Annotated in this window: 46 protein-coding genes and 2 pseudogenes (2 of these 48 cut by a window edge); 18 read left to right on the plus strand and 30 right to left on the minus strand. The window is 56.6% G+C overall.

Annotated features, from left to right (window positions below; genetic code table 11):
* Window positions 1-1478: the 5' portion of an excinuclease ABC subunit UvrB gene (gene uvrB / locus K3F44_RS12325; protein WP_101321457.1), read on the minus strand. Its footprint begins 538 nt before the window's first position; only the first 1478 of its 2016 coding nucleotides appear in the window; it begins with the start codon at window positions 1476-1478; the stop codon falls past the left edge of the window.
* 279 nt (window positions 1479-1757) lie between these two features.
* On the opposite strand from uvrB, the gene K3F44_RS12330 reads away from it, so the two are divergent.
* Window positions 1758-2954, plus strand: a complete 1197-nt coding sequence (locus K3F44_RS12330; protein WP_220634109.1) for an amino acid aminotransferase — start codon at window positions 1758-1760, stop codon at window positions 2952-2954.
* Window positions 2955-2990: 36 nt separating this feature from the next.
* On the opposite strand, the gene K3F44_RS12335 is transcribed toward K3F44_RS12330, so the two are convergent.
* From K3F44_RS12335 to K3F44_RS12365, 7 genes and pseudogenes are all read right to left on the minus strand, one after another.
* A complete protein-coding gene (locus K3F44_RS12335; RefSeq protein WP_150570200.1) occupies window positions 2991-3551 on the minus strand; it encodes a DUF1285 domain-containing protein in 561 nt (186 codons plus the stop codon).
* A 12-nt stretch (window positions 3552-3563) separates the two neighbouring features.
* A complete protein-coding gene (locus K3F44_RS12340; RefSeq protein ID WP_101321464.1) occupies window positions 3564-4169 on the minus strand; it encodes a DUF4823 domain-containing protein in 606 nt (201 codons plus the stop codon).
* Window positions 4170-4235: 66 nt separating this feature from the next.
* A complete protein-coding gene (locus tag K3F44_RS12345; protein WP_220634110.1) occupies window positions 4236-5204 on the minus strand; it encodes a GTP 3',8-cyclase MoaA in 969 nt (322 codons plus the stop codon).
* 108 nt (window positions 5205-5312) lie between these two features.
* A complete protein-coding gene (locus tag K3F44_RS12350) occupies window positions 5313-5948 on the minus strand; it encodes a TetR/AcrR family transcriptional regulator (protein WP_101321468.1) in 636 nt (211 codons plus the stop codon).
* Window positions 5949-6353: 405 nt separating this feature from the next.
* A complete protein-coding gene (locus K3F44_RS12355) occupies window positions 6354-7136 on the minus strand; it encodes a TatD family hydrolase (protein ID WP_220634111.1) in 783 nt (260 codons plus the stop codon).
* A gap of 31 nt (window positions 7137-7167) precedes the next feature.
* Window positions 7168-8154: a DNA polymerase III subunit delta' gene (locus tag K3F44_RS12360; RefSeq protein WP_101321472.1), complete on the minus strand. Its 987-nt coding sequence runs from the start codon at window positions 8152-8154 to the stop codon at window positions 7168-7170.
* A pseudogene (locus K3F44_RS12365) lies at window positions 8147-8485 on the minus strand (dTMP kinase); the annotation flags it as partial. The gene K3F44_RS12360 and the pseudogene K3F44_RS12365, both read right to left, overlap by 8 nt.
* A 106-nt stretch (window positions 8486-8591) precedes the next feature.
* Here K3F44_RS12365 and K3F44_RS12370 point away from each other — a divergent pair.
* From K3F44_RS12370 to K3F44_RS12390, 5 genes are read left to right on the plus strand one after another with little or no spacing between them, the layout of a single operon-like run.
* Window positions 8592-9524 carry a deoxynucleotide monophosphate kinase gene (locus tag K3F44_RS12370; RefSeq protein ID WP_220634113.1) on the plus strand — a complete coding sequence of 311 codons (933 nt, stop codon included), beginning with the start codon at window positions 8592-8594 and terminating at the stop codon, window positions 9522-9524.
* Between the two features lie 59 nt (window positions 9525-9583).
* Window positions 9584-11803, plus strand: a complete 2220-nt coding sequence (locus K3F44_RS12375) for a hypothetical protein (protein ID WP_220634114.1) — start codon at window positions 9584-9586, stop codon at window positions 11801-11803.
* Window positions 11800-14181 (plus strand): site-specific integrase, encoded by a 2382-nt coding sequence (locus K3F44_RS12380; protein WP_259407058.1) that lies wholly within the window; start codon window positions 11800-11802, stop codon window positions 14179-14181. Before K3F44_RS12375 ends, K3F44_RS12380 begins: the two co-directional genes overlap by 4 nt.
* Window positions 14178-15194 carry a TetR/AcrR family transcriptional regulator gene (locus tag K3F44_RS12385; protein ID WP_220634115.1) on the plus strand — a complete coding sequence of 339 codons (1017 nt, stop codon included), beginning with the start codon at window positions 14178-14180 and terminating at the stop codon, window positions 15192-15194. The genes K3F44_RS12380 and K3F44_RS12385 overlap by 4 nt, the downstream gene beginning before the upstream one ends.
* The gene (locus K3F44_RS12390) at window positions 15194-16468 is read left to right on the plus strand and encodes a hypothetical protein (RefSeq protein WP_220634116.1); all 1275 of its coding nucleotides are present in this window, start codon (window positions 15194-15196) and stop codon (window positions 16466-16468) included. Before K3F44_RS12385 ends, K3F44_RS12390 begins: the two co-directional genes overlap by 1 nt.
* Window positions 16469-16702: 234 nt before the next feature.
* On the opposite strand, the gene K3F44_RS12395 is transcribed toward K3F44_RS12390, so the two are convergent.
* Window positions 16703-17302 carry a hypothetical protein gene (locus K3F44_RS12395; protein WP_220634117.1) on the minus strand — a complete coding sequence of 200 codons (600 nt, stop codon included), beginning with the start codon at window positions 17300-17302 and terminating at the stop codon, window positions 16703-16705.
* Window positions 17303-17742: 440 nt separating this feature from the next.
* Between K3F44_RS12395 and K3F44_RS12400 the strand changes: the two genes are divergently transcribed.
* The 5 genes from K3F44_RS12400 (at window position 17743) to K3F44_RS12420 (ending at window position 26352) form a co-directional block, all read left to right on the plus strand.
* Window positions 17743-18675: a hypothetical protein gene (locus K3F44_RS12400; protein ID WP_220634118.1), complete on the plus strand. Its 933-nt coding sequence runs from the start codon at window positions 17743-17745 to the stop codon at window positions 18673-18675.
* 58 nt (window positions 18676-18733) lie between these two features.
* Window positions 18734-19630: a bacteriophage abortive infection AbiH family protein gene (locus K3F44_RS12405; RefSeq protein WP_220634119.1), complete on the plus strand. Its 897-nt coding sequence runs from the start codon at window positions 18734-18736 to the stop codon at window positions 19628-19630.
* 473 nt (window positions 19631-20103) lie between these two features.
* Entirely contained in the window at window positions 20104-20949 is an 846-nt protein-coding gene (locus K3F44_RS12410; RefSeq protein WP_259407059.1) for a hypothetical protein, read from the plus strand.
* Window positions 20933-24004 carry a hypothetical protein gene (locus tag K3F44_RS12415; protein WP_220634121.1) on the plus strand — a complete coding sequence of 1024 codons (3072 nt, stop codon included), beginning with the start codon at window positions 20933-20935 and terminating at the stop codon, window positions 24002-24004. The genes K3F44_RS12410 and K3F44_RS12415 overlap by 17 nt, the downstream gene beginning before the upstream one ends.
* Window positions 24001-26352, plus strand: a complete 2352-nt coding sequence (locus K3F44_RS12420) for an RNaseH domain-containing protein (protein WP_220634122.1) — start codon at window positions 24001-24003, stop codon at window positions 26350-26352. The genes K3F44_RS12415 and K3F44_RS12420 overlap by 4 nt, the downstream gene beginning before the upstream one ends.
* 486 nt (window positions 26353-26838) lie before the next feature.
* On the opposite strand, the gene K3F44_RS12425 is transcribed toward K3F44_RS12420, so the two are convergent.
* The gene (locus K3F44_RS12425; protein ID WP_220632336.1) at window positions 26839-28137 is read right to left on the minus strand and encodes an FRG domain-containing protein; all 1299 of its coding nucleotides are present in this window, start codon (window positions 28135-28137) and stop codon (window positions 26839-26841) included.
* An 88-nt stretch (window positions 28138-28225) separates the two neighbouring features.
* Complete coding sequence (locus tag K3F44_RS12430) at window positions 28226-30373, minus strand: AAA family ATPase (RefSeq protein ID WP_220632337.1); 2148 nt, start codon at window positions 30371-30373, stop codon at window positions 28226-28228.
* A gap of 356 nt (window positions 30374-30729) precedes the next feature.
* Here K3F44_RS12430 and K3F44_RS12435 point away from each other — a divergent pair, with 356 nt between their 5' ends.
* Window positions 30730-31401, plus strand: a complete 672-nt coding sequence (locus K3F44_RS12435) for an HAD family hydrolase (RefSeq protein WP_220632338.1) — start codon at window positions 30730-30732, stop codon at window positions 31399-31401.
* Here the strand turns inward: K3F44_RS12435 and K3F44_RS12440 are convergent.
* Window positions 31385-31897: a LysR substrate-binding domain-containing protein gene (locus K3F44_RS12440; RefSeq protein WP_259406989.1), complete on the minus strand. Its 513-nt coding sequence runs from the start codon at window positions 31895-31897 to the stop codon at window positions 31385-31387. The two genes, K3F44_RS12435 and K3F44_RS12440, sit on opposite strands and share 17 nt — an antisense overlap.
* A gap of 270 nt (window positions 31898-32167) precedes the next feature.
* On the opposite strand from K3F44_RS12440, the gene K3F44_RS12445 reads away from it, so the two are divergent.
* Window positions 32168-33424 carry a helix-turn-helix transcriptional regulator gene (locus tag K3F44_RS12445; protein ID WP_220632340.1) on the plus strand — a complete coding sequence of 419 codons (1257 nt, stop codon included), beginning with the start codon at window positions 32168-32170 and terminating at the stop codon, window positions 33422-33424.
* 143 nt (window positions 33425-33567) lie between these two features.
* On the opposite strand, the gene K3F44_RS24835 is transcribed toward K3F44_RS12445, so the two are convergent.
* The 4 genes from K3F44_RS24835 to K3F44_RS12465 form a co-directional block, all read right to left on the minus strand.
* Window positions 33568-33834, minus strand: a complete 267-nt coding sequence (locus tag K3F44_RS24835; RefSeq protein WP_409077674.1) for a DUF6957 family protein — start codon at window positions 33832-33834, stop codon at window positions 33568-33570.
* 186 nt (window positions 33835-34020) lie between these two features.
* On the minus strand, window positions 34021-34335 hold the full coding sequence (locus K3F44_RS12455; protein ID WP_220632341.1) for a hypothetical protein: 315 nt from the start codon (window positions 34333-34335) through the stop codon (window positions 34021-34023).
* The gene (locus tag K3F44_RS12460; RefSeq protein WP_220632342.1) at window positions 34322-34636 is read right to left on the minus strand and encodes a hypothetical protein; all 315 of its coding nucleotides are present in this window, start codon (window positions 34634-34636) and stop codon (window positions 34322-34324) included. Before K3F44_RS12460 ends, K3F44_RS12455 begins: the two co-directional genes overlap by 14 nt.
* 1 nt (window position 34637) lies before the next feature.
* Complete coding sequence (locus tag K3F44_RS12465) at window positions 34638-35366, minus strand: metallophosphoesterase family protein (protein ID WP_220632343.1); 729 nt, start codon at window positions 35364-35366, stop codon at window positions 34638-34640.
* A 205-nt stretch (window positions 35367-35571) separates the two neighbouring features.
* On the opposite strand from K3F44_RS12465, the gene K3F44_RS12470 reads away from it, so the two are divergent.
* Window positions 35572-36054: a helix-turn-helix domain-containing protein gene (locus K3F44_RS12470; protein ID WP_220632344.1), complete on the plus strand. Its 483-nt coding sequence runs from the start codon at window positions 35572-35574 to the stop codon at window positions 36052-36054.
* 486 nt (window positions 36055-36540) lie between these two features.
* Here the strand turns inward: K3F44_RS12470 and K3F44_RS12475 are convergent, their stop codons facing one another.
* Both K3F44_RS12475 and K3F44_RS12480 read right to left on the minus strand, forming a co-directional pair.
* Window positions 36541-38931: a hypothetical protein gene (locus tag K3F44_RS12475; RefSeq protein ID WP_220632345.1), complete on the minus strand. Its 2391-nt coding sequence runs from the start codon at window positions 38929-38931 to the stop codon at window positions 36541-36543.
* 228 nt (window positions 38932-39159) lie between these two features.
* Complete coding sequence (locus K3F44_RS12480) at window positions 39160-42546, minus strand: P-loop NTPase fold protein (RefSeq protein WP_220632346.1); 3387 nt, start codon at window positions 42544-42546, stop codon at window positions 39160-39162.
* A 315-nt stretch (window positions 42547-42861) separates the two neighbouring features.
* On the opposite strand from K3F44_RS12480, the gene K3F44_RS12485 reads away from it, so the two are divergent.
* The 3 genes from K3F44_RS12485 (at window position 42862) to K3F44_RS12495 (ending at window position 46238) form a co-directional block, all read left to right on the plus strand.
* Entirely contained in the window at window positions 42862-44841 is a 1980-nt protein-coding gene (locus K3F44_RS12485; RefSeq protein WP_220632347.1) for a DUF4209 domain-containing protein, read from the plus strand.
* Between the two features lie 342 nt (window positions 44842-45183).
* The gene (locus tag K3F44_RS12490; protein WP_016393050.1) at window positions 45184-45435 is read left to right on the plus strand and encodes a hypothetical protein; all 252 of its coding nucleotides are present in this window, start codon (window positions 45184-45186) and stop codon (window positions 45433-45435) included.
* Window positions 45432-46238 carry a hypothetical protein gene (locus tag K3F44_RS12495; protein WP_220632348.1) on the plus strand — a complete coding sequence of 269 codons (807 nt, stop codon included), beginning with the start codon at window positions 45432-45434 and terminating at the stop codon, window positions 46236-46238. The genes K3F44_RS12490 and K3F44_RS12495 overlap by 4 nt, the downstream gene beginning before the upstream one ends.
* A 335-nt stretch (window positions 46239-46573) precedes the next feature.
* Here K3F44_RS12495 and K3F44_RS12500 read toward each other — a convergent pair whose 3' ends face one another.
* From K3F44_RS12500 to K3F44_RS12555, 12 genes and pseudogenes are all read right to left on the minus strand, one after another.
* Window positions 46574-48145 (minus strand): hypothetical protein, encoded by a 1572-nt coding sequence (locus K3F44_RS12500; protein ID WP_220632349.1) that lies wholly within the window; start codon window positions 48143-48145, stop codon window positions 46574-46576.
* Window positions 48146-48158: 13 nt separating this feature from the next.
* On the minus strand, window positions 48159-48368 hold the full coding sequence (locus K3F44_RS12505; protein ID WP_220632350.1) for a hypothetical protein: 210 nt from the start codon (window positions 48366-48368) through the stop codon (window positions 48159-48161).
* An 887-nt stretch (window positions 48369-49255) separates the two neighbouring features.
* Window positions 49256-49555 (minus strand): annotated as a pseudogene (gene tmk / locus K3F44_RS12510) (dTMP kinase); the annotation flags it as partial.
* 9 nt (window positions 49556-49564) lie between these two features.
* Complete coding sequence (gene mltG, locus K3F44_RS12515; protein WP_101321476.1) at window positions 49565-50758, minus strand: endolytic transglycosylase MltG; 1194 nt, start codon at window positions 50756-50758, stop codon at window positions 49565-49567.
* 3 nt (window positions 50759-50761) lie between these two features.
* Window positions 50762-51583: an aminodeoxychorismate lyase gene (gene pabC, locus K3F44_RS12520; protein ID WP_220632351.1), complete on the minus strand. Its 822-nt coding sequence runs from the start codon at window positions 51581-51583 to the stop codon at window positions 50762-50764.
* Complete coding sequence (gene fabF, locus K3F44_RS12525; protein WP_101321480.1) at window positions 51583-52827, minus strand: beta-ketoacyl-ACP synthase II; 1245 nt, start codon at window positions 52825-52827, stop codon at window positions 51583-51585. The genes pabC and fabF overlap by 1 nt, the downstream gene beginning before the upstream one ends.
* Before the next feature lie 169 nt (window positions 52828-52996).
* Complete coding sequence (gene acpP / locus K3F44_RS12530) at window positions 52997-53233, minus strand: acyl carrier protein (protein WP_004371293.1); 237 nt, start codon at window positions 53231-53233, stop codon at window positions 52997-52999.
* Window positions 53234-53448: 215 nt separating this feature from the next.
* Window positions 53449-54189 (minus strand): 3-oxoacyl-ACP reductase FabG, encoded by a 741-nt coding sequence (gene fabG / locus K3F44_RS12535; RefSeq protein WP_101321482.1) that lies wholly within the window; start codon window positions 54187-54189, stop codon window positions 53449-53451.
* 16 nt (window positions 54190-54205) lie between these two features.
* Complete coding sequence (gene fabD / locus K3F44_RS12540; protein ID WP_101321485.1) at window positions 54206-55144, minus strand: ACP S-malonyltransferase; 939 nt, start codon at window positions 55142-55144, stop codon at window positions 54206-54208.
* A gap of 127 nt (window positions 55145-55271) precedes the next feature.
* Window positions 55272-56282 carry a phosphate acyltransferase PlsX gene (plsX, locus tag K3F44_RS12545; RefSeq protein WP_259406991.1) on the minus strand — a complete coding sequence of 337 codons (1011 nt, stop codon included), beginning with the start codon at window positions 56280-56282 and terminating at the stop codon, window positions 55272-55274.
* A 3-nt stretch (window positions 56283-56285) separates the two neighbouring features.
* Window positions 56286-56468 (minus strand): 50S ribosomal protein L32, encoded by a 183-nt coding sequence (gene rpmF / locus K3F44_RS12550; protein ID WP_016485486.1) that lies wholly within the window; start codon window positions 56466-56468, stop codon window positions 56286-56288.
* 13 nt (window positions 56469-56481) lie between these two features.
* Complete coding sequence (locus K3F44_RS12555) at window positions 56482-57009, minus strand: YceD family protein (protein ID WP_101321489.1); 528 nt, start codon at window positions 57007-57009, stop codon at window positions 56482-56484.
* Window positions 57010-57103: 94 nt separating this feature from the next.
* Here K3F44_RS12555 and K3F44_RS12560 point away from each other — a divergent pair, with 94 nt between their 5' ends.
* Window positions 57104-57671, plus strand: partial view of a nucleoside triphosphate pyrophosphatase gene (locus tag K3F44_RS12560; RefSeq protein ID WP_220632352.1) — the 5' portion only. Its footprint extends 11 nt past the window's final position; 568 of the gene's 579 nt are visible here — the first part of the coding sequence; it begins with the start codon at window positions 57104-57106; its stop codon lies off the right edge, out of view.

Genomic DNA, 57671 nt, shown 5'->3' on the forward strand with positions numbered 1-57671 from the left:
CCCAGACGCAGGTCGCGAATGATCTCTACCCGCTCGACAGTGTCGATGTCCGAGTGCAGGTAGCGCACGCGTATGTCGTGGTCGGCCAGGTAGTCACTGAGGTCTTCGGCCATGCGCTTGGTCAGCGTGGTGGCCAGCACGCGCTCGCCAACGGCCACACGTTTGCCGATCTCCGACAACAGATCGTCGACCTGGGTCAGCGCCGGGCGGATTTCTACCAACGGATCAACCAAGCCGGTCGGCCGCACCACCTGCTCGACCACACGCCCGGCATGCTCCGCCTCGTACTGACCGGGGGTGGCAGAAACGAAGATGGTCTGCGGGCTGACCGACTCCCATTCATCGAAGCGCATGGGCCGGTTGTCCAGCGCCGATGGCAGACGGAAACCGTACTCGACCAGAGTCTCCTTGCGTGAACGGTCGCCTTTGTACATGGCGCCGACCTGCGGAACGCTCACGTGCGACTCGTCGATCACCAGCAGGGCGTCGGCAGGCAGGTAGTCGTACAGGGTGGGCGGCGGCGCACCGGAAGGCCGACCAGACAGGTAGCGCGAGTAGTTTTCGATACCGTTGCAATAGCCCAGCTCGAGGATCATTTCCAGGTCGAAGCGGGTGCGCTGCTCGAGGCGCTGCGCCTCGACCAGCTTGTTGTTCTTGTGCAGGTACTCAAGGCGGTCCTTGAGCTCTTCCTTGATGCCCTCGATTGCCCCAAGCAGGGTTTCACGCGGGGTTACATAGTGGCTCTTCGGATAGAAGGTAAAACGTGGCAGCTTGCGCAGCACCTCGCCGGTCAACGGGTCGAAGGCGGCAATGTTCTCCACTTCGTCATCGAACAATTCGATGCGGATCGCCTCGAGATCCGACTCGGCCGGGTACACGTCGATGACATCACCGCGCACACGGAAGGTGGCGCGGGCGAAGTCCATCTCGTTGCGGGTGTACTGCAGATCGGCCAGGCGCCGCAGCAACGCGCGCTGGTCGAACTTGTCGCCGCGATCGATGTGCAGGACCATCTTGAGGTACGTTTCAGGGCTGCCCAGACCGTAGATGCACGACACCGTGGTGACAATGATGGCGTCGCGTCGCTCGAGCAGGGCCTTGGTAGCCGACAGGCGCATCTGCTCGATATGGTCGTTGATCGATGCATCCTTCTCGATGAAGGTGTCCGAAGACGGCACATAGGCTTCCGGCTGATAGTAGTCGTAGTAGGAAACGAAATACTCGACCGCGTTGTTCGGGAAAAACGCCTTGAACTCGCCATACAACTGGGCCGCCAGGGTCTTGTTCGGCGCCAGCACCAGGGTTGGCCGCTGCACCTGCTGAATCACGTTGGCGATACTGAAGGTCTTGCCCGAGCCGGTTACCCCGAGCAGGGTCTGGTGCGAAAGCCCGGCGTCGATACCCTCGACCAACTGGCGAATCGCCTCAGGCTGGTCGCCGGCCGGCTGAAAACGGGTGACAAGCTGAAACTCGGACATGGCAGACCTCGAGCAACTGTAAATATAGCCAGTAGTCTACACCGAAACGGGCCTTTCCATTGCCCGCTTCGCGGCTGGCGCTGTGAACGTGTGTTTCTGTGGACCGGGCAATTAGACCAATGGTCCAAAAAAATTGCGAAAAAACGCCGGAAAACCTGCGCCCGATGGTCGCAGCGGTCGGCGCGTATCTCTATACTGACTCCCCGTTTGTGCACCGCTTCAGTGCATTCGGCTGGAGCGTGCAAGCCCTATCACACTCCATTCAGAGCCAAGGTAACAATGAGCCTGTTTTCCGCTGTCGAGCTGGCACCCCGCGACCCTATCCTGGGCCTCAACGAAGCTTTCAACACCGACCCGCGCACCGACAAGGTGAACCTGGGCGTCGGCGTTTACTGCAATGAGGAAGGCCGTATCCCGCTGCTGCGCGCAGTGATCGAAGCCGAGACCCAGCGTGCCGCACAGCATGCCTCGCGCGGCTATCTGCCGATCGATGGGATTGCCACCTACGACCAGGCTGTACAGAAGCTGCTGTTCGGCGCCGAATCGCCACTGCTGGCCGCTGGCCGCGTGGTCACCGTGCAGGCCGTGGGCGGCACTGGCGCACTGAAGATCGGCGCAGACTTCCTCAAGCGCCTGTCGCCTGATGCAGTCGTCGCCATCAGCGACCCGAGCTGGGAGAACCACCGCGCGCTTTTCGAGACGGCCGGTTTCCCGGTACAGAACTACCGCTACTACGATGCTGCCAGCCACGACGTCAACCGCGCCGGCATGCTCGAAGACCTCAACCAGCTGCCGTCGGGCTCGATCATCGTCCTGCATGCCTGCTGCCATAACCCGACCGGTGTCGACCTGACCCTGGACGACTGGAAAAACGTCCTGGAAGTGGTCAAGGCCAAAGGCCATCTGCCGTTCCTCGACATGGCCTATCAGGGCTTTGGCGCCGGCATCGCCGAAGACGCCTTCGCCGTACGCCTGTTCGCCGAGTCGGGCCTGGACTTCTTTGTCTCCAGCTCGTTCTCCAAGTCGTTCTCGCTGTATGGCGAGCGCGTCGGCGCGCTGTCGATCGTCACTGCCTCCAAGGACGAAAGCACCCGCGTGCTGTCGCAGGTCAAGCGGGTTATCCGCACCACCTACTCCAACCCGCCGACCCACGGCGCAAGCATCGTCGCTGCCGTGCTGAACAGCCCTGAGCTGCGCCAGATGTGGGAAGACGAGCTGGGCGAAATGCGTAATCGCATTCACGGCATGCGCAAGCAGATGGTCGAGTTGCTGGCTACCTATGGGGCCAAGCGCGACTTCAGCTTTGTCGGTCGCCAGTGCGGGATGTTCTCCTACTCGGGCCTGACTGCCGAGCAGGTCAATCGCCTGAAGGATGAGTTCGGCATCTATGCGCTGGATACTGGCCGTATCTGTGTTGCTGCGCTGAACCAGAGCAACATCCACGTAGTGACCAAAGCTATCGTCGCGGTGCTTTGATGCAGTTGGGGGCTGCTCTGCAGCCCCCAACTGTTTTCAGCCAGCACGCCCAATCGGGTAAAACTGGCCATGGCTCCACACCCCGAGCCATTCCTCGCCGTCCAGCAAGCGCGGCACCGCCAGCTCCACCAACTGATAGAACACGTTGCGATGCAACAGCGCCTCAAGGTTGCTGCGCATCAGGATGTAGGGCGCAGGTTCCTGCGTGACCGGATCAACCTCGACCCGCAACGGATGCGCACTGCTAGCCTCAATCACATCCTCAACATTGTTGGTGAAACGCAAAACCTGCGTCTCCCCCGCGCCGATCACCTCCAGCAACACCGCCACAAACGGCGCGTCATCGACTTGGATGCCGACCTTCTCGACCGGCGTCACCAAAAAGTAATCGTCACCGTCACGGCGCAGGATATTGGAAAACAGCCGCACCATTGGTTTACGGCCAATTGGCGTGCCCTGGTAAAACCAGGTGCCATCACGGGCGATGCGCATGTCGATGTCGCCGCAGAAATCCGGGTTCCACAGGTGAACCGGCGCCGGGCCCCTACCCTTGGGGATTTGCGCCAACAGATCATTGGTCTCGACAGACTCGGTCATCACCCTCTCCTATCAGCGGCTCATACCCAACAGGCTACGAGCGTACTCGCGCATGGGCGCTGCGAGCAAATCCTGCGGGCTATTGTCGTGAAACGTCAACAAACCGCCACGGCTCTTGATCCGCGCTGTGTCGATCAGGTAGCGAGTGCTGGTTTCGATGAGCATCATCTGCACCACGCCCGTGTCCCAACCGAGCCGGTCGACTGCCTGTTCGTCGTACCACTCATCACCATTGCCGATGCGGTCGTCGGTACGAGCGAAGCGGGTATACAGCACGTAATGGGCACCGACCGAGCGGGCTTCGGCGATGGCATCTTCCAGGCCCAGCGGGCCTTGCGCACGACGCACCAGCGGGAAGTACTCGACAAAAGCCTTGAACGCCTCTTCGGCGACGATGTTCTGCTGCGGCAGCGGGCCTTTGCCCGGCGGCACGAACGCACCCTGGCCAATATAGATGAACGAATCCGGTTGCAGGCGCACCGACAGGCTGCGCTGGGTATCGCTATGATCGAGCAGACCGGCATCGCTCATGTGATAGCGAACACCTTCGCCCATATCGCTGACATTCATGCAGCCACCAAGCGCCATCAGCGCCAGCAGCAAAACCAGGCTACGCATCTTTCCTCCAGAGACCGGTGACGAAAAACCGGCGAATAGCAGCCAGATGCAGCTTTTGCGCCAGAGTCAGCCGCCGATCACCTTCATTACCGTTACCCCACCGGCGAACGCCAGCTCCTGCTTGTCAGCCAGGGCTTTTACCAGTAACCGTTGCAGCGCTGGCAACGCCAGGTGCCGGGGGCGATCAAGCAAGTCGCCGATGTAGTGCCGATTGCTGCTCGACAGGCAGCCATGCAGCCAGCCGGTTGAGGACAAGCGCAGCCGCGAACAGGCGCGGCAGAACGGTACGCTCTCGTTGGCGATAACGCCAAAATGGCCTTTGCCGGGGATCTGGTAGCGCAATGCGGTGGCATCAACAGCAGCGCTGGCCTGCTCAAAGGCATGGTGCTGGCCAATCAGCGCCAGCAGCTCAGGCAGGCTGACCAACTGCTGGCGAAAGTCATTGCCGTCGCGCGCCAGGTGGCCCATGCGCATCAGCTCGATGAAGCGCAGCTCATAGCCACGCGCCAGGCAGTAGTCAAGCAGCGGCGCGACCTGATCCAGATTCTGTCCGCGCATCGGCACCATGTTGACCTTGATGCGCATGCCAGCCGCACTGGCCTCTTGCATGCCAAGCAACACCGTGGCCAGGTCACCGCCGCGAGCAATGCTGCGAAATGCAGCGGCGTCGAGGGTATCCAGCGACACGTTCAAGCGGCGGATACCCGCGGCCTCTAGCAGCGGCAGGCGCCGCGACAGCAACTGGCCGTTGGTAGTCAGGCTGATGTCGTGCAGGTCGAGGCCGGCGATGGCGATAAGAAACTCTTCGAGCCTGGGACTGATCAGTGGCTCGCCGCCGGTGATGCGTAGACGCTCGATGCCGGCCGCCTCGATCAGGTAAGCCACCCCTCGTGCCAGGGCCTCGCCAGAGAGCTCATGCTGCGCCGCCACCAAACGCTTGCCGTCGGGTACGCAGTAGGTACAAGCGTAGTTACAGGCCGCCGTCAGGCTGACCCGCAGGTTGCGAAAACGCCTGCCTTGACGATCGACGATCATGGATGACTCCGACATGGAAGAATAAGCCGTGCAAAACCTGACTCATAAATCAGGTTTTTGCAAGCTCGCATGTCGGACAGCCACGCAAAGGGTGACGGGGCGTTGCTGTCAGGCGTTCGGTTCGGGGTCGCGCTTGCGCTTGTTACCCATGCGCACACCGATGTCCATCAGGAACTGGAAGAAGCCTTCCTGATCTTCCAGTACATTGCTCCAGAACGGCGAGTGGTACAGCGCCACTGCGCCATGCACCAGCGCCCAGGCGGCGCAGTAGTGGAAGTACGGTGGCACGTCTTCGAGCTTGCCTTCGCTGATACGACCCTTGATCAGTTGAGTCAGGCGATCGAAATTGGAGGCACGAATGCTGTGCAGCTCCTCGACCATCTCTGGTACCTGATTACCCTTGACCACCTTTTCTTCAAGGCGATCGAACAGCCGGTAGCGCTGCGGGTCACGCATGCGGAATTCGAAGTAGGCACGCGACAGTGCTTCTTTGTCGCGGTCGACATCGGCCGAGTGCAGCAAGGTGTTCAAATCGCGCTCGTAGTCGAGCATCAGGCGCAGGTAGATCTCTGCCTTGGACTTGAAGTGCTTGTAGATCGTACCTTTGCCGATGCCAACGGCGTCGGCGATCATCTCGACGGTGACGCTGTCTTCACCCTGTTCGAGGAACAGTCTGAGGGCGGTATCAAGGATCTCTTGTTCGCGACGGCGAAACTCACGGACCTTACGCGGTTCTTTCTGCATGGGAGGCTGCATGGGGGAGGACTGGCTGACAATCGAAGCGGATTATTATGCCTATCTTGCAAGAAATTGCACGGATCATCGGCGCATGTCTGTGTTTCACGATGAGTTCGCAAACGATGGGATTGATTGGGCAAGCTGCAGATTGGCCAATCGAAGTGACTTGCCTGCAGGGAATGCACTGTGCATCCCGCGACGTATTCCAAATCTGTTTAAAAAACGACCAGTTGTCGCTGGCACTGTGCCAAAGCTGACCAATACTTGAAGTGTTGACCCGCCACATCCCCCCAAGTGGCGTGCCGATAAAGGCGCTCAGGGACCGCGTGCCTTTGTTTACTCCTAATGGTCTTAACCCGGTTTCCTCCCCCAGAATCCGGGTTTTTTTTGCCCGCCAATCAGGCTGTCAGATCAGCGTACTCGCGCAAGTGGGAACAAGCGCTTGAAGTTGGCCGTGGTTTGCTCGGCCAATTGTGCATAACTGACGCCACGCAGCGACGCGACGTATTCGGCGACTTCGCGCACGTACTGAGGCAAGTTGGGCTTGCCTCTGTAAGGGATCGGCGCCAGGTACGGTGAATCTGTCTCGACCAGCAGACGATCGCTGGGGACCTGGCGGGCCACCTCGCGCAGGGCCTCGGCATTGCGGAAGGTGACAATGCCGGACAACGAGATGTAGTAGCCCAGGTCCAGCGCCGCCTTGGCCATCGGCCAGTCTTCAGTGAAGCAGTGCAACACCCCGGCCTGCTCCAGGCTGGCTTCGCGTAACAGCGCCAGGGTGTCAGCCCTGGCCGCACGGGTGTGCACGATCACCGGCTTGCCGGTCTGCCGCGAGGCCTCCAGGTGCAAGCGGAAAGACGCCTGCTGCAGGCTCGCCGCCTCCGGCTCGTAGTGATAGTCCAGGCCAGTCTCACCAATCGCCACGACATGCGGATGCGCAAGCTCGTTGAGCAACCAGTCCAGCGCTGGGGTTTCTCCTGGCGCCAGGTCCAGCGGATGAATACCCACCGAGCAGTCGACATCTGCATACTGTTCACTCAACGCCTTTACCGCGCCGGCATTGTCGGCACTCACGCCAATGCACAGAAAGTGCCCTACCCCGCGCTCACGCGCCGCCTGCAGGGCAGCATCGAGCGAGCCATCATGGGCACTCAGGTCTAGACGGTCGAGGTGGCAGTGGGAATCTACGAGCATGGCAGCAGGACACATATTTAGAAGAAGGGAGTCAGCGTGAGCCTGGCAGCTGGACCCAGTGGGCCAACAACGCTTCCAGCAGCAACACGCGGTTGAGGTTGGCCTTGCCCAGCACCTTCTGCCGCTGTTCAAGGATCCACGCCTGGGTTTCCAGGACCTTGCCCTGGCGGCTCTTCTGCGCCAGATACTGCAGCACCTTGCGCATATCAGCCAGGCCCAGGCCTTGTTCATCCTGAGTCATCTGATAGCGCAGGATCAGGTGCGACCACTCGAAGAACCAGTCAAACAGCAGCAGTAGTGGCACGCTGTTCCACGACTCGGCCAGTTGCGTCGGTGACTGTTGCTGCTTGAGCAGTTTTTTCACGCCCTCGGTGACCTGCGCACGTTGCTCGAGGACACCTTGCGCGTGCAGCTTGGCCGCCATCAGTGGCGATCCTGCCGCCAGGGTCAGCAGCTCCTCGCGCTCTCCCGGCTCACTGTCTGGCAACGCATTGGCGAGCCAGGCCTGGCTTTGGGCAAGGTTTGGTTGCGGACATACAACTTGCTGGCAACGGCTCTTGATGGTCGGCAACAGTCGGCTCGGCTGATGGCTGACCAGCAGCAGCACCGTATTGCCGGACGGCTCTTCCAGACTCTTGAGCAAGGCGTTGGAGGCATTGATGTTCATGGCCTCGACCGGTTCGATCAGGATCACCTTGCGCCCGCCCAACTGCGCGGTCTGAACAACAAACGACACCAGATCGCGAACCTGGTCGATCTTGATCGGCTTGTCGACGTCTTCCGGCTCAAGCACGTAGTTGTCCGGATGGCTGCCAGCACGCAGCAACAGGCATGACTTGCACTGCCCGCAGGCATCAGCGCCTTGCGGCTGCTGGCACAACAAACGCGCCATCAGGCGCTCGGCCAGGGCCCGCTTGCCAATCCCCTGCGGACCGTGCAGCAGATAGGCATGGGCATGCTGGCTGCGCCCGGCCAATTGCTGCCAGAGCGCATCCTGCCAGGCGAAGGCCTCAGCCACGGGCGCGTTCCAGCATGGCCGGCAACAAGCTGTCGATGTCGCGCTGCACTGCCTCCAGCGATTGACCGGCGTCGAGGATGCTGTAGCGCTGCGGGTCAGCTTGAGCCCGTGCCAGATAGGCATGGCGCACGGCCTCGAAGAAGGCTGTGCCTTCTTGTTCGAAGCGGTCCAAACGGCCCCTGGCGGCCGCGCGCGACAGGCCGATCTCGATCGGCAGGTCGAACACCAGCGTCAGGTCAGGGCGCAGATCGCCCTGGACAAATGTTTCCAGCGTAGCGATGCGCTCGACCGGCAAGCCGCGGCCGCCACCTTGGTAGGCGTAGGTGGCATCTTGTTTTTGAATGATGGAAAAGGTAAACACGATGTTATACTTTGTACCAGAAAAAAACGTAAACCCCAAAAACCCCAGAAAACCGGTGCATCCAAGGAGTCTCCACATGAAAAAAATCCTAGGCCTAGCTGCCAAAGCACGCTCCGGCAAGGACACAGCAGCCTCGATTCTATTGGGCCATCCTGGGGTAGCTGCCTACGCACTGGCTGATCCGCTGAAGCGAGGCTGCCAAGTTTTGTTCGCCCTGACAGACGCCGAGACTTGGGATGATACCGTAAAGGAGACCCGACTGGATGCTTGGGGTCAGTCCCCTCGTGAGTTCTTCCAACGGGTGGGCACTGAGTGGATGCGTGGCCATGATCCGCTGCATTGGCTCAAGCGTGCCGATCTGGAGATCAATGGTATGGCAGGCCACCCCGACACCTCTCCATCCCCGCACGCCCAAAACCCAATCAGCGCGTCCGATCCTGACGCACCATTCATCAAAGCCGTCAGCGCCATCTTCGCCCTGCCCGACCGCTCATGGGATGCTGATCTTCGTGACACCTCCGACGAGTACTGGAAGATCTCGCCAACAGAAATGCTTCAGACCCTGAAAGTCATGACTTACCGGGACTTCCCTGACTTTGACGCTCAACGCACCCAGCACATCCAAGACACCCTAAACAAACAAAGCACCCAAACTTCTAACAATAGAAATACATTCAAAGCCCCAGTCTTCGATGCCACTGACAAAGAAGTAATCATCATCAAAGATATTCGCTTTGAAAACGAAGCCCATTTCATCCGCACGCTAAACGGTGAAATTTGGCACATCATCCGCGACAACGTAGCGTCCGTTAAGACACACTCTTCTGAAGCTGGCATTAAACCCAAACCTGAGGACACTGTCATTCATAACAATGGCACCCTGGAAAATTACACTTCGGCACTCGAACAAGCCTGGGCCACTCTTCAGACCAAGCTAGCCGCCGAAAAACAGAGCAATGCGGCTTTGGAAACAAACGGCAAAGCAGCCGATACCGATACTCGCATATAAACAAAAAATAAAAATAAAGCCAAAACAACCGCGAGCCCATTGACCGAGGATTTTCCACCGTGACCATTTTTGAAGTTCCTACTGCAGGGGCATACGACCTTGCACCCACAACTGACTCGCTACCTATTGAGTGCACATACCAGTCACATCCTTTTTATGATAAAACCACCCCTATTTGTCTGGCGCTAAATTTTGTTTTTATTAAGTACGCCGCCACTCACCGACGCCTCTCTGGCTATGCCATTCGCCAGTCGGTGATTCTTTTTTTCGATTTTGCACTCGAACATAACAACCGCAATCCAGAAACACTTAAGCTCGTACACCTGACCGACCTCACCGCCGAGGTCTTTATGAACTTCCATAATTACCTTCTCAAGAACAACGAGAAAGGAATTAATGCCACAAAGCTGAAATCGGCAATCAAATACGTTGCTAAAATTTCAGATGTAATTCCCAATTTGATGCTTCCACCTGTACCGCGAGCGGCTAAACAGGTAAACCAGCCATTCACCGATGGCGCCTATACCGACTTGGTGACGGCCCTGAAGGCTCACGCCGATGCCATGTATAAGAAGCTGGCATTTCGTGAAGTCGTGCATGCCGCGCAGCCTTACGAATATAAGGAGATCCTTGACACCTACACCCCTCAGTACTCTAGGGCCAATATCTTCGAGTGGGCACAGGAAAGGCTGGAGCGAAAACTAAAGCTCAACAACCGTGACCTTAACGCCAAGCTCAAGCACTCGAATGACTCCGAGTTGAGAGCATTGCTCGACACAGCCGACCCACTGATTGCATTCGGGAAGGTGTTTGAGGCGCGGGAAGAATGCTTTCGCTTTGCCAAGGCCGGTAATCCGTTTGAAGAGAACAGCTTGTGGCACTGGAATCCCGATGACGCCAGGTCGCTTAAAACCTTGCTGGAGAACGGTTATCCCTTTGAGGTCTCATTGGACGAGATTGCTAACAGCTTAACTGCGAAAAGACTTGTTTCACTGAAAGACTGCGGCGACATCATCCAACTGATGCTCTTCAGGTGGAACAGGTGCGGCCTGTCGAAACTTGTCCGCTATCCCGTAAAGCCCTGGGATGACCTGCTGGCCATGTATTACCCGAGCATGATGGACATGGCCTGCATCATTGTCTTCATCATGCTCCAGAGCAACTGGAACAAGGAAACCGTGCTGGCAGTAGACGAGAAGAGCTGCGAGCACCCGCTAACCGGCGCCATGTCGGAAGCCCAAGTCTTGCTCCAGTCGGAGAAGAATCGCTCCCAGGGATTGGATAAGCCCTACTACGCGCCAAAAGACATTGTGGCGGTCAGCAGCAAAACTGACCGCTACTCCAGCTACAACCTGATCCAGCTTGCCGCCGCCTTGTCAGCGCCCTTGCTGCCCTATGACTATGACTCCGTTCCCAAAGGTCAGGAAAACCTGATCTACAACAGGCTCTTCCTATGCATGCGCTATTACGCAGTCTGGGTAGGTCGAGGCGGTAGGCACACGTCCGCAACAAATAACAAAGCGTTTCTGCGAGGCGTCAAAGATTTCCTCATTGCCTACCCTGTGTACGAGAACGGCACTCGCCTGACGAGCGCAAAGCAGCTGACCAAACGCTTGCGCCCCACGTGGTCGTTGTTCCAACGCAAGGTCAAGGGCGCGGGCCTGGGCCTGCTGGCCATGCAGATGGGGCATCAGAACACTACTACCACCGACGTGCACTACGACAGTTCCGGGGCCGCCGTTCAGGAGCGCATGCAACGCCTACGCTCCGAGCTTGAAGAGATTATGGAGCTGTTCCTTCAAGGGAAGTGGGTAGGCATGTTGGGCGCGAAAACGCCGGAATTGCCGGTTCAGCTTCCTCTGAAGATTTTTCACATCCCAGGGATGGAGAAGCCGCTTTGGGGATGTGCCAACCAGCGGCAACCCACTTGGCCGGGGGCGGATGTGGAGGTTAAGCAGGGGGATCGGTGCTACTCGATCCGAAACTGCCTGTTCTGCAAGCAGATCAACCTGTACGAAGACTCCCTACCTTACCTGATCGAGCGCCGCATCCATGTCACCGAGCTGATCGATGAGCGTCCTGAGAGTGATGCTGAATTCAGCGACACCCTGGATTCCGAACTGTCGATCCTGAATTACGTGCTGAATAACTGGGATGAGCAGGACAAGGTGGTGGAAGCCGCTCGCTATCAGCGCTCGATGCAACGCAAGAGCATCCCGTTACTCCCTCGCGACCTGACTTTTTTGCAGCTGATTTTTGAAGATGAGGACATGGAATGAAAACCGATAATAAGAAGCCTCAACAAGATCCGGCCTCCCCAATCACAGGCTCTATCGGGCAGCCAACTGCTCCCGAGGTCGGCCAGGGGGTGGCTGCTCCATTGCAAGCCTCTGGTACGGCTACGCGCACAGCTGAGGACGCGTTAACGGGCATGATCGAGATCGTCGTCGGCGACGATAGCGACCTTGATGCTGTCGGCGATAGTGCGGGGGAAGCCGAAAAAATTGCGAGCCCTGAACAGACCGCCAAACCCAGCAAGACCAGCAGGAAAGCCAGCAAGACCAAGCATGCTGATGACGACGACTCGGAGGACGACGATAGCGACGAGGCGGATTCTGACGACGAGGACGACGAGGACGACGACCTAGAGGATGAGCTGAAGAGCGAGTTCAACAGCGACCTGGAAGAGGTAGCCGAGGCAGAACTCGCCGCCCTAATGGCTGAAACTGGCGGTAGCCTCGTGCAGCGTCTGAGCACGCTGAAAATCAAGTTGGCAGAATTCCCTGATGGTGCATTCCCCATCTCGGAGCACTCGCTTTACTGCGAGAACACCTGGGTGCTGTTCATCAACCGGTATGGCACACCGAAAAGGGTTCACTTCGAGGGACTCACGCCTCCCATGATCGCCTTGAAGAAGGCCTTGATCTACTACGTGATCCCAGAGTTCGCTCCATTCGGGACGATCCGAAGCTATAACACCACGACGTGGCAAGCGAGCCTGTTCTTCCTGCTGGAGCGCTACATTTTCAAGAACAACTTCTTGGACGGGGATGCCAAGTCGATCGAAATGATCAACGCGCGCCTTCTCAATGGGGCGCTGAACGAAGCTAAAAATACGGCGTCCAGCATGCGCCATTACCTGTCGCTGTTCTACCTGATCCGACTGTGGGGGTCACTCAGCACGCAGGGGCTGATGCCAGACGGGTTGGCGCTTAACGTCGACATGCGTGCGGTCGACACCGTAGAGCGTCAAAAAGACCTCATGCAGTTCTCAGGATCGATGGGCACTTGGAAGCCGTTTTCCGAAGAAGAGCTGGGCACGTTGGTCACGCACGCTCTGTTCTGGACAAGGCAAGCCCTGCCAAGGCTTTTGGAGCTCGTAGACTACGTCAAAGAGCATAAAATCGACGAACAGAAAAAGTCCGCAATCACTCGCTATCGAGAGGATCCAGAGATTGAGGAGCAGTTCAATATCGTTGTCGAAGGACAGACCATCGTAGCTGCCAGTAAGAACAGATATTCTTACCGATACGAGGGCGTACCTTCGCTCCATAAATCTTACGTTTACAACTGGATCAACTCTTACTCCGCTGCAATCGATAACGTCCGCAATGCGGTGTACGTGCTCTTGGCGCTCGTCACCGGACTCCGCGTGAGCGAGATGCAAGCGTTGCGCTTCGAGGACGTGACGAAGGATGGTGATGGTAACTACATCCTGCGGGTCACTCGATTCAAAACGAGTGAGGATCCGAATTTCCACGGGGACGTTGATTACCTTCCTCTGCCCAAATATGTGGGCGAGCGGATTGAGGATCTGAAAAAACTTCGCAGCGTCTACACGATGATCGGTCAGGGCTACCTTTTCCAGTCCTGCAAGGGCCGTCGCGTGATCAACAAGCCGACTGGGAACATGCTGCACCAGGTCACTCGCGAGCTGGAAGAAGCTACGGGCATCGACCGGATTCACACTCACCGATTCCGCAAAACCATCGCCCAGATCCTGATCAACAGGAGCGAGCGCAACATCGACATCATTCGGCACCTTTTCGGACACAAAAGCTATTCGATGACGCTCCAGTACATTGGCCGCAATCCTTACCTTGTCCGAAGCGTGGCGCAGGCGATCGAGCAGAATTACACGGCGGAGTTCACGGAGCTCATCAACGCGGTCACAACCAGTGCTTCGTCGGGCCCGAGCGCTGATCGCCTGCTCGAACGTGTACGGGCACGTCCTGATGCGTTCCAAGGCGCACGCCTGCAAGTCACCATCTTTATGTACATCTCTAATCTGCTATCGGCAGGTGAGCCGCTGTTCATTCACCGGACGGCTGTGGGGAGCTATTGCCTGAGCACCGAAACGTATTCATCTCCTAACCTTCCGCCGTGCCTGGCGGCTCGTCAGGGCGCGGTGACGGACGCTCTGCCTGATCCGACCTGGTGTGACGTTTCCTGCGAGCATGCTGTGGTAGTTGAGAAGGCTCGCGTAGCCATGGAAGACAACGTCAGGTTCTACGCCAACATGCTTGAGAATGCCTCCGACACCCTCAGTGAACGCGCCAAAAAGATGCTGCGTGACAAGATCGCCGGCAACACCGCGCACCTTGAGCGGCTTCGTACAGGCCCAGAACTGATCCCAGCGGTGCAGGTGAAAGCATGACTGCTGATGAAAGCAAGACGACCGTCGATACACGTGCCCGGTTGATTGAGTTGATCAAGGAGCACCAGCTTGAGCATGGCCTGACGAAGCTCGCGATCGGGGAGCTGTCAATCCGGGCGGGCATCAGCCGCCAGGCCTTTAACCGCTACTATGGCGATCTGAAGCCCTACAGTCTCGGCGCGTCGATTCTCGATCTGCTGAACGAGGATAAAGATTCAGCCATGGCATTCCTTGAGAAGCGCGACCGGGAGGTCGCGACGCTTCAGGAAGAGATACAGCGGCTCAAATCTCAGCATAAAAAGGAACTAGAGCAGGCATCGACTAAGCACATCACATCCCTGATGAACAACGACATCATTGCCTTCAATGTCATGGAAGTGAATTCGTTGCTGACGACCCAAAGCCTTCACAACGAGTCGCTCAAAGGCAAACTCCGGCAGATGGAGCTATCCCAGACCAAGCGGCAGATGGATGCTGCAGCTGCTGAGCTATCCGGCAACGGTCAGAGTGCAGGAACCCCCAAGGACGCGAAGAACTTCCTGAGCCTGGCTTTGAATCTGGAGAAGGCGTGCACGGCTTACCAGAAGGACAAGGACTTCGATCAATTCGAAGATGCCAAGGAAGCTGAAATCAAGAAGATCATCCAGACCATCAACCACTTCCCGGATCCAAGCCAAATCGAGCTTCATATCTTCCAAGAAAGGTACATCTCATCGTTCCAGACATTCTCTGACGACCTTCCCACTCAGGTGGGGAAGCTGACGGTGGTCGCACAGGTGCCGTGGTACGGCCAAGAGGATTTGGGCGTGTTTCTGAGTGAGCTGAAGCCACTGCACCGGATCACCATCCATGTGCCCTTCAGGAGCTCGGAGGCGATCATCGCGTCTAAAAGGCAATTCTATTTCAGGGCCATCCCTGAGGAAGAAATCCTGGACGCCAGGAAAGCCAAGATGCCTCAGATAACCTGGGGTTTCGATGAGGTGCGGGTCTTTCGAGTAAGGCAGGGCGACTGATGCTGACCATCGACAAAAAACTCATCTCGTACACGAGTGCCCTTCTGGAAACTCCAGTTGAGCACTATGTGTTGATCGCCCAGACGAAGCCCAAGGCGATGCTACTCAGCGTTCCTAACCTGTATTTGTACGAGCAGTCCCGGAGCTCCGAGCAGACCTCCAGACGCTATGCAGGGGTCATAGCGATGTTCTACAAGTTCTTATCGACCCGACGAAAATTCAGGTCGCTGAGCCCCGGGGATTATCACGTTATCACTACCAACCTGGACATTCAGCTGTGGCAGCTGGAAAGGCAGAGCATCCGGGTCAGACATGACAGCGATCGTCCCACCACGGCGACGACGTTCGATGACGCCAAAATCGTCCAGGCCTTTTTCGCGTGGGTGGTGAAGGCTGGCTTCACTACCAACGTCAAAATTCACCTGGAGACATGGATCGCCAATTTCAAACAGGACAGGATGCTCAACTACATCAAGCGCAGAGCGGGGGTGCGAATCGATTCAGACCCAATCCGAGTACTCGACAGGCGTGCTCATCAGAAGCGCCCCCAATCGCTGATCAGCAATAAGGATATCAAGATCCTGCTCCAGACCTACCCAGACAAGGTCTATGCCGTACTGTTCAATTTTGCCTTGGCGACCGCGATCAGACCCATGGAGCTATGCAAGTTCCCCTATCTTGGCAAGGGCAAGAACCGACACATCCTCCCTTACTCAGAGCTTCCCAAGGATCAGGGCACCTTCGAATACGATGTGCTCGGTAAGGGCAAAAAGCTGCGAACGATCAAAATCCCGGCCTATGCGCTCAAAGATATCTACGACAGCTATACCTCAACCGAGTACCCAGCTCGCAAGAAAAGATACAAGGAAAAATTTGGGAAGCCGTGCCCGCCTTCGATCCTGTTCTTGAATGTTGAAGGGGTACCTGTCGATGAGACCATGATCACCAATGCGACCAACTACGCGTGCAGGATCGCCCACGAGAAAGACCCCACGTTCCGCAAGAGCAACAATTTTTACCAGTCTCGCCACTGGTGGCCTACGGTGATGACTGCGCAACACCATGGGGAAAAATTGCTGACCCCTGCTGCCGACGTTTTCGACGCTGCGTTTGTGCAGGTGCTAACGAACCAAATGGGGCACTCTGACCCCGTCACGACCTACAACCACTACCTTGACCTGGCCCGCTCACTGGTAATGGCCAAGGGAGGCCACGTGAATGAGATCATCACTGAGGACTTCAACATCAACGCGCAGCTGGAAGTCTTCGGATAATCAGCGAATGAATCTGAGCATCTGGCACCTCACCCCAGCCGGTACCATGCAACCAGCCGCTGTAGTGCACCCAAGCAGGTGCCTTGCAGCCCAAGCAGGCATGGCATGTAGAGGCCATGCCGCCTCCTGGTGCAACCTAATCGCTAGTGTCCGGATGCCGCATGAAATCGGTGAGAAACGCTTCTGCCCACGGACAAGCGTTTCTGCTCCAGAGCCTCGCGCACCGAGATCAAGTCAAAGCCCCAGATCGCCCGCAAACCTCATATCCAAAGCTCGTGGCAGCTTGTCACTGATCATTCGATCGAACAAAGCCACGGTCATCGCATCCCACCCATAACCTTCATGTCGGTGAGGCGAGCGGCCTGTCTCGGGATCCAGCCTCGCCCATTGATGATCTCCCTTTGCCAGACGCGCCTTGGCCTCACGCTTCACGGCGGTGCAAGCAGCCGCTACAGACGGATAGTGCATCTCCGGATCAGGATCTCGGAGTCGGTCAAAAGAGCTCATCAACTCCTCCGTCAACCTGCCGAACGAATAGTCCCCAGACTGCACCAACTCGTCGAAGATCTGCGCGAGCTGCTCTGTCGTATAAACCTCGCATGCAAGATCCCAGGTTCGCAGATCTGCTTGCAGGTCACGATCACTGAAAGCCATCAGTGCCGTGAGCACGTTGTCTGTCTGGAGGCGTCGGATAAACCTCTTACAGTGGATCGCCTCGCTCGGAGCTTTCCTTGTTCTGCCCTGCCGAAGGGCTCGCGGCTCAAAAGCTGCATCAGCCGCATCCACCCCGCTTGGGTGTTGAGCAGCTAGCGTTGCGTGTTCGTCAGATTCCATACCCTTCCTTCATGGCAAAGCACCACAGCGTTCATGGCAAGCTACAGCAGCGTTTAGCCTTTAATCGGCCCGATGATCGAAAAGCTTAAGCGTCATGTTAACCAGCCCGCCGAGGATCATCACACGATACATCTCCTCTTCGACTCACCACACGCCGCCGACACGACTTCATGAAGATGAACAGCGGCTGTAGCTGAGTAGGTTTGCAGCCCCCTCCCGGATCAGTACACTGATGGCCCATAGCCAGACTCCCTAGCTAGAGCTGTCCGTGGCACCAGAAGCTCAACTGTACCGCCTGGCACAGAGACGTCATCACCTCGGCGTGACCTCGTTATCACATCGTCGGCAGCAGGTCGCCAGGACGTCGTCAGGCCTGCCAAGCGGGCGTCATGCTCGCCAGGGTGATTGGATTTGATCCACCTTTGACATGAGGGATTTGTATGGGCATCAAGATGGATCACGCTTTCGACCAGAACGGTGATCGTTGGGAAGCAGATACATACACCAAGGGCACCGGCGCCGAGCCTCTGCAATGCAACTGCGGTACGCCCGTCGCTCACAATCCCCCGTACACACGGGAGATGTATGACAAACCCGTGTTCGTCCAAGGTTATTTCCGTCTGTATCCCAACGGTGCCCACGCCGTGAACTGTCGCTTCGGGGTTGACGAGGAAATTGAGGAAATTGCGAGCACATCCGAGGATCTGATCGAGAGCATCCAGCACAATCGATACCGCATGCGGCTGGTGATGATCAAAGAGGCCTTGGAGGCAGGTGGCCGTAACGTTGCTGACGATGGAGGTACCCGGGCCACAGCGGGTCGGACTTACACTCACAACCCAAACCTTCTTCCCGCCTACATCAATTCCGCCAAGCGAGCCCTGAAGCTTCGCGCGCTCTGTGACAATGATCAGGACATCGAGCAGCATCTGGAGCTGGTGTTTGAAGGCAATGTGAAGGTGGCATGGAATCAGTTCTATTTCGAGACTGAGCGCCACGCAGAGGCGTATTACGCAGTGTCGCACAACACCGTTCAACACCCCATCGCGATTCAAGGCGCCGTGAGCAGCGTCAGGACTGAAATCAGGGGTGACAAGTCCAAGAACGTCATCAATCTGCAAATGAACAAATTCCGGGTCGACCCCGACGACTCGGAAAATGGCATCGGCCTTGAGGTGAGCATCTGGGCCAAGGATCCGGCCTGGCTCAAAGGTATTGAGAAGGACGATGAGATCGTGGTCTTGGGCATGTGGAAGCACTCCAGTACCGCCCCCGAAAAAGCGCCCAGGGAGGGACGCTTCAAAACCCTGACCAAGCGCAGATTGACCTTGAACCTGGTTCTGAAGGCCCAAGTTTCCAAAATCGATCAGTGATCTCTCACGGCACAGACGACGCTACCCAAGCCAGCGTGCACCTGCATCAGGAACCCTCATGACCAATAAAACCCTCTACATCATTGGCAACGGCTTTGATCTTCACCATGGCCTTCCCACCCAGTACTGGCGGTTCAAGAACTACCTGGAAGCGACGGATCGAGAGGTTTTCGATTGGGTCGAAAGCTACATCGCGATCGACGAAGACTGGGCAGAGCTTGAGCTTTCGCTTGCCGACTTGGACACCGAGAACATTGTCACCGAACTGGAGGGCTTCCTCGTTTCCTACTCGGCTGAGGATTGGAGCGACGCCGGCCATCACGACTTTCAGTACGAAGTGGAGAAGGTGGCGACCGGTTTGTCGGCTGGGTTGCAGCAACACTTCGCGGACTGGATCAGATCCATCCCGCTGCCTGACCGCGACCAGGTTCCCCAGCTGCTGACGTCCTTGGACAAGGACGCGGACTACCTGACGTTCAACTACACCAGCACGCTGACGAAGCTGTACGACATTCCTCCAGAGAACATCCTGCACATCCATGGTGAGGGCGAAGATGAAAGCTCTGACTTGGTGCTTGGTCACGCACGGGCAGCGGCTGATCGCTCGTTGCTGCAGGACGGTGTGGATGAGGACACTGATACCCGGTTTGCCGAGGCGATGGGCATTCTGGATGACTATTTTGACAAGACGTTCAAACCGAGCGCCAAGATCATCGAGCAGCAAAAACCCTACTTCGAGTCACTGAAATCGATCACTCAGGTCGTCGTCCTCGGCCATTCCCTTTCCAAGGTGGATGAGGCGTATTTCCTGGCGCTCGTTGAGGCTTTGCAAGCTAGCCCGCGTTGGACAGTGGCGGTCAGGTCGCTCGACGAGAACACAAGCAAAGCAGCGTGCCTCATCGATTTCGGTGTGCCCAGCGAATCCATAGACTTCAAGCTTTGGTCGCAACTGTAGTCAGCCTGCATCAATGCTCGCGGCCATCTATCCGTAGCTAAGCCCTGCCCGACCTGCGCCTGGAATCAGGCGCAGTTGTTGTTCGCCATCCTGGTACCCTTCCCCGGGAGGCATCGCCGTCCCCAAGTGGCAAAGTGCGCCAGGGCATTGCACGGTTTAATAGCAAATTGATAGCGTAGGCATTACTGCGAAATTCAAGCGGCAGACATGCCCGCCCCAGTGCTATGCCACCCCGTAGCAACGCTGGCAGACGAAGCTCAGGGATGAGATGGAGTGTGCGTATGGATAGGCAAGCCCCCGAGTACCTTCTCAACCTGCTCGCTCAAGGAGCCTCACTCTGCGCTACAGATCGGGGTCAAGCGTTCGTCCTTTTCCAGCGAGCCTGTGCCCTTCTCTGGCGACTCGATCCCACGGGGCGTCCTATCTCTCCGATCGAGCTGGAGCGCAGGCTTCGAACGCCGTTGGAGGACTGGTTGCCCGAGTCCGTAAGAGGCGACTATTCAGGCCCCCTGCTCTACTTCGACATCGTCACTCAGACATGCAGTGAAATGCTGTTGGAGCTTGATGCCAAGGCGGTTTGGGATCGCGTCCAAGAAAGTGTGAATCGGGTCAAACAGGCATGCCGACTGCGAGCAGACGGTGAATTGCACTATCGAAATTTCCGCCTGTTTCTGGTTCAGCATGGTGTGATCTGGCCCGCTCAAGCCAGTGACGCCTTCCTGCCCTTGAACCTGTCATTGAGTGAATTTTACGAGCCTATTGCACCGCACCTGTTTCATAACGGGCTCCTGTACCTGTGTCCGGAATGCAAGTGGCCAATGAATACGCAGCGGCACGAGGTCAGCTGCGCGTCAGCGTGGTGCCAGGACAAGAAAAGTCTCTACGTTCGAAATGGCGATGCCCTGACTAACCGCGTCGACGGAACCACGTTGAACGGGCAGGCTGTAGATGGCCGGCTGATGCTCAAACCTGCGTTGTGGAAGTTTACGCTTCAGCCGGGGCTCATTGAATTCGAGCTCGCTCAGACTCTCGCAGGTATGGGATTCGATGTGCAGCTATGGCCAGATGTTGACCGTACAGACCTACGCTTTCGACTCGGGCATACCCACCAGGATATCGACGCCAAGGTCTGGATGTCCGCCTACAGACTTGCCGAGCACATCAAGGCAATTCCAACGAGCTCACCTCGATGGATCGTGATCCCGGATTACCAGAAGCAAAGCCTCCCCTTACTCCGAAAACACTGTAACCCCGGCGTGAGCGTGTACACCCAGAGCCAATGTGTACAGGAGGCGAAGAAACGTGCAGCCCCTTTCTGACATCAGCGTCACACTGTTCCTCGCCTTGGCTGCTCGCTATGTGAGCGGTGACCCCATGCTGGCCGACGCGGCATCGCTCTGTTCTGGCCGAACGCGAGGATGGATCACCTGGTATGGGTTGCCTGAGGCTGACCAGCAGTTGATCGCCGAAAGTCTGCGTCTGCGCCCCTCGCCAGTTGCACAACCCAAGCGCTTCATGATGAGCGTCGAGGCTATCTTTACTGGCGAACGCTGCCCATTCGAGCTCATAGAGCAGGACAAGCTCGGCAGCGAACTGCATGAGCAAGATCGCTATCGTGTCTCCCCTTACCTGAACACAGATCAGCTCATCAAAGAGTACCTGGATGCCCTCAGATATGGGCGCAAGCCACCGACTTATGCGCAGCTTCCACTGACCGGCGATGTCGTGCTCAAGCACATTGCCGGCGACCAGGTAAGGGTCTTCTACATCCCTGAGAGTGAACGGGCTGTTCTGGATATCATCGACCGGAGCATATCGCTCGCGTCATCCCCTGCAGTTCCAGAAATGGGTTGGACGTTGGCATCGCTCATCGAGATCGCCGGTCAACTCGACGCTGCGCCCGGGCTTCACAACAACCATCAGAGCTCCCTGGATAATATTTGGGGCTCCCACTCAGACCGCGCAGCGCAAGCCGGCACCTTCTACCGGGTCAACGCACCGACGGGCACGGGCAAGAGCGTCGCGATGGTCATGATGTCGCTTGACTCGGCGCGCAGAGGCCAGCGAGTTGTGATTGCGGTGCCGACTCTGGTTGAGCTTGAAAATACGGTACGGGTGCTTGAGCAGTCTGCTGCGGTGGCGGCTCCAGGGTTGAAGATAGCGCCTCTGCACTCTGCAACCCGGATCTTCGAGCGTGGCAAAATTCAGTTCGAGCAGGGCCATGCCGCCCCCGCGTATGACTATGCCTGCCTGCTGAATGCCTATGCGACTGACAAGCTCGATGTGGAGCCTGGGAGAGAGCCATGCTTCAACATCCGCGTATCGACCGAGCAAGAGGGCCGAGCTGAGCAGTCGAAGCGACTGAACCACTGCCCATTCCTCTTCAAGTGCGGCAGAACGCAGATGTTGTCGCAAGCCCTTGAGGCCGACATCGTGGTGATCAATCACCATGCATTGCTGTCGGGAACGACCCGTATTCCGTTGTCTGAGGCTGACCTGTTCCCAGGGCCTCGTAGCTTCATCGAAATATTGCTCAGAACGGCGCCTCTCTTCCTTGTCGATGAAATCGATGGGTTGTTGAAGTCCGCGATCGACAGCAGTGTGATCGAGTTGAAGCTAGGCAATCAGGGAGACAACAGCCCCCTGCTGCGCTTGTTCAATACCGTGGCTGGGCGATCCAGCATTCCGGAGATCGACCGCAGCAGCCTGTTCCGCGTGAGCTGGGCGTTGACCTATTGCACGCTCAGCGTCAACCAACTGATGAACCTGCAGCAGGAGAGGTATGTCGAGTGGCCAAAGAAGGAGACCACTTGGTCTGATGCCGACGACACCTTCATCATCCAGAAGCTCGGTATTGATCGCCCTGCATTGGAAGCGCTTTTCGAGAACTCGAATCGCACACCGGAGCACTTGGAGAAGCTGAGCACGCATCTCGCGAAATGGCGCTCAAACGGAGGAGAACACAAGCTTGAAGCCCTCGCCACTAGCCTGGATCACCTCATCACGCAGTTGTCTGCTGATGGCAGGCTTGCGGCGAAGCTCAACAAGCGGGACAGAATTCGACTGAAAGCCTCACTCATCCTGCGGGGTACTTTGCAGGTGATCGAAACTCACCTGCGCAATCTTCAGGTTGAGCTACCGAGCTTTGTGAATGCCGAGATACCTTACGCTTACGAGGTCAAACGGAGCATCGCAGGGCCCGAGCCGCTGAGTCCTACCCCCAACGGCCCCTTGCAGCGGGCTGTTTTTGGCTTCAAGCGCAAAGATACCGCCGACAATGACTCAACGCTCAATGTGGTAGCCATGCGCGGCGATCCTCACAGCACGCTGCTCTCACTGCCAGACGTCAGCGCGCTTGGGTATGCCGGTGTGAAACGATTGTTCATTGGTTTTTCCGCTACAGCGTATTTCCCCGGTGCCAGCGCCTATGACCTACGCGCGGAAGATTTCATCGACGTGCCGGACGTCCCTGGTCAGGTCACATTCAAGAATGCCCCTGCGACCACCGCTATTTCTGGCGGGCAGTATTCACAACGCAGATTCCTGGTGTCCAAGTTTGCAAAGGAAATCTGGCCTTGGCTTGATACTCGTTTGGTGAGCCTGGCTGACGATCCGCTGACCCGAGCACGGGCACGCTTGCTGCTGGTAACCAACAGCGACGCTGATGCTGAGGTTTTGGCGATGACGCTGGCAACGCTCCGGGATGGCCCGGGCCAGCGGGTCGGCTGGGTTCGAGGAAGACAAAGCGAGTACAAACCATCGACCCTCGAAGCTGAACAGACCTTGGTGTACGACGATCTCGCTGAATTCACCAGCGGTCGTCACAGGGACAAGACTGTGCTTGTGAGTGCCATGGGCCCTATGGCGCGCGGGCATAACATCGTGAACAGCGATGGGCTATCGGCAATCGGCGAAGTCGTGATCTGCGTGCGCCCCCTGCCCTCGTCTGATAGCCCCAACAACAATCTGGCGCATATCTGTTATGAGACGGGCAATGCCGTCGGGCTGCACAGCAGTCCTGGCGTGCTGATGATCCAAGAGCGAAAGCACTCCAATGCACTGCTACAAAGCATTCGTACCGCCGATCCTGCGTTCAGTCAGCAACCTGACAACATCCGCCATTACACGATCATGAACATTCTGGTGAGCCTCACGCAGCTCATTGGCCGTGGGCGCCGGGGAGGCACGCCTGTCACCTGCTACTTCGCCGACGCAGCATTTATGGCAGGCGCACTACCCTGGCCTCAGATGCTCAGCGAGAGCGTGCAGCAACTGAAGCGAGATGGCGACTGGGATCAATTCCAACGTCACCATGCCGGGGTGGCCTCGGCACTTTTGAATTACATTTTTGAGTCACGAAAAGATGCGACATGAAGGGTCTTGAACTACGTACCAGTCTCTTTGAGTTCGATGCCAGCCACCTGGGCAATGCTTACCGTGCTGTCATCGGCCCCCACTACCTGGACGCCTGGCAGGCCCTTCAAGGGTTGGCCAGAAAGCCCCATCCTGGGCTCCCATCCATCGGGCTCGAAGAGATGCTGGCCACGCTGTCGGGTGGGCCGGTCAAGGTGAACATGTTCCCGCAACAGGACGGCGGTGTGTCGGCAATCCTGATGCTCAGGCCTTTGCCCATCGATACCCTCAATGAAGCCCTCAATCTCTGGTCGAAGGACGTCATGCAGGCCTGGAAACAGGAGCTCGCTGAATTTGAGGGCAAGCTCGTTGTGACGGATCTGGTGCCTCTAGACACCGTAGGGCTAGTTGCACCTGGAGATGTCTCGTCGCTCGCATACATCGTCATTCCTTGGCTGGTAGGCCAAGCGCTCACTCGCACTCCCATGCAGGCGAGTAAGCCGATCAAGCTCTACCAGGGGGCCGACGGTAGTGTGCTTGCGTGGGATGATCCGGTCGTTTCAAAAAGCGATGTCCGCTACGCCAGTGCGCTGCACATCATCGAGCCGGACTTGGTCTTGCTCAATGGCCGCCCCCAGCCGTATTTGCAGCTGAGGGTGAGGCTATCGCGAGTAATGCCCAACCTGGTCGGCAAGAAGAAAAATGCGTGGGTCAAAACCGGCGATCTGATCGTCAGGGCAAAGATCAAGACGCGGCCTGCTGGTGACGGCTGGAAAACTACCTATGAGCACCCTATTGAAAAGCTACTCGCGTTCATGGGGGTGCCGGCATTTCCACCCATGGTCGAGGGTGACATTCCAGTGGACAGTGATGTCAGGCCCATCTATGCCATCCAACCTTCGAACCCGCTGATTGGCTCCGGTGCAGGCCCGCTGTTCCTTGATCAGGCGTGCTTCCACTTGCTTGCCTCACTTCCAGGTACCAAACCATTGTTGGCACGCAAGGCCGTCGGGCGTCTTGCCGAAGAGAAGGCCACCGTCCCTGCCGACACGGTCAATCTAAACGTCATGGTGCTCGCGGCTCATGCAGACGTGATGCTTAGGCTCCACACCGCAGCGTCCTCATTGGCGCGTGACACCAAGTTCTTCCAAAAGGTTACCCCTCCACTGATCAACCTCGTGCGCCTGGACGTCACGGACGCCCAACGTATGCTGGAAGGGAAACACGATCCCAACACCCTCAGCGAATGGCTGCTGAATCAAGTGGTACCTGTTGCCAAGCAACATGCGCAGGGCGGCGTGAAAGTGATGATTGTTGAGACCAGCGCATTAGCGGCCTCTCGTGATGGCGACCTAGATCCCAAGCATGTGATCCGACGCGTTCTCGCGAAGCACGGCATTGCGACTCAGTTCATCATGCACATCGACCCGGATGCCGAATCGAAAAAGCGCAAGCCAACAGACGAGGAGCGTGATTTCAAGGCCATCAATTCGGTGGTCGAAGCGATTCGCTTGAGCGGCTATCTGCCTGCACCGCTGCCCAAGGTGAAATCGGTGCCGGCTGGTACCACGGTACTGGCCATCCTGCTTGACCGAATTCAGGAAAAGGGCCCGGCGAAGTTTTTGCCTATCATCACCCGGATGTCTCTGGGTGGGCATGAACCAGAGGTTTTCTGGTTCGACTCAAGCGTAGATGGCAGCGGCAGGTGGATGGGTTACAGCGAAGGCCTGACCGCCATCCACGCAACGCCCACGCTGCTGGCGTTCCCTCAGGTAACGACCTTGGTTAGCCAATGCTTCCTGGATTGTAAAATCAACCCGAAGGACTCGCTGATTGTTTGCCTGGATGTCTACCTGAGAACGTTCTATGGCGGATTGAAAGACAGTCCAGGTCAGGGGATGCCCCCAATTCCCGCAGGAGCAGCAGTCGTACGCATCCGGACGGATGAGCAGGTCGCGCAGATGACTGGCAACCACTCCCTGTTCCCCGATACCCCGCGCTTCGTGGGGCCTAAGATTGGGATCTTCCAGTCTAACGAAAGCCCTTGCGTGTTCTATTTCGTTTCGCCTTCCAAGCAATTTGGGAGTATTCGATCACTGCGCGACAACACCCGCTACGACGTATCGGGGCGCAATCTCAAAGATCCGTGGCAGCAGTTGGGTGTGACCGAAATCGTGATCATGGAACCGGGCACGTTCGCCAGCACAACGGTGGTCGCCGAGCAGGTCGCATTGCTATGTCGCAACGCGCCCCTTTGGGATGGCCACCTTCGCCTGCCAGGCCCGATGCATCTGGCGATGAAGGTAGCAGAGGATCACCCCATCCTGGAAATGCGACGCAAGGCCGATGCGAATCGAGCGGACAGCTGACGCCGTCTCCACGTTCGCCCCGCCCAGAGCAACCGCCAGAAATCGTGCCCGCCCACGCGGGCCGCTTTTTTGCGAGGCGGTCTGTAGGCCATGTAAACCTGATTTTTGACCTGTAAAGCACAGAGGTTTACAGGTCAAAAATTGGGTTTACATGCCATGCTCAACACGCTCGTCCGTCACCCTTATTTTGCAGGATGACTTGCCCGCAGGCTTACAGTCGTCACGCGTTAGTGGTGGTGACGACAAAGACATCAAGCGTGCAGCAACTGCGTAAATCTCAGCCGCTCAACAGGCCCCCTATGATTTCAGATCAAAGCGTAAATGCCCCACCTCGCCTCGACATGGGCTCGTGCTTCCCTGAGTCCACGCCGGTACAAGTCCCCCAAAGCCCTGATAGCCCAGAGGCCCGGCAGAAGATCGCCGAGTGGTTGCTGGAGAACCGCCGAGCCATGAATTGCTACAACGCTGGCCATACGGGGCAACTCATCACTCACTGTCTTGAAAGGCAAACTTCTGAGCAATGTACTTCGATGAGCTCTCTATATAGGGGAACACGGTACTTTCATTTATATTGAGCCGGTCAAGCTCTTTCAAAATATTTCTCTTGTTCGTTACCGCTATGCGGTGAAGCGTGATATCGGAGGTACCTTCCTCATCCAACACCGCTTCATCACCGAATAGAAGGAAAGCCCCTGACTGGAATGAGATTCTGCTATTGGTGTGTTTTCCTTTGACGCACAATACAGAGCGAAGGTGTTCAGGCTCCAGGCGAGGTTCGAAGAATGGCTTTTCTTCCTTGATGAAATGAAGCAGCTGCTTCAGTGCTCGCTGAGTATTAAACTCCTCCACCCCTACCGCTTCGAATGACATTGAGTCTCTCACACCCTTAGATAAGCGAGACAGATTGGCAACACAGCTTGCCGTGTCGGAATCGAAATATTTTATATAACCAGTATCCATGGAAAGCACGATGACTTCTCCGTCATCATCCAGGTGGCTCTTGCAGCAGAAGTACAAGCCGATCAACGGGTTTGAAGTAATATCAAGCAAACGTGTCGGTAGCGAATAATGTTGCATTCGCACCAAACGATCGAGGGTATAAATATCGCCACTGAAGTCCAAGGAATTTGAAACCAGCAGCTCTCGATACATTCGATCTTCGGCGTCGCGATAGACAAAATTTCCCTTCTGATCCCTGCGAAAAATCGAAGGTTCCAGGCGATATTTTTTGCTATTGGAGTGCCCCCGATAAAACACCTCTCGACCGCCATGATTCAATCGGAACACATGCTCAATGAACGTGCCGACGCTGTTAGCCCGAGTTTCCGGTGGTAAGGTGGCAGGAAGATCCTCTTTGGTGACTTTCGAGCCAACTATTCCTTCCGGCAGAAGACCTGCGTGATGAAGAATGGCAAAAAGGTCTTCGTCCTTGACTGCCCAGTGCGTGCGATTGATCTCCCAATCCCGAATATCAAGAGCGGCTTGATGAGGTTTGATCTGCTCAAATTCGATGGGTGCAATTTGCGGATCCATGATCGGTCGAGCAAACAAAATTCTGCCGTCTCTACGAAGCTTTACCTCAACCCTCCCCACTCTCATGGTGTGTTGCGTGCCCTCGTACGCGAACAGACAGGGGAGCTCCATCAGCGCTTTAAGCTGAGGCTCTTTGAGCTCTTTGAAGCTCGCAGCGATATCATCGTTCGTGTATTCCAAAAAGCGACTCTTATCATATTCATAGCCGCTTTCCCACGCACCCTCACGAGACGTCACTAGAAAATTATACACAACCCTTACCCCCTTCCTTGGTTAGTGCCAATATATGCCAAGACCGATGCTTTCACTGTTACGATTGAAACTCACATCACCAGCCGATTCAAGCATGCTCCCCCATCATTTTCTCATAGTGCTCTTCAAAACCAGTCCTAACAAAAACCTGCCTAAATCGATCCACGTAATGCGATGGCACAATCTCACCAAAATCAGTCAGATTGACTGCGTCGGAATGAGACTCGCGGTTCACATATCGATAGAGGGCTTTAAATTCTGCATCCTCGTCAGACAGTGCCATAAGTGCTGCCTGGAGCTCATCCTGTCTATGTACGAAGGTGAAGTAGTACTCCAGAATGTTTCGCATCATGTTTGGAATAACGCTAGAAGAAGTGCGACCTGCTTGAGCATCCTTGATGGCCTGCCAGAATGATTGATAGTCATTCTGTACGTCACTGGCCTTCATCGGTGTGATCATGCTGTGAGCTGCCTTGGTGATCCGGAACAACGAGTATTCGTCGGACTTCCTGAGGTGCTTGAGCATTTCATGAAAGAAGAACAAATTGTGCGTCAGGATGAATACTTGTTTAAAGCGTTCCTTGGGGCTCAGCACTCGCCTATGGATCATTGTGGCGATGTCGTAAATATAGTTGTGAGAGAGGCTTGATATAGGATCGTCAATGACGATGATCCGCTCACTTTTGAGCTTGCCACCTTTATCGTCGAGCTCGCCATTACAGACTTCAAGGAAGTACAGGAATGAGATGAGGGTTTTTTCTCCCTCGCTGAGCGTCTTGAATACACCAGCCTGCTGATCAGGCCGCTGCAGTCGATAGCGCGGCAACTCTCCCTCCTCCCTGACCACCAAAAAGCCGTTCAGGCCCAATGCGGTAAGCGACGAGTTAATACTGCCAATGGATTGATCAATATTCGTGATCTTGGCTTTACTCTCGGCGATGACATCCTGGTGAGCTTGTGACTTGAGACGGATCTCATCCGCCAACTTGCGTTTCGCTTCCTTCTTGACACCAAGCTCTTCGTGCACCTTTCTGGCCGATGCGATGGCACCATCGCAACTGGATCTGAAGCAGATCCAGAAGCGTGTCTTGATTTTTTCCAAGTGGTTTTTCTTGTCTTTCACCTTGAGATTGAAAGCATCGATTTTCCTTTGACCTTCCGCAATCAAGTCGGTGAGATCATCAATGAGCAACCCGGTAGGCTCCAGTGCCACAAGCATTGAAGGACTGGTCACTTTGGCATCCAGCTTTTGCGTATTCTGCGAAAGCAGACCATCGAGTTTCGTAATCAGCAGTTGATACTCAGACGCATCGTACTCGGGACGCTTGAACTGGGTTCTCAAGCGAGTGACCCCGCCTTCATACCGCGTTTTCAGAGCTTTCAATTGGGTGATGCGCTGCTCATACGTCTTATCGAACACCTTCTGGATTTCTTCGTAAAATCCAGAAGGTAGACTTTGCTGACAAAACGGGCACTCCTCCCGCTGCGGGTACTGCAACCCTCGCTTGACCCAATCGGAGTTTCCCAGGTCGGTGATCAAGGCGGAAAGATAGGAGTCGCCGGAGCCGGCAATGGCCTCCGATAGCAGCGGGCTGGTTTCCACATCCGCTTCCGCAAACCGGATTGTGGGTATGCCAGGCAGCTCAGCATCACTGGCTGATTGCAGCTGTTCCGCCTCCGCCGCCAGCGCTGAGAAATCATCCGGCGACGGCGCAAGAGACAGGGTGCGTAGCTTTTCCCCAAGCCGCTCCTTTGTGTTGAGAGAAGCGAAGCAGTACCGCAGAGGCCCGGTATCGAACGGTCTTTTGAGGGCCCATAGCTGATCGAGCAAATCCGCTTTATTGGATTTCTGGGATTCCCCGAACCCATTGCCCGCTGCCACCTCGGCCTGATGTTCAATCAGTAGCTTTTTGAGTGCTTCTTCAGCCGCGAGCAGCTTTTTCTCAGCCTCAATATTTCCTTCATTGAGCGTGAAGATCCCGGGCTGTGAGCTTGCGTGAAAATTGGTCTCCATGAACGTATGGTTGTAGACCATCACTTCACGTTCCGCCGAGACAGGCTGGGTCTTGCACTGGTGGTAGAGCAGGTCAGAAGGATCTTGGAGATAGTTGCCGATCGTGGTCTTACCCGTTCCATTGTGCCCATAGAACATGTTCACTTTCGTGAGTGGGCCGATCTGGGAGTTTTGCTCGGGGGAGTAGCTCGAAACGCCGCGCAATATCAAGTTCTTGATCACGATGCTATCCTTGGCTGCTGAAGGCCACTACTCGGTATCCTATTACCGTCGTGCCTAAGAGGAAAGACTGCTTTCGAGGCCTATTTAGGCGTTTGCCTCCAGCCAACCTTCGCCTCGACGACACATCGATGGTGACCTGTTCAACCCACAATTTGCCGGCGTCTGCGCTGATGCCAACCAGGCGCATGCCTCTCAACAGATTGCCTTTGACCAGACAGCTACCTGAATGGCGAGGGGACAACTGGCAGCCCCAGCATGCCCCCAACGAAACGGCTCAGCCAGAGCCCCTACAATCCTGATCCAAGGTATCATTTCTGACCGCACGGGCAGTCGCCCTCGTTGATCAAGGCGCTCAGATGTCCGTCAAATTTGTCCTCTTCGATGCCTTCGGCACGCTTGTCCGCATCCCCAAAGCCACCCACCCCTATCGTCAAATTATCAAGGAGGGCATCCGCCAGGGTCGCAGGCCGCGACCAGATGACCTTCACCACATCATGGCTCGTGCTCTGAGCCTAAGCGATGCGGCAGAGCACTTCGGGATCAAGATCTCTGCAGATCGCATGGCCGAGGTTCAAGGTGCCTTGGAAGCAGAGCTGGACAGTATCGAAGCCTTTGAAGATGGGATTCGAGCCGTCGAGAGATTGCAGGCTGAGGGCATCAAGATTGCCATCGCGTCCAATCTAGCAGCCCCATACGCAGCGCCTGTCCGGCGCCTGTACCCAAACATGGATGCCTATGGCTTCAGTTTCGCTGTTGGAGCCCTGAAACCCCAGCCATTGCTGTATCGAGCTACTTGCGAACTCTTGGGGGCAGAGACCAGCGATGCCTGCGAAGAAAACGCTGTGCTGATGATTGGCGATTCAGACAAGTGTGACCGTGACGGCCCTATGGCCGTGGGCATTCGGGGATTTCTGCTGAACCGCAATGGGGGTAAGGATTTCGCCAACCTCGATGAGTTTGCCGACTCCGTGTTGAAGGCGCGCGCCCTCATCGCCTCCCCTGTAATACCGGCTAGTCATCGTTCCTGAGCGCATCCAGAACCACTTTGAAAGCAGCGGTCTGCTGTCGGCGCGTTGGGTAGTAGAGATGGTAACCGGCGAAGCTTTCCGACCACTCCCGCAAGACCTCCACCAGCGCTCCGGTGGCAAGGTGCTCATGCACGTGCGCATCAGTCACTTGGGCGAGCCCCGCCCCGACCAGACAGGCATCAAGAATCTGCATTGAACTGTCCATGATCAGCGGCCCCTGCACCCTTATTCGGAACTCTTGGCCTTCACTTGTGAACTCCCAGGGATACAGCCCACCATGTGTCGGTAATCGCAGGTTGATGCAGCGATGGGTTATCAACTCCTCGGGGCGCTTGGGAGTGCCATAACGCTTAAGGTAGCCAGGTGAGGCCACCGTGACCATACGCATCGGCGGCCCGATGCGCACGGCCACCATGTCAGCGTCAATGATGTCACCCAACCGCACGCCTGCATCGAATCGCTCTGCGACCACGTCTGTCAGGCCATAGTCAGTCACCCGCCTCGTCAACACATGCGAACGCCCTCGCTAGCTCTCACGAAGAGTCGCAGCATAGGTCTGTGTCTCCTCATCCTGAGCCAGAGCAAGTGCCACGCCAACCTATGACAAGGTTCTTCCATAAGGTCGATTCTTGCCACATCATCACTACCTGGCGCGAAGTCTGTTGGACGTCTACTCCGACCCTTTCGAGCTAGAAACCTAGGCCGGAAGCTTCAACACCGACCCTTCTCGGCTGAGACTCACCCTTGCCGTTTGCTAGGACATAATTTGATCGAGTTACTGAAATCAAAGATCGGGCTGCTACACGGTGCAGAGCTCGAAAAATTCGTCAGACAACTGCTGCCGACGGTCTCCGACGACTACGAGCACCTGACCGATACACTGAATCACCTGGGGCGAGTCACCCAGGGGCCTGCCGACCTGCTTGCCTTCAAGCAGTCCAATGGTCGATACATCGCTGTGCTGTGCTCTGGACAGATTTCTGGGCTCCAAGCCAAGGTGTTAAGCGACATTGAAAAGCTCAGACGAGAGAACTGCGCCATCCGAGATCGGATAGACCAGGTGGTCATCTGTCTGTCAGTGCCTGGCAGTACCGACGAAGAGATCTATCGCGAAGCATGTGAAAAACACGGATGGTCAACAACCGTGTACGCCCTGGATCGCCTGGCTCAGCTCGCGAGCCAAAGCCCAGAGCTCACTGATGCCATGTGCGCCCGCGAATTGTACGAAATGAGAAAAAAGCTGGCCCTTGAGTTGCCTCCGCAGCCAGTACTCGCACCCGCCCCAGCCAAGGAGCGGCTCTACAACTGTGGGAAGCGTGTCGGCACCGTGAGAGCTCGCCTGGGGCTGTCTCCAAGCGAGTTCATCGATTTGATCGACTACGACAGTGAAAGGCGACTGGGCCAGGTGGAATCCGAGACGCTCGACATGAGCCAGTTAGAAATCACGAAGGTCTGCGAGGCAACGGGGGTTTCCGCAGAATGGCTAATACATGCCAAGGGCAGCATGTTCCCGATCGAGAGCATCTCAACCTATCACTGGGCAGAGCTCAAGCAGCTGAAAGATGCGAACCCCAAATCTGTGCATATGCTCGTCAATAGCAAGACCCAGCAATTGGTAATGCTCGCGCATCTGCACGCCAAAAATTGGAAAATTTACTGCATCGTATTCGATCTAAACTTTGCTGCATGGGCGGATGGTCATTACAACATCCCAGAGATTTACGACATGCTCAAACAGCTCGATGACGACTACAAACGACGTATTAGTGGCCGGATGATCAGCCCCGAGAATTTCGCCAGTATTCTTTCAGGCAACACTCATCCAGCACGTTTTCTAGAAACGACCAACAATGCAAATATGCATTGGTTTGATGACCTCCTTGACTATCGTCACGGGCATTCGATAGCTGAGAACTATGAAGAGTGGTACGGGAAGTGGTTCACAACCGCTCAGGAGTACTTCAGACGCTACGAAGTTCAGAAGGTGGCGTCCAAGGCCGTGGAGCCTCAAAGCAGCATCTGAGGTCTGTGATATCCGGCAGAGGTTGGCCATGACATCCAGCACTGGAGAGTGGCCAGTCACGCTTCACGGTGGCTGAGGGCGCGGTAGGAACATGACAAATGCCTGCTCATCCGCCTTCGCCTTCACTCAGCAGATGAATGACCTCAGTGGCCATCCTGCTCGCTGGAAAATAGCTGCAGGACGGTAGAGAGTTGAAGCGCAAGTCTTCGACCACTCCCCACCAGCACGTAATCGGTATGCTGAGTCCGGAAGTACATCTCATCAGTGAACGCCACCAACGGTGTTGAGCGCAGCCACTCGCCGGCACGGGGGGCGCCCGAACTGCTGTAGAGAATATCCAGTGCAAGTAGCATCACCGGCTGTTGGCTTTGGCCGGCCATCCGCTGCATGACCTGCCTCGGCGCCTCCAGATCAAGCTAGAACCAATTGCCGACGACGCAAATGCTACGACCTGGAAACGCTTGACGCCCGCCCGCTATGGCGTCGTCCAGCGCCAAGGTTGTACCGCACATGACCTTACCTGGGCCGAGCAGTTGGCTTACCTGATGATCTTGCATAACTGCTCCATGTTTGCCTCACTGAGACGGCTCGAATCGTCAATGGCGACCCGAAATAACAGCCTGCCACCCCCAAACCCCTGCGACATCAGCTCCAGTGGCTGATACCAGCACGTAGCGACTCCCGGACAACGTATGGGCTATCAGGTAACCATGATCTTCAAGGAACTCCAGCACGGTTGAAGTTCTGATCAGGCGACCCTCTGCAAAACGCTGGAGGTTGTCTCTGTACACCTGCCCGACCAGAGAGAAGCCTTCAAGCTGGGGCAAGTAAAGAATCGCGGTTGGAGTCGGCTCAAATTTGACAGATGCCACCTGCATCACCGCAGACGGTAGCGCGTCATGAGCAGGCATTGAGGTGCTCATGACCGGCAAGCCAATTCGCGATGACGTAATAGTCGTTGCCGCATATCGAACGTAACAATATGAACCCCTCTTTCTCGTCCACAGTTGTCACCTGGGGTGTGGCGATCGTGGTGCCATCGGCGATCACTCCGGCCCGATCCAGGAACACGCTAGCGGCATACCTTTCGCCCACTTTCGCCGCTTGGGTCAGATACGCATCAACAAGCACATCCCACTGGATTTGCCGAGCGATCAGAACGTCTGGCGGGATTGGCACCGCATCTACAGCGCACCGTTGTACTTCTGACACGTTAAATCTCCACAACTTTGGAAGCGTCAAAGCCGGTCTGCTCCAAAGGGTACCCCTTCGGATTTGAGATCAACCGGCAGCCCCCCATCTCAATATCGATAGCGTGATGCGTGTGCCCAAAAACCCACACATCTGCCTTCATCACGAGCGAAGGCCAACTATTGCAATACGAGGCTGTAAGGTGCCCGTCCTGCTCATGCCCCCCGACCTCAATCAGTGGCGAATGATGAGTGATCACGACCGTGCGTCCAGTGAATGGCTTCTCCAACTCCGTGGTCAGCCACGCCTTTGCCTGGCGACTGCGTGAGGCAACGTCGTCAGGACGCAAGCGCCGGTAATTTTCTCCAGCGCGGATGACTTTGAAGTCAGTCATCGAGCTCATCGCCTTTGCACTGGCCGCTGTCACATCACCGGTCGCACGAAAGTCAGTCCATCCCGTGCAACCTAAAAAACGAATTCCGTCCCGGATGAACACATCCTGCTCAAGCACGTGTACATGACTCGCCGCCAGTTGTTTGGACTTCTCCAGTGTCCGGTCAAAATGCCCAGAGTAGAATTCGTGGTTGCCCAGGACGTACAAAACCTCGGATGAGAACACCTCGTTTGCCCACCGGATTCCGCGCTCCTTTGTATGGATGTCCCCAGCCAAGACGACGAGATCAACATCCAGTTCTGCCGGCTCAAAATGCTCGAATTCGAGATGTAAATCGGACAAGACGCCGATCCTCATTTACCCACCCCATTTCTCGATTTAGCGGTAAATTGAAGCGTCAACACCTGCGTTGAGAGCAGTACGCTCGCGTGCCGCCTTGGCAAAGCCATCGGTGCGTCAGCCCAAACAAGACGCGCATCCTAACCCATATTGACCATTACTGTCATCATCCACCGTTTAATGGTCATTTCAATTGTGGCTCTATCCTCGCTTTTGGACGCTTATGTCACTCAAGACCGAGATAGCGGCAACGCTCCGAGCCATTCGCGAGCAGAAACAGGTCAGCTATGAGAATTTGGCTGGCGGCTCCATGCGCACAACAATCGGTTATCTTGAGCGTGCAGAAACCGGCGTGACCCTGGACAAGCTCGCCGACATTGCGCATGCCTTGGATTTCAACCTGGTCACGTTGATCGCACTGAGCGTGGCAAGCCAGCAGAACCAGGACGCGCAGACCGTGCTTGAAGAGGCGACGCGAGAACTGCAGACTTTTCTAGCAGCAGGCGGCGCTGAACTCATTCAGGGACAGGTTGAAAACGGAAAACTGGTTCAACGACCTGCTGGCAAGCCCCAGAACACTCGTAATCGTGAAGCCGTCTTGGCGCTTAAGGCTCAAGGCAAGACACCCGCTGAGGCAACCAAGATGCTGGGCCTGTCTCGCACCACGGTGAGTCGATACTGGCAGCAAGGAAGTGGCGGCAAGTAAACGTCTGGGGCAGTGTCGAGCACATGAAATGTTGACCCAAACCTCAGTGGCGCTTCTTCTGATGAAAACCCACCATTGCGTCAAGGAATGGGGATGACTCACCCACTGCGCGCCCCGATTATGTGACAGAAGAATTTTTCAAAAGGCAGTAATCCGATTTGCGTAGCTTCGGGATTGAGTAGTTCCCTTCCCAAGGCGTTCAGAAGGTGTTCCTTTCATATTTCACCGCTAGGATTGGCTAGATCGTGCTTTCTGCAAACTAAGCTATACCTTAGTTTTTCGATAAAACCGCCCTGAATCCGGCCAAATCTAAAGTGAATTTTAGTATTTCGTAACAGACACTCGCCGAAACTTACCGGGCCAGTGCGGCCATCGCCACGCGAGCTAATCTCGTCAAAGAGGGGGCGAGCACATTTGTTCTCCTGGTCAGCCCCCCCATCAACCCCGGCCTGCCACCGGTGTGATTCTGCAGCACATCGACGTGCTCTAATGAGGAAATCGGAAGAAGACCTGCACCATTTTCACCAGTGAGTCTACTAGCGACTCCAGCATCAGGCGTCCCTTCACTACATCCATCTCAGAAAGATCATCAATACCGACCAGACCATAAGCTTTGCCAAAACCCGAAGAAGGCAGATGCGCATCCGCTTGCCTGAGCTCGTTTATCCCCACAAGCACTTTGGTAATCGCCCTGGCATCATCCTGGCTCACCTCCTTCTGCAACGCTGCCTCCAGATGCTTGACCGAACCAGCCTTCATCTTGGGTGGCGGATCAGCAAGCACTGAGAGTGCGCTCCCATCCAAAGACTCTACGGTAACCCGAGCCAAGTCCTTAGCCAGCTCAAGCAACCCGGTTTCCTCAAGCGCACGGAACCGATAAATTCGACTAAAGATGTCCTCGATCGCAGGGTGCGGGGTGAACAGCGGCTTGCCAGTCAGCTTTGCAAATACCTTGTTGAGCGTGGTGTAAGCTCGCTGCAACCGCGCTTCCGGGGCATGCGTATCAGCAGGGTCAGCATTGGCTTGGGAGGCCAGGAGTTCCCTCGAAACACCGCCATTAGGGGCTACATTGGCCCCTGCCCACACGCGCTGCTGCCATAACGGCAGCCTTCCGATGTCCTTGCCCAAAACATTGATAAGTCCAAGGTCATTGAGCCCAAAATGCACGCTGTGGTTTCGGGTCAGTCCAATGAAGCCCGTGTCGCGGGTTGCCCAGCTCAGCGAAAAGTTTCGATACTTGCTAAGCGTGGTCGTGATGCTCGGTCGGAACCAAAGCCAAGATCCACTATCCGCCAGACGGCTACCTCCAATCCGCTCTCCGGAACCATCGATAGCAAAATCCACCGTGCCAACAGGCGCCTCACCCAGCACCCGCTCGCTGACGCGGCCTGGCTCGACCACATCATTTTTCCACAGCGAACCTCTGATGATGTAAAGCTTCTTACCCTGATGCTTGACCGTCCAAGATTTGGAAACGACTGAATCGTCGTTTGGAAAGCCAAGTAAAGGCACCTCATCATCGCCATCGATGTCAGTGCGAGAAGCATGAAACACTGCGGTCGCTGAGCCGTAGGGATTGCCACCCTCGTGTATCGCCTGTCTGACCCCCTCCCACTTATCCCTATCCGTCACCTCCTCCAGTAGATCGGACGACCAGCTGATATGGGAGGGGCTGGCAACGACTTGCTGACGGCTCCGATAGCTGGAGACCAGGAGATACATTCCACGAGCCTTCAAGTAATCGCTTAGGTGCTCCAAACGTACATCCAGGCGGACAGGCTCGCCGGCGTCGTTGCGCAACAGCCTCGCGACCTCTTCAAAGCCCTCATCGGGTCTTAGCCACTTATCTCCTTCCCGCAGCAACCCCATGGAGATCACGAAGTCCTGATGCAAATGCCATTCATCAGGCGCTTCACGCTCAAACGACTGCTGGATGACGAGCCCAGTACCCACGGCTCCACCGTGATGGCTAGACCAGTCGCCGGCCCAGTAAAACGTCGTGCGGCTCTGTTGCACGCTGGGGGCTTCCGGCTCGGGTGTGCTCGCAGGCGCTACCGGTGTGGCAGCCTTCGGCTTCTGTGAGCGCAGATTCAACGCCAGGCTCAGGTTGGTAAAAGGCACACGGAACGATGCAAGCGATTCCTCCTGACCCGCCTGACCGACCTCGGAGTCTTCCTGAGACTGATCAGCAGCGCCTGCCTCGGTCGAGGGCGCAAGAGGTGTCCAGAAGTACTCAGTTACGACACCGCCGGTGTAATCGTTACCACCGATGTCGCCATAGTCCAGCTTGCTGATTTGCTCACGATGGCTGAGCTCGAACATGACTGAGCCGACCCCGAGGTACTCTTCAAGAAAGCCCTCATGGCCATACTCGCCTTCGCTACAGAGCCATTGATGGGCACGGAGCGGTATCCAGACTGTCCGGTCAATCGAGGTTTTCCGGATCTTGCGCATCTCAAACCAAGATTGAGGCTTGAGCTTGGCCATCTTGGGAACCACCGTAACAGTAGGCACAACTCCCGATTCATCTCTCAAAACCAGTACAGCCGCCATTTCACGTGCATGGTCGAGGGTGTCCAAGCACTTACGAAGCATTTGCTGTACATCGTCAGGCGGCATTACTTGATCGATAGCCTCGACCGGGAAAAAGTCACCCGGACTCTCGGAGCCATGCGCTTGCGAATCCCAAACCACGAAGCTAGGGCCTTGGGCTAACACATCTTCGGTGCGACTAAGGTCAGACCAGGCGCTGCGCCATTGATCCACGACAGTATCGCAGCGAGCATCCAGCTCATCACGGGTTGGCTGCGCCTTACCTACCTGAGGCCCATCACCAGCGGCGTCCGTAGCCCCTTCCGTTCCTTGATCTTTACTCATCCGCCCCTCGCACGTGTGCTGCCGATTCCAAGGTACGGATTAAACCATGAGCGCAGAACGGCCTGCATAGGCATCTGAATTCAATCACGTGAATCGCGACATCACAGAGGTGCATTCACCCCCATCAGCCTTTCTGGCTATGGACGTGCGAGCTTTCCTGGCCACATTGGGTGTGCTCCGCTCCGAGCCGGCACGCTTCACGCAGCGGCCCAGAGCGGGAACTGGCCATCAGGTGTCTTGCTCAGGTTCCGGATCACGCGCAGCCCTTGTGAGCGACTGGATCAGGCGTATAAAGCCTTTGGTCTGAGCAAACTTTTTGTAGAGGGCCGGGGTGATGTCAGACAGCTTGGCAACAGCTTCCCCCATCGTGCTCCTGAGTTCTGTCGAGTACTTGAACGCTGCGATCTGCTCGGCCTTCGCATCGAAGAATTTGGCCAAGGCGGGAAGGCTGTCGGGGTTGCGGCTCAGGTACGCCAGGAACAGAACGATTCGTTGAACCTCTTGCGGGTTAGACGGCTGAACATCCGGGATGAGATGGCCATATTTCGATAACGGGATTGCGAAATCATCAGGCTCCACCGACTCCGCGAAGAGCATCTTTCTCAATCGTATACCGATGACGTTGCGCTGCTGGGCATCAAGCAAACTGAGCAGCGAATCCATCATGGCGTACTGGGGCGCTCCCCACGGCGAAGTCACGGTGCCGCTGGCGAGGGAGTTGAGCACGTTGACCAAGGCATCGCCAACAGCCGCGATCGACTGTATAGGCTCTTGATTGCTCACTATCCCATTCAGGATTGCCTGGTGCTGCTTGGCCCCCGCCGAGATGGTCTGTACCCACTCATCACAAGTCCGCTCCTTGCTCGTGAGCTGCTTGAGTAGACCCTCCCGAGTTTTCGGCAGCACATTTTCATCCGCCTCCATGACGACGTTGATCAATCGGACGTCGGCCTTGAGAGCGTCCTTGGAGGCTTCTGCGATAGGATCGTCCCAATCTATAAGCCACAGCGCAATCTCGGCCTCAGAAAGGCCAACCTTCGCAAGCGCTTGGGTTATCACGCTAAAGTTGGTGGTTACCCAAGAGCAGTTCAGACGCGCAATGCGCTCCTCTCGAATCAGGTAGGCGAGATAGGCAGCTACCGACTCTCCCACTTTGGAGTCGGCCACTAACTGGAACAAGGCACTCGTGGTAAGGGATGCGTTCGCCAAGGCCCGGAAGACTGACGATTCAAAGACACCATCCAGATCATCGAGCTCGGCGAGCGAATCTGGGTCGACTTGCCGAATGTATGTCACCGCCGCCACCGCCTTAATCAGCGGACTGGCATTGTTGGCCAGCAACGTTGTAATCGCGTTGCCGATGACAGGGTCAACATTCGCGGCCAACCCAAGTCCCAGCACAGCGCTCTCTACTTCTCCGGCAGCACCTGTAAATTTCGCCAAGCTAGCCACGTCGCTAGCAGAGATCCCTCCTGTCATAACGCCGCCGAACTTACGCGCCCCGTACAACCACTCAAGAGCAGGCACGACGCAGTCGGTCGGCAGTACCGCTACCCCCATCGGGTGATCAGCGCAACTAGCCAACTGCACGTGGGCCTCTGGCAGACCCGCATCAGCGAAGGTAAATCCACTCGCCTTGATCACCTTCAAAAGAGCAATATCGGGCAGCAGGTGCATCACGTACTCGCAACGCTTAACAACGACCGCTTCAAACTCCAGTCCTTGCGCCTGGAGGTAATGGTCGTATTCCTGCATGAGTTCCCATGCCGGCGTCAGTTGATCTGGATCGAACGCTGCGTTCAGTATTTTCAGCAGACTGGTTTTCAGATGGCCGCCATGAGCACTCAGTAACTGCCCCTTCAGCCCATGGCCTCTGCAATAACGCACTGCTTCGTAGAACTTCTCAGCCCCTGTTTTCGACTCCTCAAATAGCTCCAGCTGCGCGCTGTTGAGCAACGCCAAAAGAGGCCCAATCCAGTCGCCTTCACGCGCCTGATGTGCTTGGGAAATGGTTGGCAGCAGAGAAGCCAGCGATGGACGCTGGGATAGAAGGCGCTTCATGGCGTCAGAGAAGCCGAACAGTGAAGTGAGCTCCCCCAACGCGTCGGAATCCTCTTGGGCAAAAGCTGCTGCCAGTGGCGTGTCCAAAAGCTCGGCGATCGCGATATCACCCGTGGTGAGGTAATGGATCTGCAGAAACTGGATCTGCCATCCGGTCTCCATGGAAGCGCCAAGAGTGGCGCCCAGCAGGGCTCTGGTCTCCTTGACTAGCCCAGCTTGCTCCTGCCCTATTTCTTTCTGATAGGTCTCCGATAAACCACCTGTACGCAGCATCTCCACCAGCGAGAAGTCGGCGTATTTGCACAGCAGGAGATGGCTAGCGATAGCCAAGAGGCTGATATCCTCCCCCACTACCAAGGCTGTGGTGGCGATGTCATTGATGAATTTTTTCTGCAAGCGTGGCGTGACGAGGTTGTTGGCCATGGGGCTGTGGCGCTGCAGCAGTTGCGCGCACTGCTCGATGACGTTCCCGTCACCATCCGGGAAGCTGTGGTTCCACAACTGACGGAAGCCATCTTTCCAGCCCGAGGTGATGACCGGCGGAGAACGGAAAACCACCGGGAATTTTTTCGCTATGAAGTCCCTGGCTTCATACCGCCGATCACCGTCTGCCTTCAGGTATTCCGCCACCTTGTTGGAGCAAAAAGGAACGATCACCGTCAGATTCGCAGCGTGGGTAGCAACCTCAATAAAGATCTCCAGGTCGCTCCACACCGACCGCAGGCTGTCCTTTGGCAGGCGATCAAGGTTGTCCAGGATGATGACAAAACGCTTGTCCTCAACCACCTTCAGCTGTTCAAGAAGGGTCTTCTTGAGATCAAGGGGCGTCACCTCCTTGCCAACCTCAACCTTCTCCTGAATATGATCGTCACTAGAGCCCTTGAATAGGCTCAGAAGGCTCCATTTCTGGGTGCCGACCCGCACCTTCCTATGCCAGAGTTTGGCGGCGCCAAGGATCAGCATCGGGCTGCAAAATGAAAGGAGGTGCACCCCTATAAGCCACCAGAAGGGGTCTTGCAGAGTGTTGGTGAGCGCGGCGGCTTCCGGCGTCGTCCCTGTGATGGCCGCATGGGAACTGCGCGAAAGTGCAAAAAGCTCCCGGAATGAGGTGGCAGCGAAGAACAGGCTAGCGATCAGTGCCAACGCCCATACACTGACCCGGCTCGTTGTCCGTTTGTTGTATTCGAACAAGCGCCCGAGGGCTCGATCGCGAGAGGCTTTCAGGGTCTCGGCAGCCCTGCTGACATGAGGCACTTCCTTGAGCACCTCATCAGTGAAGAGTTCGATGAAATTGCTCTTGGTCGAGCCCTGGTAATTCTGCTCGCAGTCGAAAAACCAGACCCTGAAATCAGAGTCAGCTGCCGTCAGCTTTACCTTCAGCATGCTCAGAATCGAGCTCTTGCCGGAGCCGAACTCACCATCCAGGCCTACAACCTTTGAGGGGCCGTCACTCAGCAAATGACGGTGGATCGCGCTCGCCACCTTGTCATGGCTACCACCGGGGAACACGTCCTGAGTTGCAGGGTGCTCGGTATGGAAATTGATCAACCGCATAGAAGTCCTTTTATGCACCTCTGCGTGCTATGTCATCCCCGACAGCAGAGAATGACGCTGGAGCCAGATTGCCCCAACCAGGCGATGACACCGCAGATGCTGTCAGCTCGTGGAAACCACCATATGTAGTCATAAGCCCGTAAAAAAACACAAGATAGTGACATATTGACTGGATGGCAAGCTGCCAGTAAAGCTAGCCTGTGGCGGTGTGCTTGGGGGCTGCGGCGGAACGGCTTTGCATTCAAAAACTACCGTGCAAATCACCGCCAGCGTAGTTAGATCATTCAGTGAGATCATCCAATGCAGGGAGAGGAAATGAGCGATCAGACCAGGCCATCCGAAGATCAGGACGGGGTGCGAGGAGCCGGACAGGAGTCGGACATTGTGACGGGCATGGCGCTGGATCTGGAAGCGCCCATAGCACCGGATACGATCATCGATAATGAACCAGATCGCTCCCGGCTCGAATTTGCTTCTGTCGATGATTTCCAGCATACCGACATCAATCGGCTGCTGGAGACCGTGGATACGCTCGACTTCTACTCGTTCGACTCTGAACTGAGCGCACGCTCCCGGCAGGCACTGGCGAACAAGAACTACAGCGGCTACCGGGCTTACAGAGTGCTCATGGTGGTGTGTTCCTACCATTTCTCCGTAGATCGCCAAGACGCCTTCGGCCCAAGGTTGATCAGTGACGGCATGCGCACGCCCATCCCTGCCGACATCGCTGGAGAGCAGAGCCAGGCGCTTGCCACCATCGCCGAAATAATCGACCACCCCCTGCTGCGAGCTCGGGTGGCAGATGTCGTTTGGTACAACCATCGAAACCTGCATCGAAGCGCCGGCTTGGCGATCACTTCCTACTGTCAAACGATAGAGTTCTACTTGGACGACAAGCTCTCGTTCAGGTACGAGCCACCCTCTGGGCTGTCCTCCAAAGTCGTCGATCTGATCGAAAGGGCCTTCCACATCGTAGCCAGCACAGGCAAGCGGAAAACACCGCCCGAGATTGTGCTCACAACGTGGAACCGTCTATACACCCACGCCCAGAAACTGAGGTGTTTCACGTCGCTTGATCGATTGGCTCGGCTAGGTCAGTCCTTCAACCTGATTGAATGGGCGCAAGTTGCGCAGGATGCGGAGAAGTCGGCAAACGCCGCCGCTGCCGGCGAATACGCCATGGCCGTCAAAGTCGTGTGGGAGCTTGCCGCCCTCGCCCATCATCAGTCCAAGGATCACACTGGCTTCAAGCGCTGCAAGTTAAAGGCGATCGAGCAGACGCTCAGGATGCGCGAAGGCGTAGACAGCTTCATGGCCAGAGCCAGCTGGACGCGTGATGCCATAGGGGAGCTTCGGGCTATTCCAGGCATGCATGCAGAACTGGAAGCGTTGAAGGCCGAGTTGCTGGAGCTACAAGCGCAGGCTGCTCACGAGTTCTCTTCCTTCCAGATCCCGATGGATTTGAGCGAGGAACGCCAAGGCACCATCAATATCTTCAAGAATCTGACGCTTCCAGAATTCTTCTACACATTTGCCCGGATCTGCGAGGTACCGGAGAAAATGGCGCTGCACACCGACATCATCCGTGGCCGCAGCGACTCATTCCTGTCCGACCTTTTCAACGGGCAAATCTACACCGACGCCCTGGGCCGGGTCGTCACACAAGCACCGGCCATCAATCTCAACGAAACACCACCACCTGAATGGTATGACCATGAGAGCCTTCGCTACTTGGACATCCATTACCAAATGTGGGTTGAAAGCCGAATAAAGCCAGCTGCCCGAACCCTCATGACCAAATTCCCTGTTGACGATCGGCACCTGATGGCCATCGTGTCAGCTAGCCCCTTCGTGCCGTCAGGATTCGAGGACATCTATGCCCTGGGGCTCGCGCGCTTCCTTCAGGGCGACATGATGTCTGCCTGCCATCTGCTGTTCCCGCAGCTCGAAAACTCGCTACGCCATGTGCTCAGCGACGCGGGGATCGATACATCGAAACTGAACGAGGAGTTACTGCAAGAAGACCGGTCGCTGAGTGCGCTCCTGGCTACCCGACGAGAACAGTTGGAGTCGGTCTTTGGCATCGACCTGATCTATACGATTGACCTGCTCTTCAATCTCAAGGGTGGCCCGTGCCTACGCCACCTGCTAGCACACGGCAAGCTGCAATCCAGCGCGTGCTACCTGCACTCCAGCATCTATGCCTGCTGGCTCATGTACTACCTGGTGTGCCTGCCGCTACAGCGGGTTTGGAACACCCATGTCGCTCCTCAGCTGGAAAGGGTTTCACTCTAGGCGTCGTAGTAATCGTACCTTCGCTTAAAACCCATGATTACGATCAAGGCTAAAAGCCCGGGGGTCAGGTCGGCAGTGCCTGAAGTCACTGCCGCCGTCACTTTCGTCTTTCAGTCAGATCAATCCGGTCAGCGTTGTGCACCGACCGGTCGGGGATCACATCGCCCATCGGCTCTGGTAGGTCACCAATGTCGAGACATTGCCCTAAAGGCCATCCAGTAGCTCAAGCATCTCGCCCCGTTGCGCGGCGGTTATAACTCGACAGGGCCATTGGCAGATCGGTATTATGCCGCGCCGATCCACAATGGATCCCATTTCTGCCGCACGATCGAGGGCACCCAGATGGATCTAGAACAGCTAAAAAAAGCCATCAAAATGTGGCTGAAAACCCCCGGGTGGGAGCCTACCGCCGCTGAACTTGCGGAAATTCAGCGCCTCATCGAGGAGCGCAGGCCCACGACCCACGAAGCACTCGCCCAGATCATTGACGAGGTGATCGAATGGCGGCGCTGCTGGTCAATGGAAGGGCTTGACATGTCCGACCTCAATGCAGTTCTCCTGATGGCGGCTCAGCCACCGAGGAAGGACAAATGACCAACCAGCAAGCCGTGATTGCTGCGGAGGCTGCAGCACAAAAGCTGCTCGATAAATACCACGCCTTTTTGACACCGCTTGCAATAGCATGGGACGCCGAGGAAAAGCCATGGACGGTGGCCCAACTCATTGAATGCCAACGACTTGGCAACGCCTTCTTCAACTCGTTGGAATTATTCGTTGCCAATAGCGATTTGTTAGGTGCACACCGAATCGGTAACTGGATTACAAACTTTGCGGAAAGCTGCCATTCCTATTTGAAGTCGTACCTGATCCACATTGCAACGCTTCGACAGCATGCACACTACCTCCCGCAAGTCAAGGTAGAGCCTGATGAACATGCCATGGCCAGTATGCAGAGAATGGTCAAAGCGTACTGCGCACCAGATAAAAGCCGAGACCTGAAGCAAGCTTTTACAGATGCAAATTTGCCAACCGTAGGGTTCACCATGCCAGCAATCGAAGATCAAAAAGACACTCCTCCATGGACTATCATCATGTGCGTGGTGATCGGGCTAATACTTCTGGTCGCCAGCGTTGCACTAGTAATCTTTTTCCCAGAACCTACGCCCGCCCAATGGTTCACATTCCGTCCAGTTCTCGCGCTTGGGCTATCAGCAGTTGCCGTGGGTTTTCCAGGCCTTATGAATGTCAAAGCACGCATATCTTCATTTGGCCAGTATTTGAAGCTCGTCGCCAGCGGGTCAATTGGAATCTTCCTGTTGGTCTACCTGGTCAACCCTCCGGCAGGATATTCGAAACCCCCTGAGCAGCCATCCATTCAACAACCTGTATCCAAATAATTAATCCGTGCATATGCGCACGGAAAACTTTAACTCATGAAGGCTGCATAGAAATATGTCCGACGACGATAAATTAGGTCACCATCTAAAAATGAAATTTGGGCTGCGACCAGGTGAACCCACCTCTAGCCAGCTAGCAGCGATCAAGAAATATATACAGTCACTTAAAGATCGAGGCTTAAATCCCACTCACTCCGACTGGCATTACGCCGTCAAACAAAACTGCCCCAGTGCCGGCACTGCAGGCTACGCCGGCGTTGACATGTCAGATTTGAACGCGCTACTGACAATGGCATCAGCCCCGCCAAAGCGATCATAAGACCTAAACTTAAATTTCAGAGACTGACACCCTCCGATCCGAACGACTCGATAACAGCTCGCACTTGCACAGGAAGCTCAAGACGCTCTTTCTCATATTCAGGCATGGCCATAATCGAAAGAATCTCACGACTCTCACATTCGGTCGAGAAAGAATGAATCAGCAAGCTATTCTGAGCCAGACCAGTGGCATCGAATAAGAAATCCATCTGAATGACACCCTGTGTTCGCAGCGTTACCCGCCAAAGGAATCTGGGCATACGGGTGTAGATACTGCTACGGAAGTCCACACCTAAGCCTGCATATTCCTGCCGAACAGATGACTTATAATCATTGACCGTGGTGAGGTAAATATCCCATTCCGGTATCTCCACGAAGCCATACGCTTCTCGCCACGCACTCAAGAGAGCATTCAAGATCAGCATTTCATCATGAATCAAGGAAAACGGAATCCTGATCTTGTGATACAACGGCAGCAACAAAAAATCAGGGTGCTGATAAACCGTATCACTCCATGAGTTTTTCAATGCGTACAACTGCTGCTCTTTCCCGACCATCTCGGGCGTAGGTAACTGAGACCATTCAAGACGGCAAAACGGCCCCGTTTGATCATCATGAACATAAAGCTTGTCAATCTTCGCAGCCCGTAACCTAAAACCAACTTGCGAAAATTCATATTCGGCGTCATCGCGCAGCGAATAACCCGTAATGGCTACCGCATGAGCACCAGCAGCTATTTGTTCGTCATCCTTATAATTAGTAAGCTGCACTGACAATATCGAAGGTATGCGCCCTCTCAAATAAGCGTAAGCCGCGCTATGAAGATCATACTTTGTTCCGGCACGGATAATATGCGGCTCAAGCTCTACACGCCTGATCGCCTGCGCCATTTGAGTCGCAGTCAAGCCAGTATTGGGAAATGTCCGCATACCCACAATAAGCGGGTTATCAGGCATTTGATCGCTTGCCCACCTGGTTATCTCAACTGGCGCAGGTATAGGATGCTGAAAAAGCTTCCCAGTACCCTGCAAGCACGTCCACAACGCACTCGTGGCACACGCAGCTACAACTTGATCCTGCTCTTGGTAAGCAAGGCTTTTTACTTCAAGTTCGATACCATACAGATTGACAGGATAGATTCGCAGCGAAGGAAAATTCCGTCGACCATCTTCGGTACTGTAGGTTCGTAGACAGGTGCGACCAATGATCGTTAGAGGGAGAGGCCTTACAACGATGAATCCAAGATAATCAGCTTGAAACCTACTACTAACTCCTGTGACAGGCGTTGTAAGCAACTCCCTCTCAAAGTCATCAATGCTTATTTCATCACTGAAGAAATGAAGACGACGGGTACGTCGCGGATAATCCCAAAAGCATCGCGCGTAGTATTCAACGTGATCATGAAGATAGTCACGATCAACATACTCGTTTTCTATCAGAATCGTCTTGGCTTTCAGCTCTTCAAAATATTGCTGAAAGTAATTGAAATGCCTTCGCGTACTAATGCTATTGGCACTAGTATATTGAGATTCATCTAAAAGGCACTCGAATAAGCACTGATGAGAGTAAGGCAGCAGCTCAAAGCTCAAGCATGTATCCCAATCAAATTGTGCTTAAAGGTCGTTCCAGTGATTCTTTGGACACCACGCGGGACGCTTGCAACACGGCCAGGGACGCCATCGTCGAAGCCACCGCCTCTCTCATGGCGCTGCGCATTCTGGCGTGATTGATGTGCTCAGCACTAAAACGCGAGCCTGCCTGCCCTGCGCGCGCTTGCGGCATAGCGACTGTAGGTTTCAATGCGTGGCTCATGAGACAGTCCTGATTAGTCTTTCCTATCAGGAAAATACCGGAAATCAGCACCATATGTCAATTCAACCGCTGGCACGAATATCCGCTTGAGGAGCCGAATTCAACGCAAATGGGCATGCACCACCCGCCCCTTGTATGACTGCGCCCCCTCTACACACCCCTTGGGTCAGACCACGACCGCTATCACTACCTCCAGCCGTTACCTGCAGCCAGTACTGCAGCCTCACCCACCGAGGCTCACAACTCTCGCCGCCATGGTATCCAGCCCATGACCCCAAAGCGAGGAAATGGCCAGAAGGGCTCTAGGCGCCTGAAAAGCACCCCAGGTTAGATTTGGGCTCAGGCTTGGCCACTGTGGCCTTGCGACCAGCATGCCCCCGGATGACAATCAGTTGCCCATGTAGAGGTCGAGGCGTACCCCCTCAAAGCCCATCCCGTCACCCGCTCAAAGCTTCCAAGCAGCCAACCCGGCCTCAGACCACCACCGCCATGCTCAAATTTACCTTGCTGAATAATTCGGCGAGTGGGAGGGATCCTGAATACCCCCTGCTTGGACAGATAGGCATCGCCCGCCGACACGGTGCACACACCTAAATGTAAACGTAAAAAGTGCCGGAATTATTGGGCCTAGGAGGGATTCTGAAATGGGATTACGAGGGAAAAGGCGACCTAGGAGGCAGCTGAGGTTTACATCTCCTCACTCGGTGGCATAGAGAAAAATAGGGGTTTACTTTTTCGATTTTCCGGGTGCTATAATGGAATCATGCAGCGAGCACCTAAACTGATTTTATACCTGTACCGCAAGGGTTTCAGGCGATCAGGTGTGAAGCTGAAGGGTGTGAGAAGATAGTTTTACTGAGTTTCCCTTTACATCCTGTCAAAATTAAGGCATCGGTGAAGCGATCGCACAACACCACCGCACCGCGCGCCAGCGCCGGGCGGATGACCTTGGCCAGGTGCTGGGCACGCGCCGCAAACATCAACAGCAATTCAGTATCCGCTGCCATGCTTTCGTCGCTTGGTGCCAGTAGCAACTCACGAATCTGTTCAGCAACCGGCGTGCCGCCCGGCTCGCGGGTCAGCACTACGTCCAGGCCCTGCTCGCGCAAGCGCTGCGCCAGATATTCGCGGTTGGTGCTTTTGCCCGCGCCTTCGGGGCCTTCCAGGGTAATAAACAAGCCGCTCACGCGCAGTCCTTAGGGTTTGTCATCGGGTGTCGGCGCCGCTGCGGGGGCAGCGTCGGTCGCCGGTGCGGTTGGCGGGGTCGACGCAGGTGCGTCCGCCGGTGCATCCGCAGCAGGTGTCGGCTGGTCTCCCGCTGCCGGTTCTGGCTGCTCAATCGCACCCGGCTGCGCCTGTGGCGCGGGGCTGGAGCGGTAGTCGCTGCGGCGCTTGAGTTGATACTCGCGCACTGCCGAGTTGTGATTGTCGAGGTCGTCGGAAAACACGTGACTGCCGTCGCCCCGCGCAACGAAGTACAGACTGGTGCCGTTGGCCGGGTTCAGCGCGGCATGAATCGCCTCGCGGCCGACGATAGCGATCGGTGTCGGCGGCAGGCCACTGATGGTATAGGTATTGTAGGGCGTGGGCTCACGCAGGTCGGCCCGGGTGATCTTGCCGTTATAGCGCTCGCCCATGCCATAGATCACGGTCGGGTCGGTCTGCAGCATCATGCCCAGCCGCAGACGCCGCACGAACACCCCAGCAATCTGCGCGCGCTCTTGCGGGATACCGGTTTCCTTCTCGACCAGCGAAGCCATGATCAGCGCCTGGTACGGGTCGCGGTAAGGCAGATCGGTGGCCCGCTCGGCCCATTCCTTGGCCAACACTTGCTCAAGACGCATGTACGCCTGCTGCAAGAACTCGACATCGCTCATGCCACGCACGAAGCGGTAGGTATCCGGAAAGAAGCGCCCCTCAGGGAACACGCCACTATGGCCGAGTTTGTCCATCACCTCGGCATCGGACAGGCCGTCCAAGGTCTGGGTGATTTTCTCGTGCTTGGCCACTGCCGCGCGCACCTGGCGGAAGGTCCAGCCTTCGACCAGAGTCAGGTTGTACTGCACAACATCGCCTCGGCGCCAGGCATCGAACAGCTGGTTGACGGTCATGCCAGGTGTCAGCCGGTATTCACCGGTATGCAGTGGCGTGCCGGCCATGTTGAAGCGCCAGTAAAGGCGCAGCCAGACGGCATCGTCGAGCAAGCCGTCAGTCTGCATGCGGTAGAACATGCGATTGGGTGTGGTGCCATTGGGAACCTCGAGCATCCGCTCCTGCTCGACGTGCAGAGGCTGCTCAAGGGCCGAATGGACTTTCCAGGCAGACCAGCCCAACGCCAGACCGGCTAGGATCAGGCCTATTTCCAGCAGCAGGAGAAATTTGCGTCTCACGAATCAGGTATCCAGTAACGTCCGGGCAACGGCCTGCAGTTTACGGGTGAGCGGCCCCGCCGGCCAGTTCAGCTTGAGCGCAGAGCACTCCAGTACCGGCCAGATTCCATACACGCTGTTGCAGAGAAAGACTTCCTCGGCCTGTTCCAGGTCAGCCAGGGCCAGATCACTGACCTGCACGCTGATACCCAGTGCCGGCGCTTGCGCCAGCAAGGCGCCGCGCATTACCCCGGCTACACCGCAGCGACTCAGCTCAGGCGTTTGCAGCACCCCGCCACGAACCATGAACAGATTGCTGTAAACGCCCTCGATGACCCGCCCGTGGCTGTCACAGACCAGCCCTTCGGCGTGCTCGGCGTCCTGCCATTCGGCGCGGGCCAGCACTTGCTCAAGGCGATTGAGGTGTTTGAGGCCGGCCAGCAGGGGTTGTTCCGCAAGGCGCGTCTGGCAGGCGAACAAACGCACGCCTTGCTCGGCATTGAGTGCGGGATACTGTGGCAGCGGGCTACCCTGAAGGATGCGCCGAGCCGCGGCGCCAACGCCTGGAGCGTAGCCGCGCTGGCTGTCGCCACGGGTAACGATCAGCTTGGCGACGCCGTCGCCGAGCTGGCTGGCAAAGCGCAGCAGTTCGTCGCGCACCAACGGCAGGTCGATGCTGATAGCCAGACGCTGGCAGCCCAGTGCCAGACGCTGTAAGTGCAGCTCCAGCAGGCTGGGCTTGCCGGCACTCACGGCGATGGTTTCGAACAGACCATCGCCGTAGGCCAGCCCGCGGTTGTGCAGGTTGACTGCAGTCGCGGGTTGGCCGTCGATCCAGCTATGCATCAGTCGGCGAACCGGCGGAACACCAGCGAGCCGTTGGTACCACCAAAGCCGAACGAGTTGGACAGCACCACGTCGATCGGCATGCTGCGGGCGTGATGGGCAACGAAGTCGAGATCGCAGCCCTCGTCCGGCTCGTCCAGGTTGATGGTCGGCGGCGCCATCTGGCTGTTGATTGCCAGCACGCTGAAGATCGCTTCCACGGCACCGGCAGCACCGAGCAGGTGACCCGTCATCGACTTGGTCGAGCTGACTGCCACCTTGTACGCATGCTCACCGAACACACGCTTGATCGCGGCCACTTCGGCGATATCGCCGGCCGGGGTCGAAGTGCCATGGGCATTGATGTAGCTGACTTCTTCCGGGGCGATGCCGGCATCGCGCAGGGCGTTGGTCATGCAGCGCGCCGCACCCTCACCGGAATCCGGTGGCGAGGTCATGTGATAGGCATCACCGCTCATACCAAAGCCAACCAGCTCGGCATAGATGGTGGCGCCGCGCGCCTTGGCGTGCTCGAGCTCTTCGAGCACCAGTGCACCGGCACCGTCGGAGAGCACGAAACCATCACGGCCCTTGTCCCACGGCCGACTGGCCCGGGTTGGCTCGTCATTGCGCGTCGACAGCGCACGCGAAGCACCGAAACCGCCCATGCCCAGGCCACACGCGGCCATTTCAGCGCCGCCGGCGATCATCACATCGGCTTCACCGTAGGCAATGTTGCGCGCGGCCATGCCGATGCAATGGGTGCCGGTGGTACAGGCAGTGGCGATGGCATAGTTCGGACCCTGCAGACCCAAATGGATCGACAGGAAGCCGGAGATCATGTTGATGATCGAACCAGGCACAAAGAACGGCGAGATGCGACGCGGGCCTTGCTCGTGCAAGGTCCGGCTGGTCTCTTCGATATTGGTCAGGCCGCCGATGCCGGAGCCCATGGCCACGCCGATCCGCTCACGGTTGCTGTCGTTGATTTCCAGCCCGGCGTTACGGAACGCCTGGAAACCTGCGGCCAGGCCGTATTGAATGAACAGGTCGAGCTTGCGGGCCTCTTTGACCGAGAGGTACTGCTCGACTTCAAAGCCCTTCACCGAGCCGCCAAAACGGGTGGAGTAGGCCGTCAGATCGGAGTGTTCGATCGGACCGATGCCACTGCGGCCAGCCAGAATGCCCTGCCAGGTGCTCGGTACATCGGTACCCAGCGGCGACAGCATGCCCATACCAGTGACCACGACGCGTCTACGCGACACAGTACTCTCCTCATTGTCCAGTAACAGAGTCTCTTGCCGTTGCATTCTGCAGCAGAAGGCAATGGCAAAAGGCTCTCGGTGCCTGCTTCACACATCTCGCAAAGAAAAAACCGCACGCCAGTTATGGCAGTGCGGTTTTCCCCGACAAGAAGCGTCGACTACAGACGTCTTAAGCCTGGTGGCTGGTGACGTAGTCGATAGCAGCTTGAACGGTAGTGATTTTTTCGGCTTCTTCGTCAGGGATTTCGGTCTCGAATTCCTCTTCCAGAGCCATCACCAGCTCAACGGTGTCAAGCGAATCGGCACCCAGGTCTTCTACGAAAGAAGCACTGTTAGTTACTTCTTCTTCCTTGACGCCCAGTTGCTCGGCGACGATTTTCTTGACGCGCTCTTCGATGGTGCTCATACCTAATTTTCACTCCTAATAGACATATGTCAGGCAGCTGGCCGGTGACCGAGTTTATAGCAAGACGCCTGCTTTTCAAGCGTAACGCGCCCCGCCATCAACTGGCTATGTGGTCACTCGACCCTCTGCCCGGAATCTGGTTGCAGCTTTATAACGGATTTTAAGCTCGGAGTATGACTCTTTTTTGAAGCAATCCGTCACATTGAGTTGCGATATTACATGTACATCCCGCCGTTCACAGGCACTGTAGCACCTGTGACATAGGCTGCGCCGTCGGACGCCAGGAAAGCAACTACCTTGGCGATTTCGTCGGCTTGACCCAGACGGCCCAGCGGAATCTGGGTCTGCAACGCTTCACGTTGAGCCTCTGGCAGCTCACGGGTCATATCGGTGTCGATAAAACCTGGAGTTACCGAGTTGACAGTGATGTTGCGCGACCCGACTTCACGTGCCAGAGCGCGGCTGAAACCTTCCAGACCGGCTTTGGCGGCGGCATAGTTTACCTGACCGGCGTTGCCCATGGCACCCACAACCGAGCCAATGCTGATAATGCGGCCCCAACGCGCCTTGGTCATGCCGCGCAGCACGCCCTTGGACAGGCGGTAGAGGCTGTTGAGGTTGGTGTCGATCACGTCGAACCACTCGTCGTCTTTCATCCGCAGCATCAGGTTGTCACGGGTGATGCCGGCGTTGTTGATCAGGATCGCGGTAGTGCCGAACTGTTCCTGGATCGCGGCCAGAACGCTGTTGACCGACGCTTCATCAGTCACGTTCAGCTCCATGCCGGTGCCGGTGATGCCATGCTCCTTGAGCGTGGCAGCAATGCGCTCGGCGCCCGAGGCCGAGGTCGCGGTACCGATGACGGTAGCGCCCTGACGGCCCAGCTCGAGGGCGATGGCCTGGCCGATACCACGGCTGGCGCCGGTGACCAGTGCAACTTTACCTTGCAGGCTCATGCAAGCTTCTCCAGTTTCAGGCCAGCGCCGCACGGGTGGCGGCGATGGCATCAGGGGTATTGAGGTTGTAGGTGGTCACGCCTTCAGCGCAACGCTTGTTCAGACCGGCCAGGACCTTGCCCGGGCCGCACTCGACCAGATTGACCGCGCCATTGGCCGCCAGGGTCTGCACGCATTCAACCCAGCGCACGGGCTGGTACAACTGGGCCAGCAGGTCTTGCTTGAGCACGCCCAGGTCAGCTGGGATGGCTGCAGAAACGTTCTGCACCACTGGGATCTGCGGCGCCTGCCATTCGATGGCGTTGACCGACTCGGCAAAGCGCTCGGCAGCAGGCTGCATCAGTGCGCAGTGCGACGGCACGCTGACCGCCAGCGGCAAGGCGCGTTTGGCGCCCTTAGCCTTGCACAGCTCCATGGCGCGATCTACCGCTGCCTTGTTGCCAGCAATGACAACCTGCCCTGGCGAGTTGAAGTTGACCGCGCTGACCACCTGGTCTTCTGCTGCTTCAGCGCAGATGGCGACCACGACCTCGTCGTCCAGACCGAGAATCGCGGCCATGCCGCCATGGCCTGCCGGGACTGCTTCCTGCATCAGCTGGCCACGGCGCTCGACCAGGCGCACCGCGTCTTTCAGGCTGAGGCTACCGGCCGCTACCAACGCGCTGTACTCGCCAAGGCTATGCCCGGCGACGAACGCAGGCTTTGCGCCGCCCTGCGCCAGCCACAGGCGCCACAACGCAATGGAGGCGGTGAGGATGGCCGGCTGAGTCTTGTCGGTTTGATTGAGTTGCTCTTCCGGACCTTGCTGAACCAGTGCCCACAGGTCGTAGCCCAGAGCGTCGGAAGCTTCCTTGAAGGTTTCGACGATCACCGGCTCTACTGCGCCGATTTCGGCGAGCATGCCCAGCGATTGGGAACCTTGACCCGGAAAGACAAATGCGAGGGATGCAGACATTGAACAAGCCCTTATGATCTTGTCGTCGGAGAGGATGCGCCCAGCCCACGGCTGTACGCAGAATCTGAAAACTTGGATGAATACGAAAACCCAGCGGTCACATTTAACCACCTCATGGCGATTATGCCTAAGGCAGCAGGTCTTCGAGGCGGCTGCGCAGGCGCCCGGGCAGGTTTTCCTCGATCTCGATCAGCGCACGCTGGATAGCGCTCTGCAGGCCTTCGACCCCTGCCGAACCGTGACTCTTGATGACGATGCCCTGCAGACCGAGAAAACTCGCGCCGTTGTGCCGTGCAGGCGCCAGGTCAGCCTGCAGGCGTTTGAGCAGCGGCATGGCCAGCACACCGACCGCGCGCGCCAGCACCCCCCTCTTGAACAGCGCCTCAATTCTGGCACTGATCATGGTTGCCAGACCCTCGCTGGACTTGAGCAGGATATTGCCGACAAAGCCGTCACACACCACTACATCGGCTTCACCGCGATACAGGCCATCACCCTCGACAAAGCCGACGTAGTTGATACCACGGGCATTCTGCAGCAGCGTTGCCGCCAGCTTGACCTGCTGATTGCCCTTGATGTCTTCGGTGCCGATGTTGAGCAGCGCAACGCGTGGGCGCGGAATGCCCAAGGCCTGCGCCGCCACCGAGCCCATCAACGCGAACTGGTAGAGATGCTCGGCACTGCAGTCAACGTTGGCGCCCAGATCGAGCAACTGGCAAAAGCCTGACTGAGTCGGGATCGCCGCGACCATGGCCGGCCGATCAATGCCTGGCACGGTCTTGAGGACAAAGCGCGACAGCGCCATCAGTGCACCGGTATTGCCGGCACTGACGCAGGCCTGGGCCTTGCCGTCCCGCACCAGTTCAAGGGCGATGCGCATCGACGAATCAGGCTTGCTGCGCAACGCTTGCGAGGGCCGCTCGTCCATCTCCACCACTTCACTGGCCGCGACAATTTGCAGGCGCGCGCGATCGGCAGCTGCAAGGCCGCTGACGAGTGGTTCAAGAAGGGAGGGTTGACCGACGAGGGTCAGATGCAGCGAGGGCGTAGCCGAGAGGCAAGCGATACTTGCCTGAACAATGTTGCGGGGACCGAAGTCCCCGCCCATTGCGTCGATCGCGATGATCTGAGCGGACAAGATTTACTCGTCAGCGCCCTTGTCGATCACTTTGCGGCCACGGTAAACGCCTTCTGGCGAAACGTGGTGACGCAGGTGAATTTCACCGGTGGTTTTTTCTACCGACAGCGCGTTTTCCGACAGGGCATCGTGCGAACGACGCATGTCACGGGCAGAGCGGGATTTTTTGTTCTGCTGAACAGCCATAATTGATTAACTCCTAAACGTTTGGGTCACGCTTTAACTGCGCCAGGACACTGAACGGGTTGGACCGCGTTACCTCGTCCTCGCTCGATTCGGGCTCATCGAGGCCCGCCGGCTGCTGGCATTCTTCCGGATGATGAGCAGGCACGATGGGCAAGGCGAGCAAAAGCTCTTCCTCGATCAGCGCCTGCAGATCCAAAGGATCTTCGCCCAGTTCCAGCACGTCATAGCCTTTCGGCAACGACTGGGTATTCGCACCCTCCTTCACCACCGCGTACGAACACTCGCTGTGGATCGGTAGGGTGACCAGCTCAAGACAACGCTGGCAAACCATTTTGACTTCGACGTCGAGCTCACTGTGGATAACCACGGCATGCTGTTCATCTCGTTCAAAATCGAACTTCGCCTGCACCGTACCGACATTGTCGGAAAGCGGGTCGCAGAGTCTTTCCAAATCAGCGAGTTGCAACGAACCTTGAAGGGTTACGCCACGATCGGCTAATTTGCGCGGGTCAACGTGAGGTGGAATCGGGTCATTCAACATAGGCGCAGCATTCTAGGGATGGCCCCCGCCCCTGTCAAAGGAAATTCGGCGGCAAGTGGATGATAGAATCGGTTGATCTGCCAAGGAGTCTACCATGCTGCCCCTGTTACTGGCTTCCAGCTCTACCTACCGCCGCGAATTGCTCGCCCGCCTGCGCCTGCCCTTTACCTCGGCAAGCCCCGACCTAGACGAACAGCGCCTGCCTGACGAACCCGCCATCGCGCTGGTCAAGCGCCTGGCGCAGCAAAAGGCCGAGGCATTGGCCGCAGCCCACCCCGGCCATCTGATCATCGGCTCTGACCAGGTCGCGGTGCTGGGCGAACAGATCCTCGGCAAGCCACATACGTTCGAGCGCGCCCGCGAGCAACTGCTTGCCGCCAGCGGCCAACAGGTCACCTTTCTGACCGGCCTGGCGCTACTCAACAGCAGCAGCGGCCACTGCCAGGTCGACTGCGTGCCGTTCACGGTGGTCATGCGCGAGCTGAGCCAGGCCAGTATCGAGCGCTATCTGCGCGCAGAGCAGCCTTACGACTGCGCCGGCAGTTTCAAAGCCGAGGGATTGGGGGTAAGCCTGTTCCAGAGCACCCATGGCAGCGACGCGACCAGCCTGATCGGGCTGCCGCTTATTCGCCTGGTGGATATGCTGCTGGAAGAAGGCGTAC

The sequence above is a fragment of the Pseudomonas sp. S07E 245 genome (genome assembly GCF_019599025.1).
Classification (GTDB): domain Bacteria; phylum Pseudomonadota; class Gammaproteobacteria; order Pseudomonadales; family Pseudomonadaceae; genus Aquipseudomonas; species Aquipseudomonas shirazensis.

Excerpts from the sequence above, each read along its gene's own strand:
- K3F44_RS12350 (WP_101321468.1), bottom strand. The coding sequence starts at position 5,948 with ATGCAGAAAGAACCGCGTAAGGTCCGTGAGTTTCGCCGTCGCGAACAA.
- K3F44_RS12465 (WP_220632343.1), bottom strand. The coding sequence starts at position 35,366 with ATGAGGATCGGCGTCTTGTCCGATTTACATCTCGAATTCGAGCATTTT.
- K3F44_RS12505 (WP_220632350.1), bottom strand. The coding sequence starts at position 48,368 with ATGAGCCACGCATTGAAACCTACAGTCGCTATGCCGCAAGCGCGCGCA.
- K3F44_RS12390 (WP_220634116.1), top strand. The coding sequence starts at position 15,194 with ATGCTGACCATCGACAAAAAACTCATCTCGTACACGAGTGCCCTTCTG.
- K3F44_RS12475 (WP_220632345.1), bottom strand. The coding sequence starts at position 38,931 with ATGAGTAAAGATCAAGGAACGGAAGGGGCTACGGACGCCGCTGGTGAT.
- K3F44_RS12490 (WP_016393050.1), top strand. The coding sequence starts at position 45,184 with ATGGATCTAGAACAGCTAAAAAAAGCCATCAAAATGTGGCTGAAAACC.
- K3F44_RS12480 (WP_220632346.1), bottom strand. The coding sequence starts at position 42,546 with ATGCGGTTGATCAATTTCCATACCGAGCACCCTGCAACTCAGGACGTG.
- K3F44_RS12385 (WP_220634115.1), top strand. The coding sequence starts at position 14,178 with ATGACTGCTGATGAAAGCAAGACGACCGTCGATACACGTGCCCGGTTG.
- K3F44_RS12470 (WP_220632344.1), top strand. The coding sequence starts at position 35,572 with ATGTCACTCAAGACCGAGATAGCGGCAACGCTCCGAGCCATTCGCGAG.
- K3F44_RS12495 (WP_220632348.1), top strand. The coding sequence starts at position 45,432 with ATGACCAACCAGCAAGCCGTGATTGCTGCGGAGGCTGCAGCACAAAAG.
- K3F44_RS12330 (WP_220634109.1), top strand. The coding sequence starts at position 1,758 with ATGAGCCTGTTTTCCGCTGTCGAGCTGGCACCCCGCGACCCTATCCTG.
- pabC (WP_220632351.1), bottom strand. The coding sequence starts at position 51,583 with ATGCATAGCTGGATCGACGGCCAACCCGCGACTGCAGTCAACCTGCAC.
- K3F44_RS12395 (WP_220634117.1), bottom strand. The coding sequence starts at position 17,302 with ATGGAATCTGACGAACACGCAACGCTAGCTGCTCAACACCCAAGCGGG.
- K3F44_RS12455 (WP_220632341.1), bottom strand. The coding sequence starts at position 34,335 with ATGCCTGCTCATGACGCGCTACCGTCTGCGGTGATGCAGGTGGCATCT.
- K3F44_RS12555 (WP_101321489.1), bottom strand. The coding sequence starts at position 57,009 with ATGTTGAATGACCCGATTCCACCTCACGTTGACCCGCGCAAATTAGCC.
- K3F44_RS12420 (WP_220634122.1), top strand. The coding sequence starts at position 24,001 with ATGAAGGGTCTTGAACTACGTACCAGTCTCTTTGAGTTCGATGCCAGC.
- K3F44_RS12355 (WP_220634111.1), bottom strand. The coding sequence starts at position 7,136 with ATGCTCGTAGATTCCCACTGCCACCTCGACCGTCTAGACCTGAGTGCC.
- K3F44_RS12345 (WP_220634110.1), bottom strand. The coding sequence starts at position 5,204 with ATGATCGTCGATCGTCAAGGCAGGCGTTTTCGCAACCTGCGGGTCAGC.
- K3F44_RS12400 (WP_220634118.1), top strand. The coding sequence starts at position 17,743 with ATGGGCATCAAGATGGATCACGCTTTCGACCAGAACGGTGATCGTTGG.
- K3F44_RS12485 (WP_220632347.1), top strand. The coding sequence starts at position 42,862 with ATGAGCGATCAGACCAGGCCATCCGAAGATCAGGACGGGGTGCGAGGA.
- rpmF (WP_016485486.1), bottom strand. The coding sequence starts at position 56,468 with ATGGCTGTTCAGCAGAACAAAAAATCCCGCTCTGCCCGTGACATGCGT.
- fabD (WP_101321485.1), bottom strand. The coding sequence starts at position 55,144 with ATGTCTGCATCCCTCGCATTTGTCTTTCCGGGTCAAGGTTCCCAATCG.
- K3F44_RS12405 (WP_220634119.1), top strand. The coding sequence starts at position 18,734 with ATGACCAATAAAACCCTCTACATCATTGGCAACGGCTTTGATCTTCAC.
- K3F44_RS12435 (WP_220632338.1), top strand. The coding sequence starts at position 30,730 with ATGTCCGTCAAATTTGTCCTCTTCGATGCCTTCGGCACGCTTGTCCGC.
- K3F44_RS12380 (WP_259407058.1), top strand. The coding sequence starts at position 11,800 with ATGAAAACCGATAATAAGAAGCCTCAACAAGATCCGGCCTCCCCAATC.
- K3F44_RS12340 (WP_101321464.1), bottom strand. The coding sequence starts at position 4,169 with ATGCGTAGCCTGGTTTTGCTGCTGGCGCTGATGGCGCTTGGTGGCTGC.
- K3F44_RS12370 (WP_220634113.1), top strand. The coding sequence starts at position 8,592 with ATGAAAAAAATCCTAGGCCTAGCTGCCAAAGCACGCTCCGGCAAGGAC.
- fabG (WP_101321482.1), bottom strand. The coding sequence starts at position 54,189 with ATGAGCCTGCAAGGTAAAGTTGCACTGGTCACCGGCGCCAGCCGTGGT.
- K3F44_RS12335 (WP_150570200.1), bottom strand. The coding sequence starts at position 3,551 with ATGACCGAGTCTGTCGAGACCAATGATCTGTTGGCGCAAATCCCCAAG.
- acpP (WP_004371293.1), bottom strand. The coding sequence starts at position 53,233 with ATGAGCACCATCGAAGAGCGCGTCAAGAAAATCGTCGCCGAGCAACTG.